Origin of the sequence: Pseudomonas sp. BCRC 81390 (assembly GCF_030341915.1) — a bacterium.
GTDB lineage: Bacteria > Pseudomonadota > Gammaproteobacteria > Pseudomonadales > Pseudomonadaceae > Aquipseudomonas.
In genome coordinates this window covers 55715-112805 of the sequence record NZ_JATAAG010000010.1, presented here as the reverse complement: position 1 = coordinate 112805, position 57091 = coordinate 55715, and the positions used below count along the sequence as shown (strand labels likewise).

48 protein-coding genes (2 of these 48 cut by a window edge) are annotated in these 57091 nt (G+C 63.1%); 14 read left to right on the top strand and 34 right to left on the bottom strand.

Going from position 1 to position 57091, the window contains the following annotated elements:
* The 3 genes from QSV36_RS04975 to QSV36_RS04965 all read right to left on the bottom strand — a co-directional run.
* Positions 1–996, bottom strand: partial view of a glucose/quinate/shikimate family membrane-bound PQQ-dependent dehydrogenase gene (locus QSV36_RS04975; protein WP_289130420.1) — the start only. 1416 nt of this gene lie to the left of the window's left edge; the window shows 996 of its 2412 coding nt (coding positions 1–996); the start codon lies at positions 994–996; its stop codon lies off the left edge, out of view.
* A gap of 30 nt (positions 997–1026) precedes the next feature.
* On the bottom strand, positions 1027–2361 hold the full coding sequence (locus QSV36_RS04970) for a carbohydrate porin (RefSeq protein WP_289130418.1): 1335 nt from the start codon (positions 2359–2361) through the stop codon (positions 1027–1029).
* A 237-nt stretch (positions 2362–2598) separates the two neighbouring features.
* Positions 2599–4638, bottom strand: a complete 2040-nt coding sequence (locus QSV36_RS04965; protein ID WP_289130415.1) for a TonB-dependent receptor — start codon at positions 4636–4638, stop codon at positions 2599–2601.
* 164 nt (positions 4639–4802) lie between these two features.
* On the opposite strand from QSV36_RS04965, the gene QSV36_RS04960 reads away from it, so the two are divergent.
* A complete protein-coding gene (locus tag QSV36_RS04960) occupies positions 4803–5024 on the top strand; it encodes a VF530 family protein (RefSeq protein WP_133332077.1) in 222 nt (73 codons plus the stop codon).
* A 1-nt stretch (position 5025) separates the two neighbouring features.
* A complete protein-coding gene (locus QSV36_RS04955; RefSeq protein ID WP_200626796.1) occupies positions 5026–5667 on the top strand; it encodes a Pr6Pr family membrane protein in 642 nt (213 codons plus the stop codon).
* Between the two features lie 103 nt (positions 5668–5770).
* Here the strand turns inward: QSV36_RS04955 and QSV36_RS04950 are convergent, their stop codons facing one another.
* The 3 genes from QSV36_RS04950 to QSV36_RS04940 all read right to left on the bottom strand — a co-directional run bounded on the left by QSV36_RS04950 (position 5771) and on the right by QSV36_RS04940 (position 10305).
* Positions 5771–6529, bottom strand: a complete 759-nt coding sequence (locus tag QSV36_RS04950; protein ID WP_289130408.1) for a siderophore-interacting protein — start codon at positions 6527–6529, stop codon at positions 5771–5773.
* Positions 6522–7067 carry a PadR family transcriptional regulator gene (locus QSV36_RS04945; RefSeq protein WP_289130406.1) on the bottom strand — a complete coding sequence of 182 codons (546 nt, stop codon included), beginning with the start codon at positions 7065–7067 and terminating at the stop codon, positions 6522–6524. The genes QSV36_RS04950 and QSV36_RS04945 overlap by 8 nt, the downstream gene beginning before the upstream one ends.
* 88 nt (positions 7068–7155) lie before the next feature.
* The gene (locus QSV36_RS04940; protein ID WP_289130404.1) at positions 7156–10305 is read right to left on the bottom strand and encodes a transglycosylase domain-containing protein; all 3150 of its coding nucleotides are present in this window, start codon (positions 10303–10305) and stop codon (positions 7156–7158) included.
* Between the two features lie 390 nt (positions 10306–10695).
* Between QSV36_RS04940 and QSV36_RS04935 the strand changes: the two genes are divergently transcribed.
* Entirely contained in the window at positions 10696–12114 is a 1419-nt protein-coding gene (locus tag QSV36_RS04935; protein ID WP_289130402.1) for an amino acid permease, read from the top strand.
* A gap of 40 nt (positions 12115–12154) precedes the next feature.
* Here the strand turns inward: QSV36_RS04935 and QSV36_RS04930 are convergent, their stop codons facing one another.
* Both QSV36_RS04930 and QSV36_RS04925 read right to left on the bottom strand, forming a co-directional pair.
* A complete protein-coding gene (locus tag QSV36_RS04930; protein WP_289130400.1) occupies positions 12155–13774 on the bottom strand; it encodes an FMN-binding glutamate synthase family protein in 1620 nt (539 codons plus the stop codon).
* A gap of 137 nt (positions 13775–13911) precedes the next feature.
* Positions 13912–18186 carry a DEAD/DEAH box helicase gene (locus QSV36_RS04925; RefSeq protein ID WP_289130397.1) on the bottom strand — a complete coding sequence of 1425 codons (4275 nt, stop codon included), beginning with the start codon at positions 18184–18186 and terminating at the stop codon, positions 13912–13914.
* Between the two features lie 133 nt (positions 18187–18319).
* On the opposite strand from QSV36_RS04925, the gene QSV36_RS04920 reads away from it, so the two are divergent.
* Positions 18320–18733, top strand: a complete 414-nt coding sequence (locus tag QSV36_RS04920; RefSeq protein ID WP_289130394.1) for an NUDIX hydrolase — start codon at positions 18320–18322, stop codon at positions 18731–18733.
* Here QSV36_RS04920 and metR read toward each other — a convergent pair.
* Positions 18717–19634, bottom strand: coding sequence for a transcriptional regulator MetR (metR, locus tag QSV36_RS04915; protein WP_170031974.1), 918 nt, complete (start codon positions 19632–19634; stop codon positions 18717–18719). The two genes, QSV36_RS04920 and metR, sit on opposite strands and share 17 nt — an antisense overlap.
* 196 nt (positions 19635–19830) lie before the next feature.
* Between metR and QSV36_RS04910 the strand changes: the two genes are divergently transcribed.
* Complete coding sequence (locus QSV36_RS04910) at positions 19831–20826, top strand: alpha/beta fold hydrolase (RefSeq protein ID WP_289130391.1); 996 nt, start codon at positions 19831–19833, stop codon at positions 20824–20826.
* A gap of 33 nt (positions 20827–20859) precedes the next feature.
* Here the strand turns inward: QSV36_RS04910 and QSV36_RS04905 are convergent, their stop codons facing one another.
* From QSV36_RS04905 to QSV36_RS04875, 7 genes are all read right to left on the bottom strand, one after another.
* A complete protein-coding gene (locus QSV36_RS04905) occupies positions 20860–21195 on the bottom strand; it encodes a GlpM family protein (RefSeq protein ID WP_289130389.1) in 336 nt (111 codons plus the stop codon).
* Positions 21196–21222: 27 nt separating this feature from the next.
* Positions 21223–22551, bottom strand: a complete 1329-nt coding sequence (gene aauR, locus QSV36_RS04900) for a two-component response regulator AauR (protein ID WP_289130387.1) — start codon at positions 22549–22551, stop codon at positions 21223–21225.
* Positions 22548–24452: a two-component sensor histidine kinase AauS gene (gene aauS, locus QSV36_RS04895; protein WP_289130384.1), complete on the bottom strand. Its 1905-nt coding sequence runs from the start codon at positions 24450–24452 to the stop codon at positions 22548–22550. The genes aauR and aauS overlap by 4 nt, the downstream gene beginning before the upstream one ends.
* A 72-nt stretch (positions 24453–24524) precedes the next feature.
* The gene (locus tag QSV36_RS04890) at positions 24525–25259 is read right to left on the bottom strand and encodes an amino acid ABC transporter ATP-binding protein (protein WP_003258023.1); all 735 of its coding nucleotides are present in this window, start codon (positions 25257–25259) and stop codon (positions 24525–24527) included.
* Positions 25256–25927, bottom strand: coding sequence for an amino acid ABC transporter permease (locus tag QSV36_RS04885; RefSeq protein WP_225779007.1), 672 nt, complete (start codon positions 25925–25927; stop codon positions 25256–25258). The genes QSV36_RS04890 and QSV36_RS04885 overlap by 4 nt, the downstream gene beginning before the upstream one ends.
* Positions 25928–26674 (bottom strand): amino acid ABC transporter permease, encoded by a 747-nt coding sequence (locus tag QSV36_RS04880; RefSeq protein WP_225779006.1) that lies wholly within the window; start codon positions 26672–26674, stop codon positions 25928–25930.
* A 142-nt stretch (positions 26675–26816) separates the two neighbouring features.
* A complete protein-coding gene (locus tag QSV36_RS04875) occupies positions 26817–27734 on the bottom strand; it encodes a glutamate/aspartate ABC transporter substrate-binding protein (protein WP_289130379.1) in 918 nt (305 codons plus the stop codon).
* 335 nt (positions 27735–28069) lie between these two features.
* On the opposite strand from QSV36_RS04875, the gene QSV36_RS04870 reads away from it, so the two are divergent.
* Positions 28070–32365: an NEL-type E3 ubiquitin ligase domain-containing protein gene (locus tag QSV36_RS04870; RefSeq protein WP_289130376.1), complete on the top strand. Its 4296-nt coding sequence runs from the start codon at positions 28070–28072 to the stop codon at positions 32363–32365.
* Between the two features lie 18 nt (positions 32366–32383).
* Here the strand turns inward: QSV36_RS04870 and glpD are convergent, their stop codons facing one another.
* The 4 genes from glpD to QSV36_RS04850 form a co-directional block, all read right to left on the bottom strand.
* The gene (gene glpD, locus QSV36_RS04865; protein ID WP_289130374.1) at positions 32384–33922 is read right to left on the bottom strand and encodes a glycerol-3-phosphate dehydrogenase; all 1539 of its coding nucleotides are present in this window, start codon (positions 33920–33922) and stop codon (positions 32384–32386) included.
* Between the two features lie 252 nt (positions 33923–34174).
* The gene (gene glpR / locus QSV36_RS04860) at positions 34175–34930 is read right to left on the bottom strand and encodes a DNA-binding transcriptional repressor GlpR (RefSeq protein ID WP_289130371.1); all 756 of its coding nucleotides are present in this window, start codon (positions 34928–34930) and stop codon (positions 34175–34177) included.
* Positions 34931–35154: 224 nt separating this feature from the next.
* A complete protein-coding gene (glpK, locus tag QSV36_RS04855) occupies positions 35155–36654 on the bottom strand; it encodes a glycerol kinase GlpK (protein WP_289130369.1) in 1500 nt (499 codons plus the stop codon).
* Positions 36655–36704: 50 nt separating this feature from the next.
* A complete protein-coding gene (locus tag QSV36_RS04850) occupies positions 36705–37556 on the bottom strand; it encodes an MIP/aquaporin family protein (protein ID WP_289130368.1) in 852 nt (283 codons plus the stop codon).
* 303 nt (positions 37557–37859) lie between these two features.
* Here QSV36_RS04850 and ybaK point away from each other — a divergent pair, with 303 nt between their 5' ends.
* Positions 37860–38330 (top strand): Cys-tRNA(Pro) deacylase, encoded by a 471-nt coding sequence (ybaK, locus tag QSV36_RS04845; RefSeq protein ID WP_289130365.1) that lies wholly within the window; start codon positions 37860–37862, stop codon positions 38328–38330.
* A 35-nt stretch (positions 38331–38365) separates the two neighbouring features.
* Here the strand turns inward: ybaK and QSV36_RS04840 are convergent, their stop codons facing one another.
* A complete protein-coding gene (locus QSV36_RS04840; RefSeq protein WP_289130362.1) occupies positions 38366–39475 on the bottom strand; it encodes an ABC transporter ATP-binding protein in 1110 nt (369 codons plus the stop codon).
* Complete coding sequence (gene argF, locus QSV36_RS04835; RefSeq protein WP_225778997.1) at positions 39472–40392, bottom strand: ornithine carbamoyltransferase; 921 nt, start codon at positions 40390–40392, stop codon at positions 39472–39474. The genes QSV36_RS04840 and argF overlap by 4 nt, the downstream gene beginning before the upstream one ends.
* A gap of 377 nt (positions 40393–40769) precedes the next feature.
* Between argF and QSV36_RS04830 the strand changes: the two genes are divergently transcribed.
* Both QSV36_RS04830 and grxD read left to right on the top strand, forming a co-directional pair.
* Entirely contained in the window at positions 40770–42878 is a 2109-nt protein-coding gene (locus QSV36_RS04830) for a molybdopterin-dependent oxidoreductase (RefSeq protein WP_289130358.1), read from the top strand.
* Positions 42879–42969: 91 nt separating this feature from the next.
* A complete protein-coding gene (gene grxD / locus QSV36_RS04825) occupies positions 42970–43305 on the top strand; it encodes a Grx4 family monothiol glutaredoxin (RefSeq protein WP_003254949.1) in 336 nt (111 codons plus the stop codon).
* 57 nt (positions 43306–43362) lie between these two features.
* Here the strand turns inward: grxD and bfr are convergent, their stop codons facing one another.
* Positions 43363–43836, bottom strand: coding sequence for a bacterioferritin (gene bfr / locus QSV36_RS04820; protein ID WP_176506029.1), 474 nt, complete (start codon positions 43834–43836; stop codon positions 43363–43365).
* A 200-nt stretch (positions 43837–44036) separates the two neighbouring features.
* Complete coding sequence (locus tag QSV36_RS04815) at positions 44037–44255, bottom strand: bacterioferritin-associated ferredoxin (RefSeq protein ID WP_045185737.1); 219 nt, start codon at positions 44253–44255, stop codon at positions 44037–44039.
* A 223-nt stretch (positions 44256–44478) separates the two neighbouring features.
* Between QSV36_RS04815 and QSV36_RS04810 the strand changes: the two genes are divergently transcribed.
* A complete protein-coding gene (locus QSV36_RS04810; RefSeq protein WP_009684560.1) occupies positions 44479–45081 on the top strand; it encodes a peroxiredoxin in 603 nt (200 codons plus the stop codon).
* 81 nt (positions 45082–45162) lie between these two features.
* On the opposite strand, the gene rnt is transcribed toward QSV36_RS04810, so the two are convergent.
* Together rnt and pyrC are read right to left on the bottom strand one after the other, a co-directional pair.
* Positions 45163–45774, bottom strand: coding sequence for a ribonuclease T (rnt, locus tag QSV36_RS04805; protein WP_225932836.1), 612 nt, complete (start codon positions 45772–45774; stop codon positions 45163–45165).
* Between the two features lie 59 nt (positions 45775–45833).
* Entirely contained in the window at positions 45834–46880 is a 1047-nt protein-coding gene (gene pyrC / locus QSV36_RS04800; protein ID WP_289130345.1) for a dihydroorotase, read from the bottom strand.
* Positions 46881–47010: 130 nt separating this feature from the next.
* On the opposite strand from pyrC, the gene QSV36_RS04795 reads away from it, so the two are divergent.
* Both QSV36_RS04795 and QSV36_RS04790 read left to right on the top strand, forming a co-directional pair.
* On the top strand, positions 47011–47985 hold the full coding sequence (locus QSV36_RS04795) for a flagellar protein MotY (RefSeq protein ID WP_289130342.1): 975 nt from the start codon (positions 47011–47013) through the stop codon (positions 47983–47985).
* 136 nt (positions 47986–48121) lie between these two features.
* Positions 48122–49339, top strand: a complete 1218-nt coding sequence (locus QSV36_RS04790) for an argininosuccinate synthase (protein WP_013973956.1) — start codon at positions 48122–48124, stop codon at positions 49337–49339.
* 70 nt (positions 49340–49409) lie between these two features.
* Here the strand turns inward: QSV36_RS04790 and QSV36_RS04785 are convergent, their stop codons facing one another.
* Positions 49410–49853 carry a hypothetical protein gene (locus tag QSV36_RS04785; RefSeq protein ID WP_289130338.1) on the bottom strand — a complete coding sequence of 148 codons (444 nt, stop codon included), beginning with the start codon at positions 49851–49853 and terminating at the stop codon, positions 49410–49412.
* A gap of 362 nt (positions 49854–50215) precedes the next feature.
* Between QSV36_RS04785 and QSV36_RS04780 the strand changes: the two genes are divergently transcribed.
* Entirely contained in the window at positions 50216–50839 is a 624-nt protein-coding gene (locus QSV36_RS04780; RefSeq protein ID WP_225778991.1) for a response regulator transcription factor, read from the top strand.
* A 57-nt stretch (positions 50840–50896) separates the two neighbouring features.
* On the opposite strand, the gene QSV36_RS04775 is transcribed toward QSV36_RS04780, so the two are convergent.
* The 7 genes from QSV36_RS04775 to metG all read right to left on the bottom strand — a co-directional run bounded on the left by QSV36_RS04775 (position 50897) and on the right by metG (position 56561).
* A complete protein-coding gene (locus tag QSV36_RS04775; RefSeq protein ID WP_225778990.1) occupies positions 50897–51073 on the bottom strand; it encodes a PA3496 family putative envelope integrity protein in 177 nt (58 codons plus the stop codon).
* Between the two features lie 104 nt (positions 51074–51177).
* A complete protein-coding gene (gene nth / locus QSV36_RS04770) occupies positions 51178–51816 on the bottom strand; it encodes an endonuclease III (protein WP_289130333.1) in 639 nt (212 codons plus the stop codon).
* Positions 51817–51820: 4 nt separating this feature from the next.
* Complete coding sequence (locus tag QSV36_RS04765; RefSeq protein WP_289130328.1) at positions 51821–52345, bottom strand: NADH:quinone oxidoreductase; 525 nt, start codon at positions 52343–52345, stop codon at positions 51821–51823.
* Entirely contained in the window at positions 52338–52940 is a 603-nt protein-coding gene (locus QSV36_RS04760) for an RnfABCDGE type electron transport complex subunit G (RefSeq protein ID WP_289130326.1), read from the bottom strand. Before QSV36_RS04760 ends, QSV36_RS04765 begins: the two co-directional genes overlap by 8 nt.
* Complete coding sequence (locus QSV36_RS04755) at positions 52937–53911, bottom strand: RnfABCDGE type electron transport complex subunit D (RefSeq protein ID WP_289130323.1); 975 nt, start codon at positions 53909–53911, stop codon at positions 52937–52939. Before QSV36_RS04755 ends, QSV36_RS04760 begins: the two co-directional genes overlap by 4 nt.
* Positions 53908–54441: an Rnf-Nqr domain containing protein gene (locus tag QSV36_RS04750; RefSeq protein WP_289130321.1), complete on the bottom strand. Its 534-nt coding sequence runs from the start codon at positions 54439–54441 to the stop codon at positions 53908–53910. The genes QSV36_RS04755 and QSV36_RS04750 overlap by 4 nt, the downstream gene beginning before the upstream one ends.
* An 80-nt stretch (positions 54442–54521) precedes the next feature.
* Entirely contained in the window at positions 54522–56561 is a 2040-nt protein-coding gene (gene metG, locus QSV36_RS04745) for a methionine--tRNA ligase (protein ID WP_289130319.1), read from the bottom strand.
* Between the two features lie 158 nt (positions 56562–56719).
* Between metG and apbC the strand changes: the two genes are divergently transcribed.
* A protein-coding gene (apbC, locus tag QSV36_RS04740; RefSeq protein ID WP_289130317.1) for an iron-sulfur cluster carrier protein ApbC crosses the window boundary here: on the top strand, positions 56720–57091 show its 5' portion. 723 nt of this gene lie beyond the right edge of the window; 372 of the gene's 1095 nt are visible here — the first part of the coding sequence; it begins with the start codon at positions 56720–56722; its stop codon lies off the right edge, out of view.

Here is a 57091-nt window from a genome sequence, read left to right as displayed (position 1 = left end):
AAAGCCTTCACAGACCTTGCCGTTGTCGGCATTGATGGCGATCAGGCGGGCATCCGCAGTGGGCAGGTACAGACGGCGTGGGCAGGCCTGGGCCACAGCCTGGCCGGCGTCGGAGATTTTCGGCGCCGGGCTGCCATCGCGGCTGACATAGCGGTTTTCGTCATAGTACGAAACGCCACGGCAGGTCATGTGGGCAAAGCCCTTGAAGGTGCCGACCGGGCTCTTTACCTGCGGGTCGTAGCGCCAGATCTCCGCGCCGGTGTCCGGGTCCAGGGCCAGCAGGCGGCTGTGCGCGGTGCAGGCGTAGAGCATGCCGTTGACCTTCAGCGGGGTGTTCTGGTTGGTCAGCTCCACCGGGTCGTTTTCGGTTGGCAGGTCACCGGTGCGAATGCGCCAGGCCTCTTCCAGGCGGTAGGCGTTCTGCGGGGTGATCTGGCGCAGCGGCGAGTAGCGGTCGCCATGCTCGGTACGGCCATAGGCCTGCCATTCGCCATCAGGCATGGCTGGCGCGGCGCTGGCCATTTCGCTGCTGTCGCGGCCCAGTTCGCCGAACACTTCACCTGGGTGAGTGAACTGGCTGGCCAGGGCGCAAGCGCCGGAAGCCACCACGGCAACGCTGAGCAACGCGGTATTGGCCTTGTTGGCCGGGCCGATCAGCGGACGTCGTGCCCACGGCAGCAGCAGCACCACGCCGATGGCAAACCAGATGGCCAGGCGCGGTACCAGCTGCCACCAGTCCAGGCCCACTTCGAGCAGGGCCCACACGGTGCTGCCCAGCAGCACCAGGCCGTACAGGCCCAGGGCGATGCGGCGCTGGGCCAGCAGCAGGATGCCCGCCAGGGCGAAGCCGATACCGGCGATCAGGTAGTACAGCGATCCGCCCAGCTGGCTCAGCTTGATGCCGCCGGCCAGCAGGGCCAGGCCCATCAGCAACAGCAGCGCGCCAATCAGGCGCGGTAGCCAGCGGCTTCCAGTGTTGGCACCTTCAGTGCTCATCTCAGGTTCTCCGTCAGGTCAAAAAGGGGGTTAGAAAGTGCTCTGGATCTTCAGGCCGCCGACCAGGGCGTCATCGACCTGCGACACCCCGCCCGGGTGGCGGATGTACTGCAGGTTGGGGCGTACCGTGAGCCAGTCGGCCAGATGGATGCCGTAGTACAGTTCGGCGCTGTACTCGGTGTCCTGTACTGGCAGGAAACCAGGGTTGTCGTAGTCATCGAGGCCGGCGGCCTGGTTGGCCAGGCGGGCGTTCTTGCGGTAGCCCGGGTTGACGTGCACGCGGGCCAGGGCGAAACCGATGTCGTCCTTGGCGCGGGCATCGAAGGGCCCTTTGAATACCAGTCCAGCCTGCACATAGTTGTCGATGGCATTGGTCTTCTTGTCGTGTACCGTGGCATTGGCGAACAGGCTCAGGCCACGCGACTGGTCGGACGCCAGCGAAGTCACCTGCTGCTGCGCACCGAGCCACACGCCGTGCTTGCTCGAGCTGCTGCGGTAGGCGGCGCCGCTGAGCGCTGCCGGCTGGCCGTTGTTGTCCTTGAGAACATCCTGTGCCTTGGCATTACTGTAGTAGTAGCCGGCGCGATATTCCCCTTTAAGGCCATTGACCCGTGGGCTCCACACCAGTTCGATCGGCATTACCGCGCCCTGGGTGCCGCTGCCGCTGAGCTTGAAGCCGTTGCCGGATTCGAGGTTGGAGGGGTTTTGCTCGAACACGCCGACCTGGGCGTAGAGGGCGTCGCTGAGGTTGTAGCGCACGCGCAGGGCCCATTGGCTGACCGGCCAGTTGTACCAGATGCCACCGACCCAGTTGCCTACCTGAGAGCCGCAGAAGGCCAGGTTCTGGAAGTCGCAGGGGAAGCTGTTGAAGTCCTCGCCTTCGCCGAAACGGCCGAATTTCACGTCCAGCGCGCCGTCGAAGTACTTCTGCTTGATCCACATCTGGGTCAACCGCCAGGTTTCGCCGCGGCCCCAGACTTCCTGGGCCGAGGTGAAACCGCCGACGCGCGGGTCGTTGATGCGGTCGTTGCTGATGTTGTCGCCGTGGCGCTCGGTGATGGTCAGCTGGAATTCGCTGTCGTGCCAGCCGAGGATCTTCTCCAGGTCCAGATGGCTGCCGAAGGTGAACTGGTCGCTGTAGCGCGCGGTGCGATCGTGGTCGTAGCCGCCGTGCAGGTTGCTGCCCATCTCGCCGGTGTAGCCGAGGGTGAAGTCATAGCCTTTTTCCAGCAATTCGTTGCGGCTACCGCCCCAGTCGCCGAGCATCCATGGGGAGTCGCTGGCGAACATTTCGCTGGCAGTGGCGGGGGTTGCCAAGGCACTGAGGGCAAGGCCGATGTAACAGGTTTTGGGCAGTTGGAACATGAGATAGCGCTATCTTCTGATTATCGAATAAACGGCAAGCGCATCGAAGGGCAGGGCCCTCGATGGAAATGGCGACAGGATCGGTTAAATGAAGCGTTTCAGCTTGCGGCGCGGAGGATATAGGGGAAGTTGCAAGAAAAAAAGACAAATTGTCGCAGTGGATTATTCCCCTACCGGTAACAATTGGCGGCGGAGGGGGGCTCTGCCGGCGATCGGGGCGCAAGGCGCCCCGCTATTTCAGAAGGAGGTACGCAGCCCGACTTCCACGCTACGCCCAGGGGCCGGCGCGATATCCCGCAGGATCGAGCTGGCATAGCGCACGGTCTGGTCGGTCAGGTTCTCGCCGCGGATGAACGCCAGCCATTGGCTCTGGCCGATGTCGAAGCGGTAGCCGACACTCGCCGCCAACGTGGTGTAGCCATCGGTGCTGGTTTCGTTGGCCGGCTTGCGATGTTGCGATGCGGCGTGCTGCACGTCGACTCGCGCCTGCCAGCGGTCCAACTCCCAGACCAGGCCGCTGTTCAGGCGCAGTGGGGCGATGCGGGGCAGCGGCTCGCCACTGTCCAGGTTCTTCGCCCGCGTATAGTCGCCCGACAGTTCCAGTGCGAAGCTGCCGTAACGGTTTTCCAGCAGTTGCCAGCGGTCCTGGGCCTCGATGCCATAGAAGCGCGCCCGCACGCCTTGATACTGGTATTCCGGTAAGCCGTCGTGGCCATGATCGTGGTCATGGTCATCCTCGTCATGATCATGACCCTCGCGCAGGTTACCGGTACCGATCAGGCCGATGTAGTTGCGGAAGTGGCTGTAGAACAGCCCGACGCTACCTTTGTGGGTACCGTTGTCGAAGCGCAGTGCCAGGTCCGTGGAAATGGCTTTTTCCTTGTTCAGGCCGGCATCGCCGACTTCGAAGGCACCCGTCGCCACGTGGGCGCCATTGGCGTACAGCTCGTAGAAGGTCGGGGCGCGTTCGGTGTAGCCAAGGTTGGCGGCCAGCGACCAGACCGGGTCGAGTTGGTACACCGCCCCTGAAGACAGGCTGAATGCGTTGAAACTGCTGGCGCTGTCGGCTGCCAGGAAGTTCTCGTTGCCCTTGGCGTCCGGGTCCACGCGGGTGTGCTCCATGCGGGCGCCCAAGCTCAGGTTCAGGCGCTCGGTGGCTTGCCACTGCTCCAGCATGAACAGCGCCAGGCTGTCGGTGTCGGTGTGCGGGACGAAAGCCTCCTCACCCAAGGCGGAGAACTGGTTGCGGCTGACCTGTGCGCCGACCACGCCTTGCACCGGCCCGAGCGGCTGGTGGCGGGCTTCGATGCGTGCTTCGTAGCCCTGGTTCCTGAAGGTGGTATGGACCTCGCCTTGTTCAACTTCGCGGTGTTCGTAATCGGTGTAGCCAGCATCGACCTTGACCGAACTGAACGGGCCGTCGAGGTCGCGCAGTTCGCTGGCGAAGGCATAGTGATCCTGCTGCATGTCCAGGCGCACGCCGGGCTCGGCCACCGAGCCATAGTTGCTGTCGTAACGGCTGTACGACAGGCCTGCATAACCGTGCTCCCAATGGTAGGCGCCACCCACCGCACCACCGTCCTGGCGGCCGTCGCTGTTCTCCAGACGATGTTTGCTGCCCGGCTCGTCGGCGCCACGCACGTTGGAACTGCGGGCATAACCGGGGATGCGCAGGTCATTGAACTGACGGCTGTTGGCATCCAGGTGCAGGGCGAAGGCACCGTTGCCAGCCTCAAGCTTGCCGGCGCTGCTGCGGGTGGTATCGGCGCCACCGTAGCGCAGTTCGCCGGCACCGTGGATGCCATCGATGGGGGCGTCCGGGATGCGGTTGTCGAACGTGTTGACCACGCCACCGATTGCGTTACCGCCGTAGAGCAGGGCGGCCGGACCGCGCACGATCTCGACCCGATCGACGGTGACCGGGTCCAGCGGTACGGCGTGGTCGTAGGACAACGACGAAGCGTCGAGGGCGCCGACGCCATTGCGCAGGATGCGAATGCGGTCGCCGTCCAGGCCTCGGATTACCGGGCGACTGGCGCCAGGGCCAAACCAGGTCGAAGCGACACCAGGCTGCTTGTTCAGGGTTTCACCGAGGCTGCCGTGCTGCTGTTGCAGCAGGTCGTCACCTTCAAGCACGGTGCTCGGGGCGGCCAGTTGTCGGTTACCCAGTGGGTTGGCGGTAATGACTTGAGGTTCGAGCTCCACGGCCTGGCTGGGCGAGGCGGCCAGCCAGAGTGCGACGGCGAGGGGCGAGAGGCGAAGCGGTGTGTACAGCATGGGATGGGGCGTTCCTTGGCGAGTGCTTATGCAATGTTACAACATAACATATTCATTTCAGCACACCGTTTTTGTCCCTGGCCAGCGGTTTTTCTGTTGGTACGACTGATCCCGCCCGCCACTACACTCGTGTAAGGTGCGCATCTTTCCCACGGAGCACTGGCATGAGCACGGCCCAACACAACGCGCTGCACGGCAAGACCCTTGAACAGATCCTCACTGAACTGGTGGCGCACTACCAATGGCAGGGCCTGGCCGAGCGCGTCGATGTGCGTTGTTTCAAGAGCAACCCGAGCATCAAGTCGAGCCTGACCTTCCTGCGCAAGACCCCCTGGGCGCGGGAAAAAGTGGAGCAGCTGTACGTGAAACTGCAGCGCAACGCCTGACATGCCACGCCGTCCCTGGCTGACCGGCATGGCCGTGCTGGGCTGGTTCGGCCTGACCGTGCAGGTGTACCTGGTGCTGCTGGCGCGTTGGCAGGAACAGGCCAGCCTGATGGGCGGCCTGATCAATGTATTCAGCTACTTCACTGTACTGACCAATACCCTGGTGGCGACGGTGCTGAGTTATGCGGCGTTTGGCCGGGAAGGGGCTGGCAAGCGCTTCTTTCTCTCGCCTTCAGTGAGTTCGGCGGTGGCCACCAGCATCGTGCTGGTGGCGCTGGCCTACAGTGTGTTATTGCGCCATCTGTGGCAACCGCAGGGCTGGCAGTGGCTGGCGGACGAGCTGCTGCATGATGTCATGCCGGTGCTGTTTGCCTTGTACTGGTGGGTCGAAACGCCCAAGGGCACGCTGCGGTTATGGCACCTGGCGGCATGGGCGCTGTACCCGATGGTGTATTTCGCCTATGCGCTGTGGCGCGGCAGCCAGATTGGCGTGTATGCCTACCCGTTCATCGACGTAGCAAGCCTGGGATATGCGCAAGTGTTGTGCAATGCCCTGGGGATGCTGGCGGGATTCTGGGGGATCGGGCTGGTGCTGCTGGGGCTGGACAGGTGGGGTACGAGACGTTTACGCGCTCAAGTGTAGGAACGGCCTCGTGTCGCGATGGGGCGCGTAGCGGCCCCTGTTTCAGCCTCGCCGTTGAAATGGCCGGGGGCCGCTTTGCGGCCCCTTTCGCGACACAAGGCCGCTACAGGTCTGCAGTCCCATCGGCACGCCAGTAAGCCGCGGCCTTCAGTGCATTTTCAGGTACGCCCTTTTCCAGCAACAGCGCCTTGGCCTGGCGGGTCAGGGTTTTCTCCAGCGCCACCCAGCCGTACAACCGGCCTGGCGGCAAGCTCAGGTTCTTCACCAGGGTCAGCAGGTCTTCCTGGTGCCGATGTACCCAGATCACTTCCACCAGTGCCTTGCTCGGCAGTGGCTGGCGTTCCTGTTCGTCCTCGATCTGGATGACCGCCAGCACCTGGCGACCTGCGGGCAATTCCTCCAGTCGGCGGCCAATGGCCGGAATGGCGGTTTCGTCGCCGATCAGCAGGTAGCTGTCGAAGATATCCGGTACCACCGTCGAAGCCCGCGGCCCGGCGATGTCCAGCGTATGCCCGGGCGCGGCCTGAGCGGCCCAGGTCGAGGCAGGGCCATCGCCGTGCAACACGAAATCGATGTCCAGTTCGTTGGCCACCAGGTCGACACGGCGGGGCGTGTACTCGCGCATGGTCGGCCGTGCGTCGCCGTCCTTGCCCAGGTTACGGGCTTCGATGGCCCGCTGTTGCTCGGGCGTTTCGGCGAACAGCAGTTTGATGTGGTCATCGCTGCCGACGCTGGTAAAGCCCTGCAGCTCGGCACCGCCCAAGGTGATACGGCGCATGCGCGGGGTCAGTTCGGTAACCCGCAATACCTGCAAGCGGCGTTGGCGGATCTCGTGGTTGACGCGGTAGATGGTGTCACTCATGGGGTGTCTCCCTGACAGGCTCGGTCGGCCCGGCGGCGATGGCTTTGGCGGCATGGTTGAGCAGGTCGCGGACCCGCTCGATTTCTTCCGGCGTCCAGCGGCCACTGTGCAGGTGCAGTGCATGGCGCAGGTTGCCGACCGCTTCGTGGATCTCTGGCGGGCGGTCGTGGCCGCGCAGGGCGCGTTTGCTGACCTCGATGCGCATGCGTACGCCGTCCAGGGCGACAGCCTGTTCGGCCAGGGCGGTGCGGCCGGCATCGGTGATGGCATAGAGGCGTTTGCTGCCCTGCACCTGGCCGCTGATCAGCTCGGCCTCCTCGAGGAAATTCAGCGTGGGGTAGATCACACCGGGGCTTGGGCTGTAGCTGCCATCGAACAGGTTCTCGATCTGGCGGATCAGGTCGTAGCCGTGGCCGGGCTGCTCGGCAAGCAGGGCCAGCATCAACAGTTTGAGGTCGCCAGGGGCGAATACGCGCGGGCCGCGTTCGCCACGGCCGGGGCGCCGCTCGAAAAGGTCGTGGGGGGAATGTTCGCGCATGGGGCGGGGCTCCGTCGTTTGCGATATATCGTAAGATATTACTCAAGATATATCTAAAGACCAGCCCGGCATTGCGGATGATTATCATCTAATTCTTCGATGCATCCTGGTCCGACTGGCCGTTCTGCGCTGCCACCTGCGGCAGCCTGCACTCATTCGGGTTACCCGGTTGCAGGTACGGCATGAGGATCGGGGCCATGCCCTTGAGCACCTGTACCGGCAGCGCCGAAGTGAATGTGAAGGCTTCCGCCGAGCGCCCGGGCACGAACGCGGTCAAGGTGCCGAAGTGGTTGTCGCCCAGGTAGAACACGAACGTAGCGGTACGGTTCAGCGAGCGCGAGCCGATCAGGCGGCCACCGGCGCCAAAACTTTCGATGCGGTTGTCACCAGTACCGGTCTTGCCGCCCATGACCAGTGGCGTGCCGTCCTGCAGCTTGAAGCTGCCGGAAATACGCCGCGCGGTGCCTGCATCCACCACTTGTGACATGGCACCTTTGAGGGCGCGCGCCACTTCCACCGGCAGAATCCGCACGCCCCGGTCCGGGTCGCTGATCAGCTTGGTCTCGTACGGCGTGTTGGCGGCGAAGTGCAGGGTATCGATGCGCAAGGTCGGCAGGCGTACGCCGTCGTTCTGGATGATGCCGACCAGTTCGGAGAGGGCAGCGGGACGGTCGCCCGAGCTACCGATCGCGGTGGCCAGCGAGGGCACCAGGTGGTCGAACGGATAGCCCACACGCTTCCAGCGCTGGTGAATGTCGAGGAACGCTTCGATTTCCACCATGGTGCGAATTCGGCTGTCGCGGGCGCCCTGGTGGCGGCTCTTGAACAGCCAGCCATACACCTCCTGGCGTTCGAAGCGGCTGGCATTGACCATTTCAGTCAAGGTCGAGCTGGGGTTTTTCAGCAGGTAGCCGAGCAGCCACAGGTCCAGGGGGTGGACCTTGGCAATGTAGCCCTGGTCAGGCAAGTCATACTTGCCCGGCCCATAGGCGTCGTACATCTCCGACAGGCGGCCGTCGGTCAGTTTGCCCAGGGCGGCCTTGTCACCCTTGAGGTGGGCGCGGACGAAGGCGTTGAAGGTTTCCTGCCCGGCCTCGGGGAACAGGTAGCGGTGCACCGCAGCCAGCCGCTGCGGGGTGACGCGCATGCTGTCGAGAAAAGTGTCCAGGCGTTGTTGCGAGGTCTTGCGCTGGTATTTCTTCCAGAAGCGCATCAGGTAGTTGGTGCCTTCCTTGTCGGCGAAACGGGCCAGGTATTCCTGGCGGCGCGGGTCGCTGTCGTCCTTGAGCAACGGCAGGCGATTGTACGGCTGCTGGTAGGTCACGTAGCGCACCAGGTCGCGCATCAGGCGGATGAACGGCAGGTTGATCGATTCGCGCAACGCGTCCTTGAGGGTCGGGTTGCGGCTGTTGTCTTCCTTGCGGAAGTTGTTGAACACATGCATGCCCCCGCCCGTGAAGAAGGCTTCGCCGGTGTTGGCCGAATACTTGCGCTCCAGCGCAGCATCGAGCATGGCGTCCAGGCTCTGGTTCTTGCTGTTCTGTGCGAGCCATTCCAGCGCCCACTGGGTGATGCGGTCGAGTTCGGCGACTTCGACTTTCTTAAGCTCGGCGGCAGGTTTGCCGGCGTACTTGTCGTGCAGCTCGGCGATGATCTCCAGGTAGGTGGTGAGTACGCGCAGCTTGGCGGTGGAACCCAGCTCCAGCTTGCTGCCTTCGTTGATGTCGAAAGGCTGGTCGGTGCTGTCGGTTTGCACCCGCACCCGCGAGCCATCGGCAGTGCGCTCGAACAAGGTGAAGCTGTAGCTAACCTGGTCGGTGGTCCTGGGCGTCAGCAGACGCTCACCAATCAGCCCCATCTGCGCGGCGAACGCAGGGTCGGCAAGGTTCTTCAGGTACTGGCTGACCTGCACCTGAAGGTCGGCCTGCAGGGTACTGGTGGCCGACAGGTCGAGGCGGTCGAGGTCATACAACGGGCGGTTGAGCATGGCCGCCAGGCGATTGCGCGCCAGGCTTATGCCCTTGTTCGTGACGATCGGCACGATGGTCGGTTGCGCCACCCAGTCGCGGTAGACCGCCTTGCTGGCCAATGCGGCGTTGGCCAGCGGCTGGTCGATGACCTGGTTGGCAGCCAGAACGCGAATGTGCGCATCGGTCAGCTCCGCCAGCTCGATTCGCCCTTTGGACAGGTAGTGCGAAGGGCGGCGTTGGGCAATCATCAATGACAGAACCTGGCGCAGGGCGAGACCGCGTGCGGCCATGCTTTCGGGGTCACTGGCAGTGGACATCAGGGCCTGGTTGACCTGGTCGAAATCGGCGCCGTACCACACCCGCAGGCCCTCGGCCATACCATGCACTTCGCCATGCCCAGGCACGGCCGACAGCGGCACACTGTTGAGGTAGTCGCGCACGATGCGCTGGCGTGCCTCGGTGGTGTCGGGGCCGCCCTGGTAGGCACGCACGCTGGCAGAAATCATCTGACGGATCTTTTCGGCGCCCGACACGGTCAGGCCGTCTGGTGAATGGCGGTACTTTTCCAGCTGCGTGGCCAGGGTGCTGCCACCTGCGGACTGGCCGGGCAGGGCCAGGTACTTGGCCACCTGGCTATAGGCGGCCTTGGCGAAGCGCGGCCAGTCCACGGCCGGGTTGTTGCGTGGGTCCTTGGTGTCGAGCAGGTCGCGGTTTTCGATGAACAGCAGGCTGTTGACCATCACTGGCGGGATCGATGCGAAGTCCGGATACAGGTGTTGCGGGTACTTGTACTGGTACAGCATGTCGCCGCGGCAATCGGTAATCGACAGCCCCGCCTGGATTTTCTCGATGTAGGGGGCAAACAGCCCATGCGCGACATAATTCATCAGCGCCGGCGAGAAGCGTACCTGCTCGCTGATCAGGTAGTCGCGCTTGAGCAGGCGCGGCAGGAATTCACCCAGGGCGCTGTAGCCCAGGCGTTTGTCGAACGGGCCCTCGCCGGGGTAGACGATGGCATCGCTGGGGCCTGGCTGCAGCGAATAGGTGAGGGTAGTGGCCAGCTTGCTGAATTCCCGTGACTGCAGGTTGGAGGTGCGGAACTCGTCATACGCGGCGAAGCCGATGGCCGCCAGTGCCACCAGCAGGATAAGAATGATCAGCCGCCACCATAGCCGACGTTGACGGGGGGACTTGGGTTGTGGCGTCTCGGCCGGAGGTAGGTCGGGTGCTTCCGTTCTGGTTGGTTCCGATTGCCACAGTGCGCCCATAGTCTTCTATCCGGCCAGGTGTTTTCGTCTTGCTTGTCTGAAGCTTAGACGTTGAGCGGGGCAGGTGAAAAATTTGTAAGAAGCCTAGAAAAGTGCCGTGGGGCTATGCGGCTTTGGTGTGGGTTTCTTCGCCGGACGATGTTGCTATGGTGCCAGGGCAATGCCCAAGAGCGCTTCGTGTCCCGGAAAACTCGCTGATTATTCGGTTATATATAGCGAAAATCCCTACAACGGTGTTCCTATACTGCTTGCCCCTTCGCCCAGCCGGACGCTCTATTCCGGCCCTCGAGCCGGCCCACAAGGCCAGTTCTGCAAGCCAACGCTACGCCTATCGGCCTGGCCGGTGCTGCACGAAGGTCAAATCCAATAACAAAACGAGGTTGTATTGCTATGCCAGTCGGCAACCACCCTGCCCACGGCCAGGCCACTGATGGCGGCCCGCTCAAACGTGAACTGGGCGAACGGCACATCCGTCTGATGGCGCTGGGCGCCTGTATCGGTGTCGGTCTTTTCCTTGGTTCGGCCAAGGCCATCGAAATGGCCGGCCCAGCTATCATGCTGTCCTACATCATCGGTGGCCTGGCCATTCTGGTGATCATGCGCGCCCTTGGTGAAATGGCCGTGCACAATCCTGTCGCCGGCTCGTTCAGCCGTTATGCCCAGGACTACCTCGGCCCGCTGGCGGGCTTCCTTACCGGCTGGAACTATTGGTTCCTGTGGCTGGTGACCTGCGTGGCGGAGATTACCGCGGTCGCCATCTACATGGGCATCTGGTTCCCCGACGTACCGCGCTGGATCTGGGCCCTGGCGGCGCTGGGCAGCATGGGCGCGGTCAACCTGGTGGCGGTCAAGGCGTTCGGTGAATTCGAGTTCTGGTTCGCCTTGATCAAGATCGTCACCATCATCGCCATGGTCCTCGGCGGCATCGGCATCATTGCCTTCGGCCTGGGCAATGACGGTGTGGCAATGGGCATTTCCAACCTGTGGAGCAACGGCGGCTTCATGCCGAATGGCGTCGCCGGGGTACTGATGTCGCTACAGATGGTGATGTTTGCCTACCTGGGCGTGGAAATGATCGGCCTGACCGCTGGTGAAGCGCGCAACCCGCAGAAGACCATTCCGCACGCCATCGGCTCGGTGTTCTGGCGCATCCTGCTGTTCTACGTCGGTGCGCTGTTCGTGATCCTGTCGATCTACCCATGGAACGAAATCGGCAGCCAGGGCAGCCCGTTCGTCATGACCTTCGAGCGCCTCGGTATCAAGACCGCCGCCGGCATCATCAACTTCGTGGTGATTACCGCCGCGCTGTCGTCGTGCAACGGCGGCATCTTCAGCACCGGGCGCATGCTCTACAGCCTGGCGCAGAACGGCCAGGCCCCGGCCGCCTTCGCCCGCACCTCGAACAACGGCGTGCCGCGCAATGCGTTGCTGCTGTCGATCGGCGCGCTGCTGCTGGGCGTGCTGGCCAACTACCTGGTGCCGGAGAAAGTCTTCGTCTGGGTCACTTCGATCGCCACCTTTGGCGCGATCTGGACCTGGGTAATGATTCTGCTGGCGCAGTTGAAATTCCGCGCCGGCCTCAGCAGCGCCGAGCGCAAGGCATTGAAATACCGCATGTGGCTGTGGCCGCTGAGCTCCTACCTGGCCTTGGCCTTCCTGGTGCTGGTGGTCGGCCTGATGGCGTACTTCGAGGATACCCGCGTGGCGCTGTATATCGGCCCGGCGTTCCTGGTGCTGCTGACGGTGCTGTACTACGCCTTGCGCCTGGCGCCGAAAGAAGCGCAGGGCGCGGCGGGCACGGTTTCCTGATGCAGGGTTGCTGGGGCCGCTTTGCGGCCCCAGGTGACTATCAGGCGGCCAGCTCACTGTTCGGTTCAAAGCTGTCCGCCCGCGCCAGCTGCCACATGCGCGAATAGAACTGGCCATTCACCTCGCCGGTCAGCAGTTCCCCCGGCTTCAGGAACACATGCATCTGCGAGAACAGTTTGATCTCGGTCGCGGAGATGCGCCGCACCAGGTGCTTGGCTTCCAGCTGTGCTGGATGCTCCAGGCCCGCTGCTGCAAGCATCTCGGCCAGCGCACGCAAGGTGTTGTGGTGGAAATTGAATACCCGCTGGGCCTTGTCCGGCACTACCAGCGCGCGCTGGCGCAGCGGGTCTTGCGTGGCCACGCCGGTCGGGCACTTGTTGGTGTGGCAGCTCTGCGACTGGATGCAGCCGATGGCGAACATGAAACCGCGCGCCGAGTTGGCCCAGTCGGCACCGATGGCCAGCACGCTGGCGATGTCAAAGGCACTGACAATCTTGCCGCTGGCGCCAAGCTTGATCTTGTCGCGCAGGTTCAGGCCGACCAGGGTGTTGTGCACGAACAGCAGGCCTTCGCGCAACGGTACGCCGATGTGGTCGGTGAACTCTACCGGCGCGGCACCGGTGCCGCCCTCCTTGCCATCGACGACGATGAAATCGGGCAGGATGCCGGTTTCCAGCATGGCCTTGGCGATGCCCATGAACTCCCATGGGTGACCCAGGCAGAACTTGAAGCCCACCGGTTTGCCGCCAGACAGTTCACGCAGCCGGGCGATGAACTGCATCATTTCGATGGGGGTGGAGAAGGCGCTGTGGCGTGACGGTGAAATGCAGTCTTCACCCATCAATACACCACGGGTCTCGGCGATTTCCCGGGTCACCTTGTGCTTGGGCAGGATGCCGCCGTGGCCGGGCTTGGCACCCTGGCTCATCTTGATCTCGATCATCCGCACCTGCGGACTGCGCGCCTGGGCGGCGAAACGTTCGGGGTCGAAGCGCCCATCCGGCGTGCGGCAGCCGAAGTAACCGCTGCCCAGTTCCCAGACCAGGTCGCCACCGTGTTCGCGATGATAGGGGCTGATGCTGCCTTCGCCGGTGTCATGGTGGAAATTGCCCAGCTTGGCGCCCTGGTTGAGCGCGCGAATGGCGTTGGCACTGAGCGAGCCGAAGCTCATGGCCGAAATGTTGAAGATCGACGCCGAATACGGCTGGCTGCACTGCGGCCCGCCGACCACGACGCGGAAGCTTGCCGGGTCGGCCAGTGGCGCCGGACGCATGGAGTGGCCGATGAACTCGAATCCGGACTCGTACACGTCGATCAGGGTGCCGAACGGTTTGTCCGAGGCTTCGTTCTTCGCCCGCGCATACACCAGCGAGCGCTGGGCACGCGAGAACGGCAGGGCATCGCTGTCGGCCTCCAGCAGGTACTGGCGGATTTCCGGGCGAATGGCCTCGACCAGGTAGCGGATGTTGCCCAGGATCGGGTAGTTGCGACGCACCGCATGGCGTTGCTGCAGCAGGTCGAACAGGCCGATCAGGCTGAGGACGGCGCTGGTCAGGGTTAAAGGCCATAACCATTCATGGTGGATGAACGGCAGGCTCGCCAGGGTGAACAGCACACAGGCGGCGAAAAAGGCATAGCGGCTGAGAAGTGACAGGCTCATACAGGGTCCTTGCGATGGCGCGGTCAGGCTCAGGGCCTGGGGCAAACCCCGACCATAGCCAAGTTGCAAGGCTGTGCAAAATTAAATCGCGGTAGCGAGCAGCATGCCCGCGTTGCTACAGGCCGGTGGAGAGCACATCAGAGCGGGGCGCGCAGCAATTTCTGCCGCCAGCTTTCCTGCTCCTGGGCCGGCGCCTCGACCAGGAACGAATAGCGTCCCGCTACCCGAACTGCCACCGCTACACCATCGCGATACAGCAGGCGGTTGCCAGCGACCGCCGGCACCTTCACCCCCGGCAACAACGAACCGATCAGGTTCAACGGGTCACTGGCACTTACTGCTACCAGCGCCCCGTCCTGCTCGCGCCGGCGTACCTGGCGCAGCAGCGCTACCGCCTCCGGCAAGGCGAACTGTTCCCCCGCCAACCCGGCAATGAAGCGCCCGCCACGAATCTCGCCACGCGCCTCCAGCCGGTGGTAGCAACGCAGCAGCTCGCGCCATGGCGGCAGCACGTCGCTTTCGCGGTCCAGCAGACGCCAGCAGACCACCCCATAGCGTTTCAGCAAGGCCCGGGCGATGTGCTCCAGGCGCTGGCTTTCTTCCACCTCAGCGCGGCGCAACAAAGCCCAGCGCCCGGCATTGGACATGCTGCTGGACAGCGGCGGGTGGCCACGTCTGCTGTTGCGGGATGAGCGCTTCGCCGCTGGGGTGATCAGGCTGCGCAAGCCGGTGAAGCTGTCGGCCCCGGCAAGGCCGGCGCCCACCAGCTCTTGCAAGGCCGCCTCGAGTTCGCTGGGCAACAGGTGGGCATCGTGGCTCAGCTCGTCGAAGAACAGCGCGCCCTGTGCCTGCAATACTTCGTGCACGCGTTGCGCCCGCGCGCCGAGGCTGTCCAGGGCGGGCACCGGGGCAAGGCTGCGCCAGACGTTCAGGTGCTGGCGTGGTAGCAGCACCAACGGCGTGCTGGACAAGGTACTGCTCGACACCGTCGTCGCCAGGCGGCTCCAGGCAAACTGCCCGCTGCGACAGGCATCGTCGAGCCAGTGCGGGCTGTAGTCCTCGATGCGTGCCGGCAGCAGTTCGGCCTCCCAGGCGCCGGCCGCGCTCGGAAAGCCTTGCAGCTGGCCCAGCACCTCGGCAACGGCGTCCGGTCCGCGCAGGCGGTGGCCATCGGCCATGTGCTGCCAGTCGAACAGAAAGCGCATGAAGTCCTGCAGGCTGACCGGCTCGATTTCCCGGCGCAGGCGTTTGACCGTGTAGCGGTGGATGCGCGCCAGCAAATGGCGCTCGCACCACTGCAGGTCGCTTGTGCCCGGGCTGAAATGGCCGCGCAGTACATAGCCTTCAGCTTCCAGACGGGCCAGGGCCTGTTCGATGGCCTGCGCCGGCTTGCCCAGCGGTGCGGCAACCTGTGCCTGGGTCAACGGGCCGTGGCCGCTGAGACGGGCGCGCAGCAGTTCGACAAGCGCGCTGTCCGCTTCGGTAGCCTGAGCGAAGCCGGGCAAAACCGCCAGCGCCGGCTCCAGCCGGGCACCGGGGTACAGCGTGTGCAACAGGCCCAAGCGTTCGCGCGCCAGCCACAGCCCTTCTTCCACCAGGCGCATGGCCCGCCCGGCTTTGGCCAACTGGCGCAACAGCATGTCCCAACTGGCGTTTTCCCGCACTTCGTCCTGGCTGATGACGCCCAGCCCCATCAACGCTTCATGCATTTCGTCGGCATTACCGGGCTGTGGCCAGGCCTCCGCGGCCACGGCAGCAATGGCATCGGCATCCAGCGCACCCAGGTCGTCGCCGCTGTGTACCTCATTCCAGCGCCGGTTGAGCACGGCCTGGGTGCGCCGTTCTTCCAGCGGGGCGTCATCCAGGAAGGCATAGGGCCGGGCATTGAGAATGGCCGAAGCCAGCGGCGAAGGGGCCGGCAGGTCGCGGCACAGCAGGCGCACTGCACCGCTTTCCATACGCCGCAGCAGGGCCAGCCAGCCTTCGCTGTCCATCGCTTCGTGCAGGCAGTCGTCCAGGGTTTGCTCGACCAGTGGGTGATCAGGAATCTGCCGCTCGCCGACGAGGTTTTCCAGGCAGGCGATCTGGTCGGGGAACACGGCGGCCACCAGGTCTTCACTCTTTATCCGCTGGACCTGTGGCGCCACCTTGCGCCCGCCGATGAAGCGCGGCAAGGCCATGGCCACGCTGGCGTTCCAGCGCCAGCGCACGCCGAACAACGGCGCATCAAGCAGGGCCTGGACGAGGATCGGCTCGGCGCTGCGGCTGTTCAGGTAACGCCATACCTCGTCCAGTTCGAAACTGTGGCTGGTGGACAGCGACAGCACGATGGCGTCCTCGCTGGCGGCTGCCTGCAACTCGAAATTGAAGGTGCGGCAGAAGCGCTTGCGCAGCGCCAGGCCCCAGGCGCGGTTGATACGGCTGCCATAGGGGGAATGGATGATCAGCTGGGTGCCGCCGGATTCATCGAAGAAGCGCTCCATCACCAGCGTTTCCTGCGAGGGCAGGGCACCGAGCACTTCGCGGGTGCGGGCCAGGTAGTCCAGCAATTGGCTGGCGCTGTCCTGGCCCAGTTCGAAGGTTTCCTGCAACCACGCCAGCACCTCCGCCAGGTTGCCGCCGGCCTGCGCCAGGTGCTGATCGATCTGCGCCTGTAGCCGCGCCACTGCGGCAGACAGCTCGTCACTGCGCCCTGGCGCCTCGCCCAGCCAGAACGGAATGGTCGGCGGCAGGCCTTGCGCATCTTCCACCCGCACCCGCCCCGGTTCCACGCGCAGGATGCGATAGGAGGCGTTACCCAGCTGGAAGATATCGCCGGCGATGCTCTCCACGGCAAAGTCTTCGTTGACGCTGCCGATGTTCAGCGCCTGTGGTTCGAGCAACACCGCGTAGTCGGCGTTGTCGGGGATGGTGCCGCCACTGGTCAGCGCGGTCAGCTGGCTGCCCCGGCGGCCGCGCAAGGTGCCGCTGACCGCGTCGCGGTGCAGGTAGGCGCTGCGCACGCCCTGGCGGCCGTTGTAGCCTTCGGCAAGCATGCGCAACAGGGCCTGGTAGTGTTGCAGGTCGAGCTCGGCATAGGGGGTGGCCTGGCGCAGGCAGTCATACAGGGCCTGTTCGTGCCACACCTGGTTGCTGGCCTCGGCAACGATCTGCTGGGCCAGGACGTCCAGTGGCGCCCGGGGTATATGGAGTTCGTCCAGCTCGCCGCGGCGGACGCAGTCGAGCAGGGCTACGCATTCGATCAGGTCATCGCGAGAGGTCGCGAACAGGCGCCCCTTGGGCACGCCATCGACCTGGTGGCCGGCACGGCCAACCCGCTGCAGGAAGGCCGCGATCGAACCTGGCGAGGCGATCTGGCAGACCAGGTCGATGTCGCCAATGTCAATGCCCAGCTCCAGCGACGCGGTGGCCACCAGCACCTGCAACTGGCCACGTTTCAAGCGTTGCTCCGCATCCAGGCGCAGCTCCTTGGCCAGGCTGCCGTGGTGCGCGGCCACCGCCTCCTTGCCCAGCCGGTCGCTGAGGTGGCGAGTGATGCGTTCGGCCAAGCGCCGGGTATTGACGAACACCAATGTGGTGCGGTGCTGCCGTGCCAGCTCGGCCAGGCGGTCGTAGACCAGGCCCCAGACATCGGTGGCCATCACCGCGCCAAGCGGTACCGGCGGCACTTCGATGGCCAGGTCGCGCTGCCGAGCATGGCCTACATCGACGATCGCGCAGGGGCGCCCGGCGCCGACCAGGAATTGCGCCACCCGTTCGACCGGGCGTTGCGTGGCCGACAGGCCGATACGCCGCAGTGGCCGCCGACACAGGGCCTGCATACGCTCCAGGGTCAATGCCAGGTGGGCGCCGCGCTTGTTGCCGGCCAAGGCGTGGATCTCATCGACGATTACCGTGTGCACGCTGGCCAGGCCCTCACGGCCCGAAGCCGAGCCCATCAGCACGTAGAGTGATTCGGGTGTGGTCACCAGGATGTGCGGTGCCAGCTTGCGCATGGCGGCGCGTTCCTTTTGCGGCGTGTCGCCGGTGCGCACGGCCGTGGTGATGCGCGGGGCGCTGAGGCCCTGTTCGACCAGGGCCTGGCTGATGCCTTCGAGCGGAGCCTGCAGGTTCAGGCGGATATCGTTGGACAGCGCCTTGAGTGGCGAAACGTAGACCACCTGGGTGTGTGCAGGCAGCTCGCCCTGGTGCTCCAGGCCCTGGCGGAACAGTTCGTCGAGCACGGCCAGGAATGCGCTGAGGGTCTTGCCTGAGCCGGTCGGCGCCGCCAGCAGCATCGACTGGCCTGCATGGATCAACGGCCAGGCCTGTGCCTGGGCATCGGTCACCGTGGCGAAGTGACGACGGAACCAGGTGCGCACGGCGGGGTGGAACAGCTCGAGCACCGGGTGGTGTTTGGCGGGCAGGTTCATGTGCTGGTTATGGAGGGTACGGGGCGGGTTGGCAAGGGGCCGTTCGTCAGGCCGGCAGAGCAAACCTTGGGCCTTGTCAGGCCAATGGTCCCATGGGATTCTCCCCGGCCATTGATTCAAGTGAGCCGAACCCATGCCCAACACCATCCGCATCGCCGCCGCCCTGCTGATCGACCCCCAGGGCCGTACCCTGCTGGTACGCAAGCGCGGCACCCAGGCCTTCATGCAGCCCGGCGGCAAGATCGATGCTGGCGAAACCCCGGTACAGGCGCTGGTGCGCGAGCTGCATGAGGAACTGGGCCTGCGCATCGACCCGGCCCAGGCGGTGCACCTGGGCCAATTCAGCGCCCCAGCCGCCAACGAGCCCGGCTTCGAGGTGCAGGCCGAACTGTTCCGTGTCGACAGCGCCGCCGCCGTGGTCCAGGCTGCAGAAATCGAAGAGGTGACATGGCTGGCCGCTGGCCAGACACCCACCATGCCGCTGGCCCCCTTGACCCGCGACCTGATCCTGCCGATGTACCATCAGGCGCTCAACGCACCGCGCTGACCCCATCGAGGGTGGCGAACGAGGTGTCCTTGGCGGTCAACAGGAAGTCCCGCATGTACGGCGCATCGAGCATGTCGGTGCGCACCGCGGCATAAAGCGTGGCGAACAGGCCTTTCTCGCCCAGGCGCTTGCCCTTGACGTAGCCGCGCGAACTGTACTCGTGCAGCGCCCAATGCGGCATGCCGCACACGCCCCGGCCGCTGGCCACCAGTTGCATCATCATCACCGTCAGCTCCGAGGTACGCACGGCGGCTGGCTCGATGTCGGCCGGCTCCAGGAAGCGGGTGAAGATATCCAGGCGGTCACGCTCTACCGGGTAGGTGATCAGCGTCTGGTCGAGCAGGTCCTGCGGCACGATATAGGGCTTGCTGGCCAATGGATGCTGGTTGGCCACCGCCAGCATCGCCTCGTAGGTGAACAGTGGCACGTAAGTGATACCCGCCAGGTCCACCGGGTCGGAGGTCACCACCAGGTCGAGGTCGCCACGGGCCAGGGCCGGCAGCGGGGCGAAGGCAAAGCCGGAGGCGAGGTCCAGTTCCACTTCCGGCCAGGCATCCCGGAACTGGTCAATGGTCGGCATCAGCCACTGGAAGCAGCTATGGCATTCGATGGCCATGTGCAGGCGCCCGGCGGTACCACCGGCCAGGCGGGCGATATCCCGTTCGGCGCTGCGCAGCAGCGGCAGGGTGGCATCGGCCAGTTGCAGCAGGCGCAGCCCGGCGCTGGTGAAGCGGATCGGCTTGGTCTTGCGCACGAATAGGGGCATGCCCAGGCGTTCTTCCAGCTCCTTGAACTGGTGCGAAAGTGCGGACTGGGTCAGGTGCAGGCGTTCAGCGGCCTCCACCAGGCTGTCGGCCTCGCGCAGGGCATGAAGGGTTTTCAGGTGGCGGATCTCCAGCACAGCGACTCCGAGGGTTCAATCTGGGGGAAACAGGGAATGAGTTGAGTTTCCCTCATGTTGCAAACGCTGTCGACTGGGCGTTTGGTCACGCCGTCTGGCGGGCGTCATCAAACTGTCACCGAACTGTGGCAGCGCGCCCGAACAGAATTCATCAGAATCGCGCTCTACTGGGGATCTGCATTCTGGTATTTCTTTCATGCGGGCTTTTTGGCTATTTCTTTTCTTCTTGCTCAGCGTACCTGCGGGTTTCGCCGAGCAGCGCTGTGACGCCCGGGTACCGGTGCAGCGTGCCGAGCTGGGGACGGTGAGCCTGGTCTACCAGAGCGTCGGCGCACCGCGCGACCCTGCCTTGCTGCTAGTCATGGGCCTGGGCGGACAGCTTATCCATTGGCCGGACGACGTGGTCGAGGCGTTGTGCCGCCAGGGCTTTCGGGTGATTCGCTACGACAACCGCGATGTCGGCCTGTCACGCTGGAACCATCTACCGCCATCGGCCAACCTGACGGTCGAACTGCTGCGCTACAAGCTGGGGCTGCCGGTGGCTGCGCCCTATACCCTGAGCGACATGGCGTATGACGGCTTGCGCCTGATGGATGCTTTGGGGGTGCGCCAGTTTCATGTGCTGGGGGTGAGCATGGGCGGCATGATCGCCCAGCACCTCGCGGCCATTGCACCAGGGCGTGTGCGCAGCCTGACGCTGGTCATGTCCAGTTCAGGGGCGGCGGGTTTGCCGGCGCCGGCCCCGGCGCTGGTGCAGCTGCTGGCCCGGCGCAGCGCAGCGAACCGCGAGGTGGCCATCGAGCAGCAGGCCGACCTGTTGGCCGCGCTGGGCAGCCCCGAGGTGCCGGACGACCGTGCCGCCTTGCTGCGGCAAGCGGCGGAAGCCTACGACCGCGCCTTCAACCCTGAGGGGGCCAAGCGCCAGATCATGGCGATACTGGCCGAGCCGAGCCGGGTCGAGTTGCTTGACCAGTTGCGGGTGCCGGCCCTGGTGGTCCATGGCACGGCCGACCCGTTGCTGCCGGTGATGCACGGCGTGCACCTGGCGGCGCATATCCGGGGTAGCCAGCTGCACTTGATACCGGGGCTGGCGCACCGCTTTCAGGAACCGTTCAAGGCGCCGTTGCTGGGGGCGGTGTTGCCTTACCTGCAAGCGCATCGGCAGGACGCCACGCATATCGCCGGGCTTTGAATCGGCGGCGCCTGCTTCGCGGGTACGCCGATATCAGTGCATCCGCACCCACAAGCTCACCAGCACTGTCGCCGCCATCAGCCAGGCGACCGTGGCCAGTGCCAGCGAGGCCTCCAGGCGCATGCGGTCAACCAGCACGTACAAGCTCGCCAGGTACACGAAATATGGAATGATCGACCACATGCCAAACAGGATGGTGGTTTTCAGGTCGGCAATACTGCGCCCCTTGCCGACGATGTAATGGGCGATCAGGGCGAAGGTGGGAAACAGCGGTACCAGCCCGGCAATGTAGTAGTTGCGCGTTTTCGACAGCACTGCCAGCAGCACTACCACGCCAGCGCCAAGGGCGGCTTTGAAGACCAGGTCCACGTTGTCTTTCCGGATTGAGGGTTGAGGTCAGCCGAGGCCGTATTTCTTTACCTTGTCGAACAGCGTGGTCTTGGCCATGCCCAGCTCCTGGCTGGCCTGGCTGAGGTTGCCGCCAGTTCGCTGCAGCGCATCACTGAGCAGGTTGCGCTCGAACGCTTCCACCGCCTCGGCAAAGCCCAAGCCCTGGCTGGCGCCACCGCTGGGGCCTTTCTTGAAGGCAGGCAGACCAAGGGCATAGCGTTCGGCCACGTTGCGCAATTCACGCACGTTGCCCGGCCAGTCATGCGCCATCAAGCGCGACAGGGTCTGGCTGTCCAGCGTTGGTGTCTCACGGTCGAAGCGCAGGGCCGACTGCTGCAGGAAGTGTTCGAACAGTTGCAGGATGTCTTCGCGACGCTCACGCAATGGCGGCAATTCCAGGGTGACCACGTTCAGCCGGTAGTACAGGTCGCTGCGGAACTGGCCGCTCTGGCCCATGGCATCCAGGTCGGACTTGGTTGCAGCGATCACCCGGCAATCCACCGCGATGCTCTGGTTCGAGCCCAGCCGTTCCAGGGTGCGCTCCTGCAATACGCGCAACAGCTTGATCTGCAGGTTGATCGGCATGCTTTCCACTTCGTCGAGGAACAGCGTGCCGCCGTTGGCGTGTTCGATCTTGCCGATGCGGCGTTTGCCAGCACCGGTGAAGGCATTGGCCTCGTGGCCGAAAATCTCGCTTTCGAACAGGTTTTCCGGCAGGCCGCCGCAGTTCAGGGCCACGAACGGCTGGCTGTGCCGGCGGCTGAAATCGTGCAGGCAGCGGGCGACCAGTTCCTTGCCGGTGCCAGTCTCGCCTTCGATCAGCACGTTGGCCGAGGTATCGGCCACGTTGGCAATCAGCTCACGCAGGTGCTCCATCGCCGGCGAGCGGCCAATGATGCGACCCTCCAGGCTGCTTTGCTCCGCCAGCTGGCGGCGCAGGGCGACCACTTCGCGCGACAACCCGCGCTGTTCGAGGGCGCGGCGCACCACGTCGACCAGGCGTTCGGGGGAGAACGGTTTCTCCATGAAGTCGTAGGCACCATTGCGCATGGCACCGACCGCCATGTCGATATCGCCGTGGCCGGTGATCAGCACCACCGGCAGGCTGCGGTCGCGGGCCTTGAGGCGGTTGAGCAGCTCCAGGCCGTCGATGCCCGGCAGGCGGATATCGCTGACGACGATGCCGGCGAAGTCGTCGCCGATGCGTTCCAGCGCCTGCTCGGCGCTGCCCACGCCTTCACAGGCGATGTCTTCCAGGGCCAGGGCCTGTTGGCAGCCGAGCAGCACATGCGGGTCGTCTTCGACGATCAGGACGGTAAGAGGCGCTTGGTTCATGGATGCTCTGCCGATTCGCTAGGGGGGGAAACCAGCGGCAGGGCCAGGACGAAGGCCGTACCGCCGCTGGCGGGATGCTCGACGTTGAGGCTGCCCTTGGCGGCGGCGGCAAGGCTCGCCGACAGGGTCAGGCCCAGGCCCAGGCCGTGTTCGCCCGGTTTGGTGGTGAAGAAAGGTTCGAACAGGTGCTTGCGCGCCTCGCTGTCGATGCCGTGGCCGTTGTCGCGCACCTGTAGACGGTACTTGTCACCCTGCAGCTCACCTTCGAGCCACAATTGCGGCACTGGCTGCGTCGCCATGGCATCCAGGGCGTTACCGATCAGGTTGACCAGTATCTGTTCCAGGCGGGTCTGGTCGATGGCCAGTTGCTGATCCTCGAACTGGTTGTGCACCTGCAGGTGGCAGGCGCTGATGCGGTTGGCCAGCACTTGCAGGGTAGCGTCGACCGCCTTGGCCAGCGAGGCCTGGCCACTGTCGTCACTGCGTCGGGCAAACGAGCGCAGGCTGGCGGTGATGCGGCCCATGCGGTCGATCAGGTCGTTCATGGTGCGCAGGTTGGTACTGGCGGTTTCCAGCGCACCACGTTCAAGGAAGCGTACGGTGTTGCCGGACAAGGTGCGCAGCGCCGCCAGCGGCTGGTTCAGTTCATGGGCAATGCTGGTGGACATCTGCCCGATGGCGGCCAGCTTGCCGGCCTGCACCAGTTCATCCTGGGCGTGGCGCAGGGTCTGCTCGGCGTGCCGGCGCTCGCGAATCTGGCCTTTCAGGCGTTCGTTGCTGGCGCGCAGGTCGGCGGTGCGCTCGGCAATCCGTCGCTCCAGCTGGCTGTTGGCTTCCTGCAACGCCTCGCGGGCTGCCAGGCGGGTGGCGATCACCTTGCGTCGCTCGTTCCAGGCAATGCCGAGGATCGCCAGCAGGGCGAACGCCACGCCCACCAGAATACCCTGCACCATGGATTCGCGGCGCAGGTCCTGCAACGGGGTCAGCAGGGTGAAGTGCCAGGGTGTATCGGCCAGGCGTCGGGTCTGCGCCAGGTAGGCCATCTCGCGGGGCTTGCCCTGTGCGGTTTCGCTGTTGGCCGGGAAGGTCAGTTTTTCCACGCCATCGGCCAGGATTTCCCGGGCCAGCGGTTGTAACTCGTTCAGCGGCCACCAGTAGTATTGCAGGCTGCGCGCCAGGCGCTCCTTGATCTGCGGGGACAGCGGGCGCACCGACTTCAGGCGCCGCGCCGGGTCGCTGGAGAGGATGATGATGCCGTTCTCGTCGCTGACGAACGCTTCCAGGCGGGCACGTTGCCAGCGTTCTTCTAGGGTATCCAGGCGCACCTTGATCACGGCCACGCCAATGATCTTGCCATGCTCTTCCAGGCCATGGGCCAGGTAGTAGCCGGCTTCTCCGGTGGTGCTGCCGATGCCGTAGAAGCGCCCGGGCTCGCCGCGTACGGCGGTCTGGAAATAGGCGCGGAACGACAGGTCCTCACCGAGGAACGAATCGGCATCACGCCAGTTGCTGGTGGCCTGCACCCGGCCATTGGTGTCGAGCACGAAAATAGCCCGACTGCGGCTGCGCCGGTTCAGGCCTTCGAGGTATTCGTTGACGGTCTGACGCGAACCGCCGTCAGGGTCGGTGAGCAACTGCGAGACGCTGTCTTCCAGTTCGAGCAGGCTCGGCAGGTAGGTGTACTTGCTGATTTCGCTTTCGACCGTGCGCGCATGCAGCTCCAGCTGGCGCTCGCCATTTTCGCTGAGAATGCGGATGCCGTTGCTCTCGCTGATCAGGTAGCCAGCCAACCCCAGGCCGACCATCAACAGGATGATCAGCGGCGGCAACAGCAATTGACGAAGCAGGCGGGATTTCACGGCAGGCTTGGCAGGGAGAAGAAGCGAAGGATCGCATTTCATCACAGTGGCCTTGTCACGACCAGCGCCACTGCCGCAAAGGGCAGCGGCGCCGACCGGTTCAATGAAGCAAAATCAATGCTGCAGGATCTTGCTGAGGAAGTGCTGGGTACGCTCGTGGCGGGCGCTCGGGTTACCGAAGAAGTCTTCCTTCTGGCAGTCCTCGATGATGTTGCCCTTGTCCATGAAAATCACGCGGTTGGCCACTTTGCGAGCGAAGCCCATTTCGTGGGTCACGCACATCATGGTCATGCCCTCATGGGCCAGCTCGACCATCACGTCCAGTACTTCGTTGACCATTTCCGGGTCCAGCGCCGAGGTCGGCTCGTCGAACAGCATGACGATCGGGTCCATCGACAGGGCGCGGGCGATCGCCACGCGCTGTTGCTGGCCGCCGGAGAGCTGGCCGGGGTGCTTCTTGGCGTGGGCACCGAGGCCGACGCGGTCCAGCAGGGCCAGGCCTTTCTTGGTCGCTTCCGCTTCGCTGCGGCCGAGCACCTTGCGCTGGGCGATGGTCAGGTTTTCGGTGATCGACAGGTGCGGGAACAGCTCGAAATGCTGGAACACCATGCCAACCCGTGAACGCAGCTTGGGCAGGTTGGTCTTGGGGTCGGCGATCGAGGTGCCGTCGACCACGATGTCACCTTTCTGGAACGGCTCCAGGGCGTTGACGCACTTGATCAGGGTGGACTTGCCCGAGCCCGACGGGCCGCAGACCACCACCACTTCACCCTTCTTGACCTCGGTGCTGCAGTCGGTCAGTACCTGGAAGTCCCCGTACCACTTGTTGACGTTCTTGATGGAAATCATACGGCGATCCTTTTTTGCAGGCGCTTGACCAGCCACGAAGCGGAGAAGCTGATGAGGAAATACACGACACCGGCGAAGATCAGGAACTCATGGGAGCGCCCGATGATGTCACCGTTGGAGCGTGCCGAGTTGAGGAAGTCCACCAGGCCCACGGTATAGACCAGCGAGGTGTCCTGGAACAGGATGATGCTCTGCTGCAGCAGCAGCGGGGTCATCTTGCGGAAGGCCTGGGGCAGGATGATCAGGCGCATGGTCTGGCCGTAGGTCATGCCCAGCGCCTGGGCGGCGCCCATCTGGCCCTTGGAGATCGACTGCACGCCGGCGCGGACGATTTCGCAGAAGTACGCGGCCTCGAACATCATGAATGCCACCACGCACGAGGTGAAGGCACCGACCGGGGTGTCCTCGCCGGTGATCCAGCGCAGCACGAACGGCACCGCCAGGTAGAACCAGGTGATGACCAGCAGCAGCGGGATCGAGCGGAAGTAGTTGACGTAGGCACCGGCCAGGTTCGACAGCAGCTTGTTCGACGACAGGCGCATCAGGGCCAGGATGGTCCCCAGCACAATGCCGCCGACCACGCCCATGATCATCAACTGCAGGGTCATGACCATGCCTTCCCACAGGGCGGGCAGGGCCGGGATGATTTCGCTGAAATCCATGTCCATTTATTTGCCCCCTACGGAAATCAGGCCGGGCACCGAGACTTTCTTCTCGACCATGCGCATCAGCAGCATCAGGCCCATGTTCAGGGTGAAGTAGATCAGCGTGGCCAGGGTGAAGGCTTCGAACAGGTTGGCCGAAAATTCGGCGGTCTGCTTGGTTTGTGCCAGCAGCTCCATCAGGCCGATCAAGGATGCCACCGAGGAGTTCTTGAACACGTTCAGGAACTCGGAGGTCAGCGGCGGAATGATGATCCGGTAGGCTTGCGGCAGCAGCACGTTGGTGTAGATCTGCGGCAGGCTGAAGCCCATGGCGCGGGCAGCGGCTTCCTGGCCGCGGGGCAGCGCCTGGATACCGGTACGCACTTGCTCGCAGACACGCGCGGCGGTGAACAGGCCCAGGCAGATGACCACGCTGATCAACGCCGAAGTGGTCGGGTTGAGGTCCTGCTTGAACCATTCCTGCAGCCCTTCGGGCAGCAGGTCTGGCACCAGGAAGTACCAGATGAACAGCTGCACCAGCAGCGGCACGTTGCGGAACAGCTCGACATAGGCGGTGGCGATACCTGATACCAGACGGTTCGGCACGGTACGCATGACGCCGAGGATCGAACCCAGCAGCAAGGCGATGATCCAGGCGGAGATGGCAATGGCGATGGTCCAGCCCAGACCGGTGACGTACCAGTCCAGATAGGTCTCGCTGCCCACGCCGGTGGACTTGAAGAACACGCCCCAGTCCCAGTTGTAATTCATCGGGATTTCCCCTCAGACGGTTGTTTCACGGGCACCTTCCAACATCCGAGGGCACACGGCCCTCGGATGAAAGGTTAGACACTAACGGGTGGCCTGCCGGTTTAATTGGCGCTTTGCAGCGCAACAGGCCACGGGCTGGGGGTCAGGACTTCTTCTCGTCGGCGGCCTTGTCGGTCGGCTCGGCGATCAGTTTCTTCAGCTCTTCGCTCATCGGGAAATTCAGGTTGAGGCCCTTTGGCGGGATCGGCTGCTGGAACCACTTGTCGTAGCTCTTGTTGACTTCACCCGACTTGAAGTAGGCGATGATGGCGTCATCCACCGCTTTCTTGAAGGCAGCGTCATCCTTGCGCACCATGCAGCCGTAGATTTCGTACGACTGAGGGGTACCGGTGATAACCCAGTCCGACGGTTTGCGTGCCTTGGCCATTTCGCCGGCGAGCAGGGCGTCGTCCATCATGAAGGCTACGGCGCGGCCGCTTTCGAGCATGTTGAAGGCTTCACCGTGGTCCTTGGCGGAAATCACGTTCATCTTCATCTGCTTGTCGGCGTTCATCGCCTTGAGGATGCGTTCGGAGGTGGTACCGGCGGTGGTCACCACGTTCTTGCCGGCCAGGTCCGGGAAGTCCTTGTAGGCTGGCTGACCGTCCTTGACCTTGGTCAACAGGCGGGTACCGACTTCGAAGATACCGACCGAGAAACCGACCTGCTGCTGGCGCTCGACGTTGTTGGTGGTAGAGCCGCACTCGAGGTCGACGGTACCGTTCTGCACCAGCGGGATGCGGGTCTGGGAGGTGACGAGGTTGTAACGGACCTTGATGTCCGTGCCCAGCTGCTTCTTCAGGGCATCAACGACAGCCAACTGGATGTCGTGCGAGTAGCCCACCGGCTCGGGCTTGCCGGCCAGGTAGGAAAACGGGATGGAGGAGTCGCGGTGGCCCAGGGTGATGGTGCCCGAGTCCTTGATCTTCTTCAGGGTGCCGGTCAGTTCTTCGGCCATGGCCGGCGAAGCGATCACAGCGGCCGCAATGGCGGCGCCCAGCAATTGACGAACGATGCGCATCAAATTTTCCTCGACGTGTTTGTTTTTTTTATGGAGCCGTTGGCGGACTCTTCGTTCAACGAATACAGCAAGAAGCGGTGTGCATTCGGCTAACAAGTGTAGAGCATGAGTCGTGCCAAGCCCCTGATATCGATCATACCCCCTGAGAAATCTGGCAGATGAACCTTTTTTGGTGAGGCGATGCGTCATCGTTCGTTCGGAAATCCGTATGGGTTCAAATGCTGCGTTCGGTAATCCGATTGCGTGCAACGGTAACTGCCGAGCATCGATATTTAGTTACCGACAGGTTGCGGCGGTTGCGTGTTGAGGTGTGTCTTTTGTCATGAGACTCGCTTATGTCCCCGCTGATCCGTTCCGACTCCGTTGATGCACTGATTACCCACAATTTGCCGGGCTGGATGCGCCAGGCATCGGAAGACCATTTGTCCTCCCTGCGCCGCGCCATGTTGCAGGAGCAGGCTATCGACCATCAGGTCAGCCAGTTGTGGAAGGCCATTCCATCTTTGGATGCGTTCGCCAGGCAGATGCTGGAGCAGAAGCTGTCAACAACGCCCCTGGCTGGCATCGACCTCAAGACGGCAAAGCTGAGTGTTACCACGCTGATCATCCTGCCCACCGGGTCGCCGAAGTTGGCGCAGCCACAAGTGAAGCGGGTGATGAAGCATGACCTGCTGACGGCTGCGTTGCACAACTTCCATGCCGACGAGATCGTGCCCAGCATCTATCGGCAGGCAAGGCTGACCGGCGCCGACAACAAGCCATTGAAGATGAGTTTCGAGCGCTTCGCTCACCTATGCCGCCAGCTGGACATCGGCCAGCGTTACCAGGCAATGCTGCGCCAGACACTGCAACCCGCCAGCCACGATTCAGCCCGGAAGTCGGTCGACAAGTTGCTGGAAGCGTCGTTACGGGTACGACTGGAGGTGGCGGTGCGCCTGGCCTTCCTGAAGGGGCAGCTTGACGAGAGCAGCTACCTGCGGATGCTACCGCTGTGTGCCGCCAGGCCGATCGTGCCTGCGGACCCGGCCACTGTCGTCCCGCGGCAGCTGTACCTGCTGGGCAAACGCATCCAGGGGGTGGTGACCGTGGAAGTGCGGCTTGTCGGGAAGGGCAGCGTCGACAGCGTCATCGCCTGGTTACCCAACGACGTGCAGGCGCCCGTACAGCGTTACGACAGCTGGTCGTCGCTGTACCGCGCGTTGTGCCAGAAGCTGCGAAGTCCGGACTATGCCCGGTATTTCAGCCGCTTTGTCGGCGAACGCGACCGCGTCGATTTCAGCTATGCCTTGCGCAAGCGCCACGCTGCAGGGCCTGAACCTTCGGAACTCGATGGGCGTAACCTGGCGTTGGACTCGACGCTTTTCGTGCATTTGCGCAGGCTACAGGTAGAGAAGTGCCTTGACGATGCCGCAGTGCTGGCGGTGTCCACCGAAGCGGTAGACGAGCAGGACCGGCGTCGGCGCCTGACCAATTACAAGGAGTTCGGCCTTGATTTGCTCGGGCTTGCAGGCCTGTTCGTTCCGGTGCTGGGCTGGGCGATGCTTGCCCTGACCGCCGAGCAGGTGGTGGAAAACATCTACGAAGGCTACAAGGATTGGCAGATCGGCGATCGCCAGGCGGCACTGGGGCATGTGTTTGCCGTTGCCCAGGTCGTGGCCAGCGGCATTGCTTTCGCGGTAGGTGCCGAGTTGGCCGGACGCGCGCTCAAACGGGTCACGGCAGTCGATGCCCTGGCCCCCATTTGCACGGCAGACGGCGCGGTACGTTTGTGTCGGACAGACCTGCCGGGCTTCGCCCTCAAGGACAGCGACCTTGGCATTGGCCAGCACGAAACCGTAGACGGCGTGCGACAGATGCGACTGCATGACGCCACGTATGTTATCGAGGAGCGGGCCGATGGCACGGTCTTGCGTCATCCGTCGCGCAGCGCAGCGCAGCCGATAGCGCTCGAGCACAACGGCGTCGGCGGTTGGCGGCATGCGCTGGAAAGTCCCCATTACTGGGAGGGCAGCGGACCATTGCTACGCCGCTTGAGCAGTACCTTGGCGCAAGTGCCGGACGCGCTTGCCGAGCAGTTGTCGTTGATCACCGGGCATGGCCAGGCGCAACTGCGGCGCTTGCACCTTGAAGGCGCAAAGCCTCCTGCACGCCTGCTCGATGCCCTGGAGCGGCTGCGCCTGCATGAGCAGTTCCCACGGGTGAAGGGGGCTGCCTTCGAGGAAATCGTTGCACTGCGTCAAGCCCACCCCCATGAGGGCGCACGCTTGCTCATGCGTGATTTTCCGGGGCTGACGCCGCGCTGCGCAGCGGAGCTGCTGGAACTGGCGGACGATGCCTTGGTGGTGCGCTTGCTCGAGAACAAGCGCGTGCCGCTGGCGCTTGCCGAGCAGGCCCGCTGGGCGGTGCGTGACAGCAGGCTGGACCGGGCCTGCGCGGGCTTGTTGCAGCCACAGGCCGTCAATGGTGATAGCGAACGCCTGGCGCTGGCGCTTGCCCGCAGGTACGGCAACTGGCCTGCCGATATGCGGGTGGAGATTCGCGATGGGCATCCTGATGGGGTGATGCTGGCGGCCAACGGTGCCCCCGACGCTTCTCGGGTAGTCACCATGGTCAAACAGGCGGACCGATACCTGATCGTGGGACGCCCAGGTAATGGTTCGGGCGCTCTGCTGGAAACCCTGCTGGCGCTGGCGGAGGGGCAGCCTGGCGATGTGGGGGCAGTCGAACGATGGCAAACACGCCTGGCACGGCGGGCAGCGCGGGCGCGCGACGATGCTGCTGAAATGATTGGCCTGACACCGCCACCGGGCCGTGTACGTCCCCCTGTACGTCTGGGCGATGGGCGCGTGGGTTATCTGCTCAGCGGCCGTGGCGAAAGTTCAGGCCAGGCGTTGCGGCGGGGCATCCGGCAGATCTACCCGACAATGAGTGATGCGCGACTGGAGGCTTTCCTTGCCGACCTGCGTTCGCACAACATCGAACCCTGGGGGCACTTTGCACGGTTGCGCACACAGCTGGCTGAGTTGCGAACCAGCCTGCGGCAATGGGAGGAGCAGGCCAGCGGGCCGCTGGAGCGTCTGCGCCGTCGGCGCCTGGCAACCCGGTTGCGCCGTTGCTGGCGGCGCAAGAGCAGCATCGGCACGGAAGATGGCTACATCCTGCATGTCGACGGCGCACAGGTGGGCGATTTGCCCGAGTTGCCTGCCGGCCTGGACTTTTCCCACGTTACCCAATTGACGTTGCGCGGGCTGGGGCTTGAAGAGGTGCGGCACGCGTTCATCAGCCGTTTTGCCCGCGTAGTTGAACTGGACTTGAGCGGCAATCGTCTGTCGACCATTCCTGCCGGGGTTGAAGGGTTGCTCAGCCTGCGCGAATTACGCCTGAGCCACAACCGGATCGTGCTCGATGCGCAAGCTGATGCCCGGCTGTCGGCCCTGGAGCGCCTGGAACGCTTGCACCTTGACCACAACCCGTTGGGCCAGGCACCCACTGTCAGTGGCTTGCCGCGGTTGCGCGAGCTGTCGTTGCGCAGTACTGGCCTGGAAAACCTGCCAACGCGGGTGCAGACACCGTGGCGTGCATTGACCGATTTTCGCAACAACCAGCTGCGCCGGTTGAACGTGGAACTCCATGGCTTGCGCGAGCGTATCCGCAATATGGCGCTGCACGACAATGCGCTTGAGGAGGTGCATGAAGAGGAACTCAGCGAGAGCTCCGGGTCGTCGCAAGAAGGGGAGCGGGGGCTTTCCTACCGCCATGCGCTGGTTGACCAGGCAATGCGTCAGCAATGGCTGGCGGGTAGCACGGGGGCGTTGCGCGCCCATCGCGAAGCACTGTGGGTCGGGCTGCAGGAAGAGCCTGGCGCGCAAGACTTCTTCCGCTTTCTGGCAGACTTCGCCCAGTCTACCGATCTGGCCCGCTACCCTGGGTATTATCGAGCCAGGGTGTGGGAGATCATCGAGGCCTGCGCGTACGACACCGAGGTGCGTTCAGGCATGTTCGCCCTGGCCGGCGGCCCACGCACGTGCGAAGACCGCTTGCTATGGACGCTCAGTCAGCTGGAGACGCGCGCATTGGTGATCAGGATGACTCGCGGCTTGCCGGCCGAAGGCGCACAGGCCGCGCTGGTCAGTCTTGGGCGTTCACTGTACCGGCTCGACCGGCTGGATGGCATTGCTGCCCGTCATGTGCGAAGGCTGATGGCCGAACCTGGCCTGTACGTGGATGAGCTGGAGGTTCACCTGACCTACCGGGTAAATCTCGCCGGCCCGCTGCAGCTGCCACCGCAACCGCGCTCTATGCACTACCGCAGCCATAGCGGTGTGAGCAATTCCGACCTCAACGCAGCGCGCAGCGAAGTGTTGCAAGCGGAAAGTCCAAGGCTGCTCAGCGAAGCACTGGCGACCCAGGACTTTTGGGAAACGCATGCCAGGCAACAGCATGCCGAGCGCTTCGACCGCATGCTGGCGCCGTTTCACGCGCGCCTGGCCACACTTGAAGCGCATGCCGAGGAAACCGGAGAAATGGCTTACCTGCTGGGCAGCAATACCCTGCGCGATGAGCTGATCACGGCCGAGCGACGCCTGTTGCGCACACTCGCCCGCGAAGCCTACGGCTTGCCCGAGGACTGACCCTGTTGCAACGGGGCATCATGCAGCGCGAATCCGGCAACGATGCCTGTCAGTGCGCGCCAGGTATTCATGCAGCGCCTGCTGTTCGCCGGGACTGGTGAATAGGCCCAGTTTGGTACGGCGCCAAAGAATATCCTCGGCGGTGATGGCCCACTCGCTTTCGCACAGGTAGTCGACTTCACGCGCGAACAGACCGCCGCCGATGGCCTGGCCCAGGTCATCGGGGCCGGTTACGCCGTCGAGTAGTTGCCACGTACGGCTGCCGTAGGTTTGCGCCCAGCGTTTGGCAATATCCACCGGCAACCAGCCATGGCGGGCCAGAATGGCATCGACCAGGGCCTGCACGCTGCTCATGTTCTCGCCGCCCGGCAGTGGGGAGCTGGCTGTCCAGCTGCCGCGCATCTGGCTGAAGAACGGCTTGAGCTCGGCCATGGCCGATTCGGCGAGCTTGCGGTATGTGGTCAGCTTGCCGCCGAACACCGACAGCAGTGGGGCCTCGCCATTGCCGGCGGAGAGCGCCAGGGTGTAGTCACGTGTTACAGCCGAAGGGTTGTCCGATTCATCATTGCACAGCGGGCGCACACCCGAGTACGTGTGCAGGATGTCGGCGCGGCTCAGTTGATGATTGAAGTGCGCGTTCACCACGTTCAGCAGGTAGTCGGTTTCGCCCTCGGTGATGGCAACCTTGGCCGGGTCGCCGCTGTACTCGCGGTCGGTGGTGCCGATCAAAGTGAAGCGGTCCAGGTAAGGGATGCAGAAGACGATGCGCTGGTCTTCGTTCTGCAGGATGTAGGCGTGCTCACCTTCATACAGGCGCGGCACGATGAGATGACTGCCCTGGATCAGGCGGATGCCGTAAGGCGCATCCAGCTTGAGGTCATCCTTGATGAAGCTGGCCACCCACGGGCCTGCGGCGTTGACCAGGGCGCGCGCGCGGATGCTTTGCAGGCTGCCGTCGGCATGTTGCAGGTCGACTTGCCAAAGGCCATCGGTGCGCTCGGCGCGCAGGCAGCGCGTGCGGGTGTGGATGTGCGCACCGTGTTCACGGGCAGCCATGGCGTTGAGCACCACCAGGCGCGCATCGTCGACAGCGCAGTCGGCATATTCGAAGCCGCGGGTGATGGCTGGCTTGAGCGGGTAGCCAGGGCCGAAGCGCAGGCTGCGCGAGGCACCCAGGCGTTTGCGCTTGCCGAGGTGATCGTACAGGAACAGGCCGGCGCGGATCATCCAGGTCGGGCGCAGGTGCGGGCGGTGCGGCAGCACGAAACGCATCGGCTTGACGATGTGCGGGGCTTTGGCCAGCAGCACTTCGCGTTCGGCCAATGCTTCGCGCACCAGGCGGAATTCATAGTGCTCCAGGTAGCGCAGGCCGCCGTGGATCAATTTACTGCTGGCCGAGGAGGTGTGCTGGGCCAGGTCGTCCTTTTCGCAAAGGTATACCTTGAGGCCGCGCCCGGCTGCGTCGGCAGCGATGCCCACGCCATTGATGCCGCCGCCGATAACGGCAAGGTCATAGCAGTCGGAGAGTGGCGGCTGAGACGAAACGGGCTGGGACACGGGCAAGGCCTCCTGGACGCTGTTCACATCGAATATGAACATTGATGTTCGTTTTCGAAAATAATAGCGCAATGGAAAGCCGGTCGCCAGTCAGTCTTTATAGAAAAAACTGATCAGATGACAATGAAGTGAACATTTACGAAGATTTCGGGTGACCGGTTTGGGTTCTCTAGCGCCTGTGGGTTTGAGCGCCGCGCTGGCGGCGCTCGGTCTCACTGGCGACATAAGGCTGATGCCATGCACCAAGGGCCCTCAAACCACCTCGAGACGAATCTTGTACTGGTTCAGCAGTTGCGTCAGCGCAAGCGTCGGCGCCTGGTCGGTCACCAGGCAGTCGACCAGGCTGATCGAGCCCAGGCGTACCATGGCGTTGCGCCCGAACTTGCTGGAGTCGGCGGCGAGGATCACTTGCCGGGCATTGGCGATGATGGCCTGGGAAACCCGCACCTCCTGATAGTCGAAGTCGAGCAGGCTGCCGTCTTCGTCGATGCCGCTGATGCCCACCAAGGCAAAGTCGACCTTGAACTGGTTGATGAAGTCGACACTGGCCTGGCCGACCACGCCGCCATCGCGACGCACCGTGCCCCCGGCCACCAGTACTTCGAAATCATCCTTGGCGGCAAGGATGGCGGCGACATGCAGGTTGTTGGTGATGACTTTCAGGTGGTTGTGGTTGAGCAGTGCGCGGGCGATGGATTCGGTGGTGGTGCCGATGTTGATGAACAGCGAGGCATGGTCGGGAATCTGCCGGGCCACGGCTTCGGCGATGCGTTGCTTCTCGTCGCGCATCTGGTCGGCGCGCATGGCGTAGGCGGTGTTCTCGATGCTCGAATCATAGGCTGCGCCGCCGTGGTAACGGCGTAGCAGGTTGAGTTCGGCAAGCTGGTTGATATCACGGCGGATTGTCTGCGGAGTGACGACGAACAGCTGCGCCATTTCCTCGATACTGACGTAACCGCGTTCGCGTACCAGTTCGAGAATTTGTTGTTGGCGAGGGGGCAGATTCATGGGCGGTCCTTTGGGGCTGCCGGACAAATGCTGCAATGATGCCGTAGGACGCGGATGACAGCCAGTAGACTGTGGCGCATTGGCGCGCAGTCGTTGTGGGAGCGGCGTTGCGTCGCAAAAGGGCTGCGAAGCGGCCCCAGGATCTTCGCGTCATGGCGAATATTGCTGGGGCTGCTCCGCAGCCCTTTCGCGACACAAGGCCGCTTCCACAGGTAAGGTGGGGATCAGGCCTCGTGATCTTCCCAGTCACGGGTACGCTCGACCGCCTTCTTCCAGCCGGCATACAGCTTTTCTTTCTGCGCCTCATCCAGTTGCGGGCTGAATTCGCGCTCGATGATGGCCTTGTCGCGCAACTCGTCCAGGCCGCTCCAGAACCCACAGGCCAGGCCCGCCAGGTAGGCCGCACCCAAGGCAGTGGTTTCGCGCATTTTCGGGCGTTCCACGCAAGTGCCCAGGATGTCAGCCTGGAATTGCATGAGGAAATTGTTCGCCACTGCACCGCCATCCACGCGCAGCTCGGAAAGGCGCTGGCCGCAATCGTGCTGCATGGCGTCAAGCACGTCGCGGGTCTGGTAGGCGATCGACTCCAGCGCGGCGCGGATGATGTGGTCTACCTTCACGCCACGGGTCAGGCCGAACAGCGCGCCGCGGGCATACGGGTCCCAGTACGGTGCACCCAGGCCAGTGAAGGCCGGCACCAGGTACACACCATTGCTGTCCTTGACCTTGTTGGCGAAGTACTCGGTGTCCAGCGCATCGTTGACGATCTTCAGCTCGTCACGCAGCCATTGCACGGTGGAACCACCGTTGAACACCGCGCCCTCCAGGGCATAGGCCACTTCGCCGCGCGGGCCGCAGGCGATGGTGGTGAGCAAGCCGTGGGACGACTTCACTGCCTGGCTGCCGGTATTCATCAGCAGAAAACAGCCGGTGCCATAGGTATTCTTGGCTTGGCCCGGCTCCACGCACATCTGGCCAAACAGTGCCGATTGCTGGTCGCCAGCGATACCGGCAATCGCGATGCCGCTCTTGGTGTGGCCGTACACTTCGGAAGACGGGCGTACCTCGGGCAGCATCTGCCGCGGGATGCCGAGGATCTCCAGCAGGCGGTCGTCCCATTGCAGGCTGTGGATGTTGAACATCAGCGTGCGCGAGGCGTTGGTGTAGTCGGTGACGTGCACCTTGCCGCCCGAGAACTTCCAGATCAGCCAGGTATCGACGGTGCCGAACAGCAGTTCGCCACGCTCGGCGCGTTCGCGGGCACCTTCGACGTTGTCGAGGATCCACTTCAGCTTGGTGCCGGAGAAATACGGGTCGGTGACCAGGCCGGTGGCCTCGCGGATATACGCTTCATGGCCATCACGCTTGAGCTGGGCGCAGATCTCGGTACTGCGGCGGCATTGCCAGACGATCGCGTTGTACACCGGGCGGCCGGTTTCCTTGTCCCACACGACGGTGGTTTCGCGCTGGTTGGTGATACCTAGCGCAGCCACCTGGGCATGGCTGATGCCTGCCTGGGCCAGCGCCTCGACCATGGTTGCGCTCTGCGTGGCAAAGATTTCCATCGGGTCGTGTTCGACCCAGCCTGCCTGCGGGTAGTGCTGAGCGAACTCACGCTGGGAGGTGCCCACCACGTTGGCGTCACGGTCGAAAATGATTGCCCGTGAACTGGTGGTGCCCTGGTCCAGGGCGATGATGTAGTTCTTATCCTGGGTGTCTGTCATGGTCGTAGGCCTTGCGCAATTAGGGGGTCAGGGCGGGCGTGATGCCGGCATCAGTTGACTTGAGTATCGCCCTGGCGATTGTCGTTTGTCTCAGGTTCCACGGCGGCTGCCGTCGGCAGGTTACGGGCGATCAGGCCGCGGTAGGTCGCCGCACCCAGGCAGGCGCCAAGTATCGGTGCGAACACCGGAACCAGGAAATAAGGCATGTTCCGACCGCCAGTGAAGGCGATTTCGCCCCAGCCAGCCAGGAAGGTCATGAGTTTTGGCCCGAAATCACGGGCCGGGTTCATGGCGAAGCCGGTCAGCGGGCCCATGGCACTGCCGATCACGGCGATCAACAGGCCGATCAGCAAGGGTGCCATGGCGCCACGCGGCAGGCCGTTGTTGTCGTCGGTCAAGGCCATGATCACGGCCATCAGCACGGCGGTGATGATCACTTCGACGAGGAACGCCTGGCCGGTGGACAGCGACGGATGCGGGTAGGTGGAAAATACCGAGGCCAGTTCGAGGCTGGCTTCGCTGCCGCGCAACATGGCGTGAGCCTGTTCGAAATCGAAGAACAGGTTGCTGTACAGGCTGTAGACCAGCGCCGCGCCACAGAATGCGCCGCACACCTGGGCCAGCATGTAGAAGGGCAGCTTGCGCTTGTCGAAACCGGCGAACAGGGTGAGGGCAATGCTTACTGCCGGGTTCAGGTGTGCGCCGGAAATGCCGGCGGTGAGGTAGATCGCCATGCTGACGCCTACGCCCCAGATGATACTGATTTCCCACAGGCCGAAGCTGGCGCCCGCGACCTTGAGCGCTGCGACGCAGCCGGTACCGAAGAAGATGAGCAGGGCGGTGCCGAGGAATTCGGCCAGGCACTGGCTGGACAGCGTGGGTTGGCGTAGAGCAGTCGTCATGTATGACCTCGTTTTTGTTTTGTTGTGAGGCGCTTGGCGCTCGACAGCAAAGCCCGGAGTCTATCCCCATTGAACCCGGGCTGATGTAGGAAACGCACCTTAAAAGTGCATCATTTATTCAGAAACGAAAAAATATAGACAAGAAACGCTGATGTCAAAGGTCGAAAGTGAACGGTCGGTCACGATATGGCTGCTTGTTTGAGGTGCGGACACCGTGCTAGACGGGCGCGCTTGCCATACGCTGGCTGCGCTGTGGGAATTGGCCTAAAGTAGCCGCCGAGCCGTTCTGACCGGAGCCCCTGCATGACCCCCGCCCTAGACCTGTTGAAGAAACACCGCGCGGAACACCGTGTGCACAGTTACGAACATGACCCCAAATCGGCGTCCTATGGCCTGGAGGCGGCGGAAAAACTCGGGCTTGATCCGCAGCAGGTGTTCAAGACATTGCTGGCTAGCAGCGAGAAGGGCGAGTTGCTGGTGGCGGTGGTGCCGGTGGTCGGCACGCTGGACCTCAAGGCCCTGGCCCATGCTGCCGGGGTGAAGAAGTGCGAGATGGCCGACCCGGCGGTGGCACAGCGAGCTACCGGGTACCTGGTGGGTGGCATCAGCCCGTTGGGCCAGAAGAAGCGCCTGCGCACCTTTATCGATGACTCGGCGCAGCAGTTTGCAACCATCCATGTCAGTGCTGGGCGGCGCGGGTTGGAGGTGGAATTGGCAGCGGCGGTATTGGCCGAACATACCCAGGGCAAATTTGCCGCTATTGGTCGGGGCTGAACATCCGGGGCCGCAAGGCGGCCCCAAACTCGGAATCAGGTCGCCGAACTGTACCGACGAACACCGTTCTCCTGCTGCGGCAACTGTGCCGCCACGCTGCCGGGCACGGGGAACAGCACCAGGTGGTCGGCCTTCACCGCAATCCCCACATCGTCACCGACCTGGTGGTCGCTATGGCTGGGGAATATCGCTTCCAGCTGGCTGCCAGTGGGCAATTGCAGGCGGTAAAGGGTCGATGCCCCCAGGAAACTCTTGCCGATGATCTTCGCTTGCAGTGCGCTGCCAGGCGCATGGACGATGTCGTCAGGGCGCAGCAGCACATCCACCGAGCTGCCCGGGGCCATGATGTAGGCCCGGTTGCCGCGCAGTTCACCCAGTTCGGTATTGACCGCCTCGTGGCTGCTCATCTGCCCACGGATGAAATATCCCTGGCCGATGAAACTGGCCACGAACGGCGTCTGCGGCTCGTGGTAGAGGTTGTAGGGGGTATCCCATTGCTCCAGGCGGCCTTCCTTGAACACGCCGACCTGATCGCTGACGGCAAAAGCTTCTTCCTGATCATGGGTAACCAGGATGGCGCTGGTGCCACGGCTTTTGAGAATGTCGCGGACTTCATGGCTCAGGCGCCGACGCAGCTCAACGTCAAGGTTGGAAAACGGCTCGTCGAGGAGCAGCAATTGTGGCTCGGGGGCCAGTGCACGGGCCAGTGCGACCCGTTGCTGCTGCCCACCGGACAGTTCATGCGGGTAGCGCCCACCCAGGCCGCCCAGCTTGACCAGCTCGAGCATCTCGTCGATGACTTCAGCCTGGCGCGGGTGCTTGGCGATGCCGAAGGCAATGTTCTGCGCCACGGTCAGGTGCGGGAACAGTGCGTAGTCCTGGAACACCATGCCGATGCGGCGTTTTTCCGGTGCCAGGGTGAATCCGGCCCGGGAAATGACCTCGCCGGCCAGTTGGATCTCGCCTTCGTGCACCGGTTCGAAACCGGCGATTGCGCGCAGGGTGGTGGTCTTGCCGCAACCGGAGGACCCTAGCAGGCAACCAATGTCGCCTGCGTTCAGGTGCAGGTTGAGGTTCTGGACGATGCGCTGGTCGCCATAGCCGCAGGCGAGGTTGCGCAGGTTGAGCAGTAGGGGTTGACTCATGCGTGGTGGTAAGCCGGTTCGACAAGGAATTCGAGAAGGGCCTTCTGTGCATGCAAGCGGTTTTCAGCCTGGGCCCAGGCGACCGAACGTGGGTCGTCGAGCAGGTCATGGCTGATTTCCTCGCCACGGTGGGCTGGCAGGCAGTGCATGAACAGGGCGTCGGGTGCCGCCAGGTCGAGCAGTTCGCGGGTGACCTGGTAAGGCGCGAAATGCGCCAGGCGCCGTGCAGTTTCCTCTTCCTGGCCCATCGAAGTCCAGACATCCGTGGTTACCAGGTGGGCGCCGCGCACGGCTTCCTTGGGATCGCGAACGATCTGCACGTGGTCGCCGCCAATGGCCATGAAGCGTGGGTCCGGCTCGTAACCTTGCGGGCAGGCGATGCGCAGCTGGAAGTCGAACTGCCTGGCCGCCTCGATGTACGAGTTGCACATGTTGAAGCCGTCGCCGATCCAGGCCACGGTCTTGCCCTGGATCGCCCCGCGCTGTTCAAGGAAGGTCTGCATGTCGGCCAGCAGCTGGCACGGGTGCGACTCGTCGGACAGGGCGTTGATTACCGGCACGCGCGAATTTGCGGCGAACTCGGTAAGGGTACTGTGGGCATGGGTACGAATCATCACCACGTCGAGCATGCTCGACAGCACGATGGCGCTGTCAGCGATCGGCTCGCCGCGCCCCAGCTGGGTATCGCGCGGGGACAGGAAGATGGCCTGGCCGCCGAGCTGGATCATGCCGGCCTCGAACGACACCCGGGTCCGCGTCGAGGACTTTTCGAAGATCATGCCCAGCACGCGGTTCTTCAAGGGCTCGAACAGCACGCCTCGCTTGCGCAGGTCCTTCAGCTCGATGCCGCGGCGGATCACCCCGAGCAATTCGTCGGTGGTGAAGTCCAGCAGGGAGAGAAAGTGCCTAGCGCTCATGTTTGACTACCTTATCTGCAACGGTATGCAGGTCGACCGTATGGTTTTTTTGACAACGGGAGTGACCTGCGGCGTAAGCCGCACGGAGGCGGACGAAATAGGGGAAGGCGCAATACTATAAGTAAATGTCGCCTGAAGCCAAGAGGGGAAACAGTCGCTCGGTGGCAAAGGGTGTTGCAAGGGGTGTATTGGCCGACGGGCAGTGCTGTTTTTTATTTGCTACAGAGGGTTGTACACGGCTTGCTGGCAGGTTGGCAAATGGCTGTCGCAAATCGTGTGCCTGATGTCGGTGGATTCACACCGCGAAGTGCGCTGGTAGGCACCCGGGCCTGGGCGCATAGTCGCGGTTCGTCCATCACAACAAGGCAGAGGCGGCCATGACCAAGACCCTGCATCACCGTGCCTGTCACCTGTGCGAAGCGATCTGCGGGCTGAACATCGAAGTGAGCCACGAGGAAGGCGGGCCGGCGCTGATCAGCTCGATCAAGGGCGACCCCCTGGACCCGTTCAGCCGCGGCCATGTCTGCCCCAAGGCAGTTGCCCTGCAGGATATCCAGAACGATCCCGACCGGTTGCGCCAGCCGCACAAGCGGGTAGGCGAGCGCTGGCAGGCCATCGGCTGGGAAGAAGCCTTCGCCTTCGCCGCCGACAGGCTGTGGGCGGTCCAGCAGGCCCATGGGCGCAATGCCGTGGCGGTGTACCAGGGCAACCCGAGCGTGCACAACTATGGTTTGATGACCCACAGCAACTACTTCCTCGGGTTGCTTAAAACCCGTAACCGCTTTTCCGCCACCTCTGTGGACCAGCTGCCGCAGCACCTGGTCAGCCATCTCATGTATGGCCATGGCCTGCTGTTGCCGATCCCGGACATCGACCATACCGGCTTCATGCTGATTCTCGGCGGCAACCCGCTGGCCTCCAATGGCAGCATCATGACCGTGCCGGACGTGGAAAAGCGCCTGAAGGCCCTGCAAGCCCGCGGCGGGCGCCTGGTGGTGGTGGATCCGCGGCGCAGCGAAACCGCGGCCATGGCCGACCAGCACCTGTTCATCCGTCCCGGCGGGGATGCGGCGCTGTTGTGCGGCGTGCTCAACACCCTGTTCGAAGAGGGCCTGGCGCGCGGCTCGCACTTGCCAGTCGCGGGGCTGCAACAAGTGCGCGAAGCGATCGCGCCGTTCAGCGCCGAGGCCATGAGCGCGCATTGTGGCATCGCTGCGGCTGACATCCGCCAACTGGCTCGGGACTTCGCCGCCGCCGACAAGGCCGTGTGCTACGGCCGCATGGGCGTCTCGACCCAGGCGTTCGGTACCCTCTGCCACTGGCTGGTGCAATTGATCAACCTGGTGACCGGCAACCTTGACCGTCAAGGCGGTGCGTTGTGCACCGAGCCTGCTGTCGATCTGGTGGCGACTACCTCCGGTGGCCATTTCAACGCCTGGCAAAGCCGCGTGTCGGGCTTGCCGGAATACGCCGGCGAGCTTCCCGTGGCGGCACTGGCCGAAGAAATCCTCACTCCCGGCGACGGTCAGGTGCGTGCCCTGGTGACGGTCGCCGGCAACCCGGTATTGTCCACGCCTAACGGCCGCCAGCTGGATGCCGCGCTGCAGGGGCTGGAGTTCATGCTCAGCATCGACTTGTACATCAACGAGACCACCCGCCATGCCGACCTGATCCTGCCTTCGACTTCGGCGCTGGAGAACGACCACTACGACACCACGTTCAACCTGCTGGCAGTGCGCAATGTGACCCGTTTCAATCGCGCGATCCTGGCCAAGCCGGAAGGGGCATTGCACGACTGGGAGATCTTCGTCGGCCTGGCACAGGCCTTCGCCAGGCGCGCCGAGCTCGAGTTGAAACCAACCCTGGCACCGGCACAGATGATTGACCTGGCCCTGCGCAAGGGGCCATATGGCGAAACGACGCCCTGGCAGCTTTCCCTGGCCACCCTCGGCCAGCACCCGCACGGCCTTGACCTCGGGCCATTGCGTGGCAACCTCGTCACGCGCCTGAAGACCGCCAGCAAGGCAGTCGAGGCGGCACCGCTAGTGCTCCTGGATGACCTGCAGCGCCTGGCGCAGCAACCCGCACCGGTGCCAGGCGAACTGCTGCTGATCGGCCGCCGCCACGTGCGCAGCAACAATTCGTGGATGCACAACTTCCACCGTCTGGTGAAGGGCAAGCCGCGCCATCAGTTGCTGATGCACCCGCAAGACCTGCAGCAGCGGCAACTGCAGGATGGCCAGCGGGTACGCATTCGCTCGCGCACCGGCACGCTGGAGGTCGAAGTACAGGCTTGTGACGACATCATGCCCGGTGTAGTCAGCCTGCCCCACGGTTTTGGCCATGCGCGCGATGGTGTGCAATTGCAGGTGGCCCGGGCGCAACCGGGCGTGAGCGCAAACGACCTCACCGATGAACGCCTGCGTGACCCTGTTTCCGGCAATGCAGCGCTCAATGGCGTGCCGGTGCAGATAGAGGCCGCATAGGGGACGGTAAGGCCGAGCATGCTGCTCGGCTTTCCGTTACAATGCCTCACCGTGCCGACGACCGCGTCGGAAAGTTAAGCCGAGGTGCTACATGGATATCATCGAAACGATCAAAGAGCAGATTGCCAACAACACCATTCTGCTTTACATGAAAGGCTCGCCGAATGCCCCGCAGTGTGGCTTCTCTGCGCGTGCATCGCAGGCCGTGATGGGTTGTGGCGAGAAGTTCGCCTACGTCGACATCCTGCAGAACCCGGAAATTCGCGCCAACCTGCCCAAATACGCCAACTGGCCGACTTTCCCGCAACTGTGGGTAGCCGGTGAGCTGGTTGGTGGCAGCGACATCATGCTGGAAATGTTCGAGAAGGGTGAGCTGCAGACCCTGATCAAGGAAGCGGCCGCCAAGGCCAAGGCTTCTGAAGCCTGATATTCCGGCAAGCATGAAAAAACCCGCTGATTGCGGGTTTTTTCATGCGCCGAATATTTACTCTTCGCCCATCTGCGACTGCAGGTAGTTTTCGATACCGATCTTGTCGATCAGCCCCAGCTGGGTTTCCAGCCAGTCGATGTGTTCTTCCTCGGACTCGAGGATATCTTCGAGCAGGTCACGCGAGCCGAAGTCGCCAGCGGTTTCGCAGTGTGCGATGGCTGCCTTCAGGTCGACCAGGCCCTTCTGTTCGATCTTCAGGTCACATTCGAGCATCTCTTTGGTGTGCTCGCCGATCAGCAACTTGCCTAGGTCCTGGACGTTGGGGATCCCTTCGAGGAAGAGAATACGCTTGATCAATTTGTCAGCGTGCTTCATCTCGTCGATGGATTCCTTGTACTCATGCTTGCCGAGTTTGTTCAGGCCCCAATCTTCGTACATGCGTGCGTGCAGGAAATACTGGTTGATCGCGACCAGCTCGTTTCCGAGGATCTTGTTGAGATGCTGGATGACGCTTACGTCGCCTTTCATGTCGGGTTCCTGCCCTGTAGAAGTGTGCCAATACACTGAAGTTTGAGCCCGATGCCCAAGTGTGTCAAACCTAAGTTCTTGAATAATAAGTGAAAATTAATAGGAATAAGAATGTTTGTGAACCGCGTTGGAACGCTAACTTATTGAATTTCAGGCATAAAAAAACCGGACGCTAGGTCCGGTTCTTCAAATTCTGGGGATCAGGCGGCGGTAAATTCTACCGGGTAGGGCAGGGCGGCCTGGCTGACCTGGAGCTCGGTCAGGGTCTCGCGAACCACCTGCTTGGCCAGGCAGGCGCATTTGCCACACTGGCTGGCGACGTTGGTCGCGGCTCGCACTTCCTTGTAACTGCAGCATCCTTCGTAGATCGCATCGCGGATCTGTCCGTCGGTAACGCCGACACAAAGACACACATACATAAAGGCTGACCATCGTTGCTGGGCTCGATGGGGAGGAGCTTAATGGTAATGAGAATGCTTGTCAAAGGACTTTCTGGAAGGGCCGCGCTTGAGCGACCGGCGGTTGCTTCGTCGTGGGAGTCGGCCTGTCACCAGAAGCCGTGTATGATGGTTGGCCTTTGTTGGATGTCGGGCAGGCCCGTCTGGCCCGACAAACGTTTTTCACCCTCATCAGGAGATTACAATGAGCGTACTCGTTGGTAAGAAAGCCCCCGATTTCACCGTGCCGGCCGTGCTGGGCAATGGCGAAATCGTCGACAGCTTCAACCTGGCTTCGGCCATCAAGGGCAAGTACGGCCTGGTGTTCTTCTACCCGCTGGACTTCACCTTTGTCTGCCCGTCCGAGCTGATCGCTCTGGACCACCGCATCCCTGACTTCCAGGCGCGCAACGTCGAAGTGATCGGCGTGTCGATCGACTCGCACTTCACCCACAACGCCTGGCGTAACACCCCGGTCAACAACGGCGGTATCGGCCAGGTCAAGTACACCCTGGCTGCCGACATGACCCACGAAATCTGCAAAGCCTACGACGTCGAGTCCGAAGGCGGCGTGGCCTTCCGTGGCGCCTTCCTGATCGACACCAACGGTGTTGTTCGTTCGCAGATCGTCAACGACCTGCCGCTGGGCCGTAACATGGACGAGCTGCTGCGTCTGGTCGACGCCCTGCAGTTCCACGAGGAGCACGGCGAAGTCTGCCCTGCCAACTGGAAGAAAGGCGACAAGGGCATGAACGCTTCGCCAGAAGGCGTTGCTGCCTACCTGAGCGAGAACGCTGGCAAGCTGTAATTGCCGCGCGCATGAAAAACCGGCCCTGGTGGCCGGTTTTTTTTGCCGTGCTGTGCCGGCCTCCTGGCGGCGAGTACGATCTCAATCGTTGAAATCGCGCCAGCCGCCCATCTCTTTCCAGCGGTTGACGATGCCGCAGAACAGCTCGGCAGTCTTCTCTGTATCGTAACGCGCCGAGTGCGCCTCACGCCCGTCGAAGTCGATGTCGGCACTCTGGCAGGCCCGCGCCAGTACGGTCTGGCCATAGGCCAGGCCCGCCAGGGTAGCGGTGTCGAAGCTGGAGAACGGGTGGAACGGGTTGCGCTTGAGGTCGTTGCGCATCACCGCTGCATTGAGGAAGCCAAGGTCGAAGCTGCTGTTGTGGCCGACCAGGATCGCACGCTTGCAGCCATTGGCCTTGAGTGCCTTGCGGACGCCGCGGAAGATGTCGGTCAGCGCGCTTTCTTCGCTCACCGCCATGCGCAGCGGGTGATCCAGCTTGATCCCGGTGAATTCCAGCGCGGCTGGCTCGATGTTGGCGCCTTCGAACGGTTCCACCCGGTGGAAGTAGGTGTGCTCGGGGAACAGGAAACCCTTTTCGTCCATGCCGATGGTGACTGCGGCGATTTCCAGCAACGCGTCGGTGGCGCTGTTGAAACCACCGGTTTCAACGTCCACCACGACCGGCAGGTAGCCACGGAAGCGTTCGGCCATCGGGTGACGCGAACCGCTGCTGCCCTGGGTATCGAGGTCGTCTTCGTAGAGGTCTTCGCTCACGCGTTTTCCTCCAGCAGGCGCCAGCGCAGTTTTTCGCCGGCGCGCAGCGGGACTACGGTCTGCTCACCAAACGGCAGGCTGTCCGGGGCGGTCCATTCTTCGCGAACCAGGGTAATGGTGTCGGTGTTCGCCGGCAGGCCATAGAAGGCCGGGCCGTGCAGGCTGGCGAAGCCTTCCAGCTTGTCCAGCGCGTTACGCTGCTCGAACGCTTCGGCGTACATCTCGATGGCTGCGTAGGCGGTGTAGCACCCGGCGCAGCCGCAGGCAGCTTCCTTGGCGTGACGTGCGTGCGGGGCCGAGTCGGTGCCCAGGAAGAACTTCGGGTTGCCGCTGGTGGCGGCGTCCAGCAGTGCCACCTGGTGGGTGTTGCGCTTGAGGATCGGCAGGCAGTAGAAGTGCGGGCGAATGCCGCCAACCAGCATGTGGTTGCGGTTGTACAGCAAATGCTGGGCGGTGATGGTGGCGCCGACGTTGGCCGGGGCCTCGGTGACGAACTGGGCGGCATCGCTGGTGGTGATGTGCTCGAACACCACTTTCAGCGTTGGGAAGCGCTCGACCACACGGCGCATGTGTTCGTCGATGAAGCGCTTCTCACGGTCGAACACGTCGATCTCGCTGCGGGTCACTTCGCCGTGCACCAGCAGTGGCATGCCGACTTCCGCCAGCGCCTCGATGGCCGGGAAGATATTGTCGATGCTGGTCACGCCCGAGTCGGAGTTGGTGGTAGCGCCGGCCGGGTACAGCTTGGCGGCGTACACGAAGCCGCTGGCCTTGGCCGCGCGGATGTCCGCGGGGCTGGTGCGGTCGGTAAGGTACAGCACCATCAGTGGTTCGAAGCGGCTGCCGGCCGGCCGGGCAGCCAGGATGCGCTCACGGTAGGCGCCGGCTTCGACGGCATTGCGAACCGGTGGAACCAGGTTGGGCATGATGATGGCACGGGCGAAGGTACGCGCCACGTCGCCAACGGTATGGGGCAGGACGGCACCATCGCGCAGATGGATGTGCCAGTCGTCGGGACGCAGGAGGGTCAGGCGATCGGACATTGGGGATTCCAGGCGGGTCGAACTCAAGCCCCAATGCTACCGGAAAACCCCGGGTGGAGCACGGCTATCAAGTTTTCCGGCTGGCGTCCGATAGCCTGCAGGTAAGCCGTCAGAATTTGTGGAGCCGCCCGTGCGCCAGCGTTACCTAGCCCTATTGACCCTGTTCGCCAGCCTGCCGGCTGGTGCGCTGACTTTCCAGACGCGCATGGAAAATATCGCCTGGAAGGTCGAGGGTGACCAGTTCGAGTGTCGGCTGGTGCAGCCGATCGACGGCTTTGGCAGTGGTGAGTTCGTGCGCCGTGCGGGCGAACAGCCGGTGTTCCAGCTGCGTTCGGACAGCAACGCGCTGGGTGCCGGCACCGCGAGCTTGCTGGCCGCCGCTGCGCCGTGGCAACCCGGGCGCAGCGACATCAACCTGGGCAGCGTGCGCATGGCCCGCACCGGCGTGTTGTTCAGCTCGTCGCAGGGCCAGGCCAGCCGGCTGATCAATGGCCTGCTCGACGGCCGCAGCACCGTGGTGCGCAATTATGCCGGCGAGGCGGGCAGGCCAATGGAAGTGCGGGTGCTGCCGGTCAGCTTTGCCAAGGCCTACAGCGACTACCAGGCCTGTGCCGGCAAGCTGCTGCCGATGAACTATGACCAGGTGCGCCAGACCCAGGTAGGCTTCCCTGGCGGTGGTTTCGATCTGGATCAGTCGGCCAAGGCGCGGCTGGATGTGATCCTCGACTACATGAAGGCCGACCCGACAGTGAACCATGTCGAGCTCAACGGCCACTCGGACAACAGCGGCAACCGCCTGACCAACCGCGATATGTCGCGCCGTCGCGCACTGGCCGTGGCTGACTACCTCAAGGCCAATGGCGTGCCGGAAGAGCAGATCAGTGTGCGCTTCCATGGCGAGCGTTATCCGTTGGCCAAAAACAACAGCGCGGCGAACCGGGCGCGTAACCGTCGCGTGAACATCGAACTGGATCGGGTCGCGGTGGTCGAGAAACCGGTCGAGAAACCGCAGGAAAAACCGGCTGAAGCGGCACTGCCATCCGTGGCTCCGGCCACGGCACCCGCCAGCGCGCCCGCGGCGGCGGCGGGTACAAAGGCACCCTGACATTTCCTGTCGCATATTCCGTCGCCCTTCCGACAGGTTCTGTCGCTTTGTCGTCAGAAGCTGTCGCCCCACTGTAAATTTACCTGCAAGGTCGTTAGAATCGACGCTTTTCCGTACAACCCCGTGGAGTGATGGCATGGCGGACGTAAAAAAGGTCGTACTGGCGTATTCCGGCGGCCTTGATACTTCGGTGATTCTCAAGTGGCTGCAGGATACCTACAACTGCGAAGTGGTGACCTTCACCGCTGACCTGGGGCAGGGCGAAGAGGTCGAGCCGGCCCGCGCCAAGGCCCAGGCAATGGGCGTTAAAGAGATCTACATCGACGACCTGCGCGAAGAGTTCGTGCGTGATTTCGTGTTCCCGATGTTCCGCGCCAACACCGTCTACGAAGGCGAGTACCTGCTGGGTACTTCCATTGCCCGTCCGCTGATCGCCAAGCGCCTGATTGAAATCGCCAATGAAACTGGCGCTGACGCAATCTCCCACGGCGCAACCGGCAAAGGCAACGATCAGGTACGTTTCGAGCTGGGCGCCTACGCCCTGAAACCAGGCGTCAAGGTCATCGCCCCGTGGCGTGAGTGGGACCTGCTGTCCCGCGAGAAGCTGATGGACTATGCCGAGAAGCACGGTATCCCGATCGAACGCCACGGCAAGAAGAAGTCGCCGTACTCGATGGACGCCAACCTGCTGCACATCTCCTACGAAGGCGGGGTCCTGGAAGATACCTGGACCGAGCACGAGGAAGACATGTGGCGTTGGAGCGTCTCGCCCGAGAACGCCCCGGACCAGGCGACCTACATCGAGCTGACCTACCGCAACGGTGACATCGTTGCCATAGATGGCGTCGAGAAGACCCCGGCCACCGTGCTGGCTGACCTGAACCGCATCGGTGGTGCCAACGGCATCGGCCGTCTCGACATCGTCGAGAACCGTTACGTCGGCATGAAGTCGCGTGGTTGCTACGAAACCCCTGGCGGCACCATCATGCTCAAGGCCCACCGTGCCATCGAGTCGATCACCCTGGACCGCGAAGTCGCTCACCTGAAAGATGAGCTGATGCCGAAGTATGCCAGCCTGATCTATACCGGCTACTGGTGGAGCCCGGAGCGCCTGATGCTGCAGCAGATGATCGATGCCTCGCAGGTCAACGTGAACGGCGTGGTGCGCCTGAAACTGTACAAGGGTAACGTCACCGTGGTTGGCCGCAAGTCGGACGACTCGCTGTTCGACGCCAACATCGCCACCTTCGAGGAAGATGGCGGCGCCTACAACCAGGCGGACGCTGCCGGCTTCATCAAGCTCAACGCATTGCGTATGCGCATTGCCGCCAACAAGGGCCGTTCGCTGCTCTGATTTGCTGGCGCATGCCATGGAAACCCCGGCCCAGCCGGGGTTTTTTTTGTCTGCTGCAAACGTGCAGCGCTCAATCGCCTCGGTGTGCGGCATCTTCCTCCAGCGGGCTGACCGACAATTGTGCGCAGAGGCGTTTATCCAGGTTGCAAAAGCGCCATGTCCTGGGTGTTTCCAGCGGTTGGGCCAGTGCACGCAGGAGTTGCTGTTCCATCAACTGGTAAGCATCGGGCCCGGAAAACATGATCGTGACAGGTTCGCCATGTTCGGCCTCGCTGAGCTTGCGGGGTGCGCTTGGCGTGTTATCCGACAATGGGTTGTAGAACGACTTGTAGTTGAAGTTCAGTGTCAGAAAAAACAATGCTGTCAGAAAAAACGGAAATCCTACCAGAAACCAAGTATAGAGATTCTGGCTGGCTTCGCTGAGAAACGGCAGTGTAGCAAGTGCGGAGGATTCGATGATGCCCGCGAAGATGGCAATGATCGTCAGCGGGGCGACAGGTTGTCGTTCGGGCATAAGGGCTGTCTCCGGCGTTTTTACCCATTGTTGCCTTGCTGTGCCGCGCAACTAAAGACTGGACTGTTTCCCGGGCGACGAATCATCGCCGTCCTGCGCGCTGGCGAGGGTTTTCAATGGCTCGTGTTGAGCCTTTCAACGGGAAGAGGGGCCCTGAATGGGCATGTGTTGAAACACGGGTAATAGTATTTACTGTCTTGTTCAGGAAGTTTGTTGTTACAGGCGTAGTAGTGGTGTGTAGGAAATTTCTGTAAGTACTGTAGGTTTCATCTGTTCATCTGTTTCTTCGGCAAATCGTCGCGCCATCTGGCGTTCTGTCGGTTATCGTGGCGTCCCAAAGCAGAACAATGAATGGATATCGCATGAATAAAGTGCTTATCGTGGATGATCACCCGGTCATACGCCTGGCCGTACGCATGCTGATGGAGCGGCATGGTTATGACGTCGTCGCGGAGACTGACAACGGCGTGGCTGCACTGCAGCTGACACGGCAACACCTACCGGATATCGTGGTGCTGGATATCGGCATTCCCAAGCTGGACGGCCTGGAGGTGATTGCCCGCATGACAACCTTCAGCCCAGGCAGCAAGGTGCTGGTGCTGACATCGCAGGCACCTGGCAACTTCTCGATGCGTTGCATGCAGGCAGGGGCGGCAGGGTACGTGTGCAAGCAGCAAGAGCTAACGGAGTTGCTGAGCGCCATCAAGGCGGTGTTATCGGGCTACAGCTACTTCCCCAACCAGGCGCTGCATGCATCACGGGGCAAGGGAGGAGGAAGCGAGGCCGATATGGTCAACCGCCTCTCGGCGCGCGAGATGACAGTGTTGCAACAGTTGGCAAGAGGGCGTTCGAACAAGGAGATTGCCGACAGCATGTTCCTCAGCAACAAGACGATCAGTACCTACAAGTCACGCCTGTTGCTGAAGCTGAATGCGCGTTCGCTGGTCGACCTGATCGAACTGGCGCAACGTCAGGGGCTGAATTGATTGCCAGGCCGTAAAGCCTCCAGCCAGGAGGCTTTGCCAGCGCTGAAGGCCTGGGGTCTAAAGGTCGTAGTCGAAATCGGCCAACTGTTTCTGCAGGCGTCTTTCTTCCAGCATGTTATCGATGGTGCGGCGTTTGCTCAGGTTGGTCTTTGCAATTTCCACCACGGGCTCCGCTTCATCCTCTGCGGCAACAAAATCATCTTCGATCGACAGGTCGTCTTTATCGCTACTCATGAGTCGCTCCAAGCCAAGGGGCCATTGGCCGTCCTTATAACCAGAAAGCAGACGCTGGTAAAAAAGATTTTTTCAATCGTGCTGGATGGTTTTCGTCTATCGAATCAATCGTCGGACGTCTTGTGCTTGTACTCGCACAAATCTTCGATCCGGCAGCTGCCGCACCGTGGCTTGCGGGCCTGGCACACATAGCGGCCGTGCAGGATCAGCCAGTGGTGGGCGTCGAGCAGGTATGCCTTCGGGACGAACTTGATGAGCTTTTTCTCCACCTCCAGCACCGTCTTGCCCGGCGCGATGCCGGTACGGTTGCTGACCCTGAAGATATGCGTGTCCACCGCCATGGTTGGCTGGCGAAACGCGGTGTTGAGCACCACGTTGGCGGTCTTGCGGCCGACCCCGGGCAGTGCCTCCAGGGCTTCGCGGGTTTGCGGCACCTGGCTGCCGTGGCGCTCGATCAGCAGCCGGCAGGCCTCGATGACGTTTTTCGCCTTGCTGTTATACAGACCGATGGTCTTGATGTACTCGCTCAGGCCTTCGACCCCCAGGGCATGGATGGCTTCAGGGGTGTTGGCGACCGGAAACAGGCGGGCGGTGGCCTTGTTGACGCCCACGTCGGTGGCTTGCGCGGACAGGGTCACGGCAACCAACAGCTCGAATGGAGTGGTGTAGGCCAGTTCAGTCTTCGGCTCGGGGTTGTCTTCGTGCAGTCTGCGAAAGATCTCCAGGCGTTTGGCGGCATTCATGAAATCAGCGGGTTCCTTGACGACGTGGGTGGGCAGGGCCTGTACGCAGGTGATTGTACAAGGCCAACAGCAGTCCGAGCAGTATCAGCGCACCGGGTGCCAGGCTGGCCAGGTGCAGGCCAGCAACTTCGCCCAGCCATTGCCGGCTGGCACCGAGCAACAGGCAGGCGCCAAGCAGCGCGGCAAGGTACCTTGCAAGCAGGCGCCAGCGCCCGTGGTCGGGTAGCAGGTGATCGGCGGCCAGGCATTGCAGGCAGAGCAGAGCGGGGTAGTGGCCGAGGGCGACCGCCAAGGGTAGCCACCATGCCCGCAACGCCAGTTGCAGGCAGCTGGCCAGGGCCGCCAGCAGCAACAGGCTGGCCAGCGTGAATGCCCAGCCGGCCAGCCTGCGGCGCAGAGGCGCCAGCAGTATCTGGTGCAGGCCGCCTATCAGCACCGCGCACGCGCCGATGGTAGCGCCTTCGCTCAGTGTCCAGGTGGCACCCAGCAGCGGCACCAGGCTCGCGCCCAGCAGATGCAACCTATTCATGTGTGGTGCCCTCCAGCAGCACGCTGCGCTGCTCGTCGAAATAACTCAGCGCTTCCTGCAGCGCGCTGATCACGGCCCGAGAAGTCACGGTTGCGCCGCTCAACTGGTCGAAGTCACCGTGATCACGTCGCAGTGCCCAATGGTTGCCCGAATGCCGATTCGCAAACTGCTGCAGCCAATTGACTTGCGGGTCCCCCAGGCGAGCACCCAGCCCGGGGCTTTCCTGTTGTTCGACCACCTGGCTGCCGATCAGTCGACCGTCTGTGGCAATGGCGATGCTCAGCACGATCGGGCCGGCATAGCCTTGAGTCTGGGTGACGACAATGATGGCGACCGGGGTTCTCGCCAGCTCGGCCCGGTACGCCGCCAGGATACGGCTGGTTGGCCGTTGTGCAGCGGGCGTGGGCAGCGGGTGGTCCAGTGGCTGGTTGTCGTAGCTACCGTCAGGCAGCACTGCCAGCCGTTCACGGCTTTGCAGCTGTTTTGCGGCGTCGATGATGGCCGGGCTGGTCCAGTGTCGCCAGGCCAGGGTAACCGACACCGCCAGTGCCGCAACCACCAGCAACAGCCCTGCATCACGGACCAGGCGACTCATGGGGCAGCCTGCTGGCGTTGCGCCGCCAGGCGCTCGAGGCTCGGCACCAGAAGGTTCATCAACAGGATGGCGAACGCCGTGCCATCCGGATAGCTGCCCCAGGTGCGAATCAGGTAGATCAACACGCCCGCGCCAACGCCGAACAGCAGTCTGGCCCGCTCATGCCGTGGGCCGGACACCGGTTCGGTGGCGATGAAGAACGCCGCCATCATGGTCGAGCCGGACAACAGGTGCAGCAAGGGGGAACCGTTGGAGTCCGAGCCCGACCCGTTCCAGGCCAGCAGGCTGAACAGAAACAGGCCTGCCAGCAGACCGATCGGCGCATGCCAGCTGATTACCTTGCGCTGCAGCAGGAACAGGCCGCCGAGCAGGAACGCCAGGTTTACCCATTCGTTACCGCGCCCACCCATGCTGCCGAATCCCGGGTGGCTGGCGAACAGCTCGTCGATGGTCAGGCTGCGGTTGTGGCGCAGGCCGTCGAGCAGTGTTGGCCGGGCCCAGGCATCGATCTGGTCGCCACCGGCGAAGACCTGTTGCAGGGTGTCGAGCAGACCGGGTGCCGGTCCGGGCCAATGGTTCATTTGCAGCGGGAAGCTCAACAGCACGAAGGCATAGCCGACCATGGCCGGGTTGAACAGGTTGCGCCCGACCCCGCCGAAGGCCTGCTTGCCGATACCGATGGCCACGCTGGCGGCGGTCACCGGTAGCCACCAAGGCGCCAGGGTGGGCAGGGCGGCGGCCAGCAGTACGGCAGTCACCAGGGCGCTGCCGTCATTCAGCGCCGTGCCCGGCGGTTGCCCACGCAGCAACAGCAGGAGTGCTTCGCACAGCAGCGCAGCACCGGCACACAGCAAGATATTCAGCAGCAGCCCCCAGCCGTGCAGCCATGACAGAACCAGCAGGCCCGGAACGCAGGCCAGCAACACCAGGCCCATGCTGGTGCGCAGCCGCGGATCAGGCCTGACGCTCATTGGTTGAACAACCCGTTGAAGCCGGAAAATGCCAGGGTCATTAACCCGGCGGCGAGCAGTTCGACAGGCAGGCCGCGCAGTACGCCAGGGATGTCGGCATGGCTGCAGCGCTGGCGCAGGTCGGCGAACAACACGAGTGCCAGCCAGAAGCTGCCGCCGACCAGCAGCCCTTGCAGCAAGGTGGTAAACACTGTGTATTCGGCGCTTGCCTGTTGCAGGATCAGCCCGAGCACCACCGCATTGCTCGACAGCAGTGCGGGAAGCTGCGCCACTGGCCAGGCGGGTTGCCAGCGTGCCAATAGCCACGGCACCCCCCAGGCGAGCAGTGCCAGCCAGGGCAACAGCAGGAACAGCTCAAGGTCTTCGGCCAGCAGGGGCATCGCAAGCCTTGCGCCGACTGCTCCCAGTGCGATGCATAGCGCGCAGGCAAGGCCATGTACATGCAGGTGCAGCCTGGGGCCCGGCGGTGGTGACAGGCACAGGTGATTGACCAGCGCGGCACTGATCAGGACCAGAAGGTAATCGCTCATGACATGACGATAGCCGGGAATCGCGGCGATTGTCCGGCTTTGGTGGAGGGGGCTGCGCAGCAGCCCCCCGACAGCGCCGGTTACTTGATGCGCTGGCCTGGCTTGGCGCCGCTATCCGGGCTAAGCAGATAGATTTCTTCACCGCCAGGGCCCGCCGCCATGACCATGCCCTCGGAGATGCCGAAGCGCATCTTCCGCGGCTTGAGGTTGGCCACCATCATGGTCAGGCGGCCTTCCAGCTTGGATGGGTCGGGGTAGGCTGACTTGATGCCCGAGAACACGTTGCGGCGCTCGTCGCCGATGTCCAGGGTCAGTTGCAGCAGCTTGTCGGCACCCGGTACGGCTTCGGCCTTGACGATAAGGGCCACGCGCAGGTCGACGGCAGCGAAGGTATCGAACTCGATTTCCGCCGACAGCGGGTCCTTGGCCAGTTCGCCGTTGCCGGCCGGGGCCTTGGCTTCGGCGGCCAGCAGGTCTTCCTTGCTGGCGGCGACCATGGCTTCGACCTTGGCGGGTTCGATGCGGCTCATCAGTGCCTTGAACGGGTTCAGCTGGTGGTTTTCCAGGCGCGACAGGTGATCGTTCCAGCTCAGCGGAGCCACGTTGAGGAAGGCTTCGGCATCGGCAGCCAGTACCGGCAGCACCGGCTTGAGGAAGATGACCAGCTGGCGGAACAGGTTGATGCCCTGTGCGCAGATGGCCTGCACTTCTTCCTGCTTGCCTTCCTGTTTGGCCAGCGACCATGGTGCCTTGTCGGCAATCCAGGCGTTGGCACGGTCGGCCAGCGCCATGATCTCGCGCATGGCACGGCCGAAGTCGCGGCCTTCATAGGCGTCGGCGATCGACGGGGCGGCCGCCAGGAAGGCTTCGGTCAGCTCCGGTGCGGCATCGCCAGCCACCATCACGCCGCCATTGCCCTTGTGGATGAAACCGGCGCAACGGCTGGCAATGTTGACTACCTTGCCGACCAGGTCCGAGTTCACCTTCTGCACGAAGTCTTCCAGGTTCAGGTCCAGGTCATCGACGCCACGGCCCAGCTTGGCTGCGTAGTAGTAACGCAGGTATTCAGGCTGCAGGTGGTCGAGGTAGGTGCGGGCCTTGATGAAGGTGCCACGCGACTTGGACATCTTGGCGCCGTTCACCGTCAGGTAGCCATGGACATTGACCGCAGTCGGCTTGCGGAAGCCGGCGCCTTCGAGCATGGCCGGCCAGAACAGGGCGTGGAAGTTGACGATGTCCTTGCCGATGAAGTGGTACAGCTCGGCCTTGGAGCCCTCGTTCCAGAAGGCATCGAAGTCCAGCTCCGGGCGGCGTGCGCACAGGTTCTTGAAGCTGGCCATGTAGCCGATCGGTGCATCCAGCCACACGTAGAAGTACTTGCCCGGCTCGCCCGGGATCTCGAAGCCGAAATACGGCGCGTCACGCGAGATGTCCCACTCCTGCAGGCCCGAGTCCAGCCATTCGGCCAACTTGTTGGCCACCGCGTCCTGCAGGGTGCCGCTGCGGGTCCACTGCTGCAGCATGGCCTGGAAGTCCGGCAGCTTGAAGAAGAAATGCTGGGAATCACGCAATACCGGGGTGGCGCCGGAGATGGCCGACTTGGGATTCTTCAGTTCGGTAGGTGCGTAGGTGGCACCGCACTTTTCACAGTTGTCGCCGTACTGGTCTTCGGCCGCACACTTGGGGCAAGTGCCCTTGATGAAGCGGTCGGCCAGGAACATGCCCTTTTCCGGGTCGAAGTACTGGGTCACCGAGCGGGTGGCGATGTGCCCGGCTTCACGCAGGCGCGTGTAGATCAGGCTCGACAGCTCGCGGTTCTCTTCGCTGTGGGTAGAGTGGAAGTTGTCGAAATCGACCAGGAAGTCGGCGAAGTCGCTGCTGTGCTCGGCCTGGACGTTGGCGATCAGTTGTTCCGGGGTGATGCCTTCCTTCTCGGCGCGCAGCATGATCGCCGAACCGTGGGCGTCGTCGGCGCAGACATAAATGCACTGGTTGCCACGCAGCTTCTGGAAGCGGACCCACATGTCTGTCTGGATGTACTCGAGCATATGGCCAAGGTGGATCGATCCGTTGGCATAGGGCAAGGCGCTGGTGACGAGAATCTGACGTGGCTCGGACATGGTGGCTCGGCTACTTATCTGGCGACGGGGTAAAAATGAGGTTGATCGGCCACTATAAAGGGCTGGCGAAGATATTTCACCCCGCATGCACATCTGCTGACGATTGACGGGTTAGGATAGGCGCCTGTTTGACATTCAGTTTGCCAATGGGAGTCTCCATGAGTGCCGTCACCCGTGCCGCCGTCGAAAGCGTGCTTCGCCAGTACACCGACCCCTACCTGAACCAGGACCCGGTCAGCGCCGGCTGCGTGCGCGCCATCGATATCCAGGGCGGGCAGGTCAGCGTGCAGTTACAGCTGGGTTATGCCGCAGGGCTGTTCAAGAATGGCTGGGCCCAGGTGCTGCAGACCGCCATCGGCAACCTCGAGGGCGTCAGCAGTGCCCAGGTGTCGATCGACTGCGTGGTCGCCGCGCACAAGGCCCAGGCCCAGGTGCCGGCCATGGCCAACGTCAAGAACATCATCGCCGTGGCTTCGGGCAAGGGTGGGGTGGGCAAGTCGACCACCGCGGCCAACCTGGCCCTGGCCCTG

Excerpts from the sequence above, each read along its gene's own strand:
- QSV36_RS04870 (WP_289130376.1), top strand. The coding sequence starts at position 28,070 with ATGTCCCCGCTGATCCGTTCCGACTCCGTTGATGCACTGATTACCCAC.
- metG (WP_289130319.1), bottom strand. The coding sequence starts at position 56,561 with ATGTCCGAGCCACGTCAGATTCTCGTCACCAGCGCCTTGCCCTATGCC.
- rnt (WP_225932836.1), bottom strand. The coding sequence starts at position 45,774 with ATGGCCGAACGCTTCCGTGGCTACCTGCCGGTCGTGGTGGACGTTGAA.
- QSV36_RS04785 (WP_289130338.1), bottom strand. The coding sequence starts at position 49,853 with ATGCCCGAACGACAACCTGTCGCCCCGCTGACGATCATTGCCATCTTC.
- QSV36_RS04960 (WP_133332077.1), top strand. The coding sequence starts at position 4,803 with ATGAGCACGGCCCAACACAACGCGCTGCACGGCAAGACCCTTGAACAG.
- QSV36_RS04875 (WP_289130379.1), bottom strand. The coding sequence starts at position 27,734 with ATGCGCATCGTTCGTCAATTGCTGGGCGCCGCCATTGCGGCCGCTGTG.
- QSV36_RS04755 (WP_289130323.1), bottom strand. The coding sequence starts at position 53,911 with ATGAGCGTCAGGCCTGATCCGCGGCTGCGCACCAGCATGGGCCTGGTG.
- aauR (WP_289130387.1), bottom strand. The coding sequence starts at position 22,551 with ATGAACCAAGCGCCTCTTACCGTCCTGATCGTCGAAGACGACCCGCAT.
- QSV36_RS04880 (WP_225779006.1), bottom strand. The coding sequence starts at position 26,674 with ATGAATTACAACTGGGACTGGGGCGTGTTCTTCAAGTCCACCGGCGTG.
- QSV36_RS04940 (WP_289130404.1), bottom strand. The coding sequence starts at position 10,305 with ATGGGCGCACTGTGGCAATCGGAACCAACCAGAACGGAAGCACCCGAC.
- QSV36_RS04935 (WP_289130402.1), top strand. The coding sequence starts at position 10,696 with ATGCCAGTCGGCAACCACCCTGCCCACGGCCAGGCCACTGATGGCGGC.
- QSV36_RS04760 (WP_289130326.1), bottom strand. The coding sequence starts at position 52,940 with ATGAGTCGCCTGGTCCGTGATGCAGGGCTGTTGCTGGTGGTTGCGGCA.
- QSV36_RS04930 (WP_289130400.1), bottom strand. The coding sequence starts at position 13,774 with ATGAGCCTGTCACTTCTCAGCCGCTATGCCTTTTTCGCCGCCTGTGTG.
- grxD (WP_003254949.1), top strand. The coding sequence starts at position 42,970 with ATGGATATCATCGAAACGATCAAAGAGCAGATTGCCAACAACACCATT.
- QSV36_RS04910 (WP_289130391.1), top strand. The coding sequence starts at position 19,831 with ATGCGGGCTTTTTGGCTATTTCTTTTCTTCTTGCTCAGCGTACCTGCG.
- glpK (WP_289130369.1), bottom strand. The coding sequence starts at position 36,654 with ATGACAGACACCCAGGATAAGAACTACATCATCGCCCTGGACCAGGGC.
- QSV36_RS04945 (WP_289130406.1), bottom strand. The coding sequence starts at position 7,067 with ATGCGCGAACATTCCCCCCACGACCTTTTCGAGCGGCGCCCCGGCCGT.
- ybaK (WP_289130365.1), top strand. The coding sequence starts at position 37,860 with ATGACCCCCGCCCTAGACCTGTTGAAGAAACACCGCGCGGAACACCGT.
- QSV36_RS04840 (WP_289130362.1), bottom strand. The coding sequence starts at position 39,475 with ATGAGTCAACCCCTACTGCTCAACCTGCGCAACCTCGCCTGCGGCTAT.
- QSV36_RS04965 (WP_289130415.1), bottom strand. The coding sequence starts at position 4,638 with ATGCTGTACACACCGCTTCGCCTCTCGCCCCTCGCCGTCGCACTCTGG.
- QSV36_RS04765 (WP_289130328.1), bottom strand. The coding sequence starts at position 52,345 with ATGAATAGGTTGCATCTGCTGGGCGCGAGCCTGGTGCCGCTGCTGGGT.
- bfr (WP_176506029.1), bottom strand. The coding sequence starts at position 43,836 with ATGAAAGGCGACGTAAGCGTCATCCAGCATCTCAACAAGATCCTCGGA.
- QSV36_RS04950 (WP_289130408.1), bottom strand. The coding sequence starts at position 6,529 with ATGAGTGACACCATCTACCGCGTCAACCACGAGATCCGCCAACGCCGC.
- aauS (WP_289130384.1), bottom strand. The coding sequence starts at position 24,452 with ATGAAATGCGATCCTTCGCTTCTTCTCCCTGCCAAGCCTGCCGTGAAA.
- argF (WP_225778997.1), bottom strand. The coding sequence starts at position 40,392 with ATGAGCGCTAGGCACTTTCTCTCCCTGCTGGACTTCACCACCGACGAA.
- QSV36_RS04890 (WP_003258023.1), bottom strand. The coding sequence starts at position 25,259 with ATGATTTCCATCAAGAACGTCAACAAGTGGTACGGGGACTTCCAGGTA.
- QSV36_RS04885 (WP_225779007.1), bottom strand. The coding sequence starts at position 25,927 with ATGGACATGGATTTCAGCGAAATCATCCCGGCCCTGCCCGCCCTGTGG.
- QSV36_RS04810 (WP_009684560.1), top strand. The coding sequence starts at position 44,479 with ATGAGCGTACTCGTTGGTAAGAAAGCCCCCGATTTCACCGTGCCGGCC.
- QSV36_RS04815 (WP_045185737.1), bottom strand. The coding sequence starts at position 44,255 with ATGTATGTGTGTCTTTGTGTCGGCGTTACCGACGGACAGATCCGCGAT.
- QSV36_RS04830 (WP_289130358.1), top strand. The coding sequence starts at position 40,770 with ATGACCAAGACCCTGCATCACCGTGCCTGTCACCTGTGCGAAGCGATC.
- QSV36_RS04970 (WP_289130418.1), bottom strand. The coding sequence starts at position 2,361 with ATGTTCCAACTGCCCAAAACCTGTTACATCGGCCTTGCCCTCAGTGCC.
- QSV36_RS04780 (WP_225778991.1), top strand. The coding sequence starts at position 50,216 with ATGAATAAAGTGCTTATCGTGGATGATCACCCGGTCATACGCCTGGCC.
- QSV36_RS04750 (WP_289130321.1), bottom strand. The coding sequence starts at position 54,441 with ATGAGCGATTACCTTCTGGTCCTGATCAGTGCCGCGCTGGTCAATCAC.
- QSV36_RS04790 (WP_013973956.1), top strand. The coding sequence starts at position 48,122 with ATGGCGGACGTAAAAAAGGTCGTACTGGCGTATTCCGGCGGCCTTGAT.
- QSV36_RS04955 (WP_200626796.1), top strand. The coding sequence starts at position 5,026 with ATGCCACGCCGTCCCTGGCTGACCGGCATGGCCGTGCTGGGCTGGTTC.
- QSV36_RS04775 (WP_225778990.1), bottom strand. The coding sequence starts at position 51,073 with ATGAGTAGCGATAAAGACGACCTGTCGATCGAAGATGATTTTGTTGCC.
- QSV36_RS04925 (WP_289130397.1), bottom strand. The coding sequence starts at position 18,186 with ATGAACCTGCCCGCCAAACACCACCCGGTGCTCGAGCTGTTCCACCCC.
- glpR (WP_289130371.1), bottom strand. The coding sequence starts at position 34,930 with ATGAATCTGCCCCCTCGCCAACAACAAATTCTCGAACTGGTACGCGAA.
- pyrC (WP_289130345.1), bottom strand. The coding sequence starts at position 46,880 with ATGTCCGATCGCCTGACCCTCCTGCGTCCCGACGACTGGCACATCCAT.
- nth (WP_289130333.1), bottom strand. The coding sequence starts at position 51,816 with ATGAATGCCGCCAAACGCCTGGAGATCTTTCGCAGACTGCACGAAGAC.
- QSV36_RS04920 (WP_289130394.1), top strand. The coding sequence starts at position 18,320 with ATGCCCAACACCATCCGCATCGCCGCCGCCCTGCTGATCGACCCCCAG.
- QSV36_RS04850 (WP_289130368.1), bottom strand. The coding sequence starts at position 37,556 with ATGACGACTGCTCTACGCCAACCCACGCTGTCCAGCCAGTGCCTGGCC.